General features: G+C 72.4%; 52 protein-coding genes (1 of these 52 running past the window's edge). 32 read left to right on the top strand and 20 right to left on the bottom strand.

Translation table 11 applies throughout. The features are described from left to right. From AB0M79_RS00260 to AB0M79_RS00230, 7 genes are all read right to left on the bottom strand, one after another. On the bottom strand, positions 1-42 hold the beginning of the coding sequence (locus AB0M79_RS00260) for an ABC transporter permease (RefSeq protein WP_364206202.1). The gene continues 864 nt to the left of window position 1, outside the view; only the first 42 of its 906 coding nucleotides appear in the window; the start codon lies at positions 40-42; its stop codon lies beyond the left edge, outside the window. After that, a complete protein-coding gene (locus AB0M79_RS00255; protein WP_364207580.1) occupies positions 32-817 on the bottom strand; it encodes an ABC transporter ATP-binding protein in 786 nt (261 codons plus the stop codon). Before AB0M79_RS00255 ends, AB0M79_RS00260 begins: the two co-directional genes overlap by 11 nt. A 2-nt stretch (positions 818-819) precedes the next feature. Continuing rightward, entirely contained in the window at positions 820-1,878 is a 1,059-nt protein-coding gene (locus AB0M79_RS00250) for an ABC transporter substrate-binding protein (RefSeq protein ID WP_364206199.1), read from the bottom strand. Next, positions 1,875-2,339: an Rrf2 family transcriptional regulator gene (locus AB0M79_RS00245; protein WP_364206196.1), complete on the bottom strand. Its 465-nt coding sequence runs from the start codon at positions 2,337-2,339 to the stop codon at positions 1,875-1,877. Before AB0M79_RS00245 ends, AB0M79_RS00250 begins: the two co-directional genes overlap by 4 nt. Positions 2,340-2,513: 174 nt before the next feature. Next, on the bottom strand, positions 2,514-3,482 hold the full coding sequence (locus tag AB0M79_RS00240; RefSeq protein WP_364206194.1) for a nitroreductase family protein: 969 nt from the start codon (positions 3,480-3,482) through the stop codon (positions 2,514-2,516). Between the two features lie 6 nt (positions 3,483-3,488). After that, positions 3,489-4,490: a nitroreductase gene (locus AB0M79_RS00235; RefSeq protein ID WP_364206191.1), complete on the bottom strand. Its 1,002-nt coding sequence runs from the start codon at positions 4,488-4,490 to the stop codon at positions 3,489-3,491. 100 nt (positions 4,491-4,590) lie between these two features. After that, the gene (locus AB0M79_RS00230; RefSeq protein WP_364206188.1) at positions 4,591-5,721 is read right to left on the bottom strand and encodes a cation diffusion facilitator family transporter; all 1,131 of its coding nucleotides are present in this window, start codon (positions 5,719-5,721) and stop codon (positions 4,591-4,593) included. 53 nt (positions 5,722-5,774) lie between these two features. On the opposite strand from AB0M79_RS00230, the gene AB0M79_RS00225 reads away from it, so the two are divergent. Then, entirely contained in the window at positions 5,775-6,131 is a 357-nt protein-coding gene (locus AB0M79_RS00225) for a metalloregulator ArsR/SmtB family transcription factor (RefSeq protein WP_364206185.1), read from the top strand. Positions 6,132-6,225: 94 nt separating this feature from the next. Here the strand turns inward: AB0M79_RS00225 and AB0M79_RS00220 are convergent, their stop codons facing one another. From AB0M79_RS00220 to AB0M79_RS00210, 3 genes are all read right to left on the bottom strand, one after another. Further along, positions 6,226-6,831 (bottom strand): DUF4328 domain-containing protein, encoded by a 606-nt coding sequence (locus tag AB0M79_RS00220; protein WP_364206182.1) that lies wholly within the window; start codon positions 6,829-6,831, stop codon positions 6,226-6,228. A gap of 178 nt (positions 6,832-7,009) precedes the next feature. Further along, positions 7,010-8,092 carry an N-acetylmuramoyl-L-alanine amidase gene (locus AB0M79_RS00215; RefSeq protein WP_364206179.1) on the bottom strand — a complete coding sequence of 361 codons (1,083 nt, stop codon included), beginning with the start codon at positions 8,090-8,092 and terminating at the stop codon, positions 7,010-7,012. A gap of 34 nt (positions 8,093-8,126) precedes the next feature. Next, the gene (locus AB0M79_RS00210) at positions 8,127-10,160 is read right to left on the bottom strand and encodes a family 10 glycosylhydrolase (RefSeq protein WP_364206176.1); all 2,034 of its coding nucleotides are present in this window, start codon (positions 10,158-10,160) and stop codon (positions 8,127-8,129) included. 263 nt (positions 10,161-10,423) lie between these two features. Here AB0M79_RS00210 and AB0M79_RS00205 point away from each other — a divergent pair, with 263 nt between their 5' ends. Next, positions 10,424-10,960: a hypothetical protein gene (locus AB0M79_RS00205; RefSeq protein WP_364206173.1), complete on the top strand. Its 537-nt coding sequence runs from the start codon at positions 10,424-10,426 to the stop codon at positions 10,958-10,960. Between the two features lie 56 nt (positions 10,961-11,016). Here AB0M79_RS00205 and AB0M79_RS00200 read toward each other — a convergent pair whose 3' ends face one another. After that, positions 11,017-11,631, bottom strand: a complete 615-nt coding sequence (locus AB0M79_RS00200; RefSeq protein WP_364206171.1) for a DUF305 domain-containing protein — start codon at positions 11,629-11,631, stop codon at positions 11,017-11,019. Positions 11,632-11,693: 62 nt separating this feature from the next. Then, positions 11,694-12,431 carry a lytic polysaccharide monooxygenase gene (locus AB0M79_RS00195; protein ID WP_357537229.1) on the bottom strand — a complete coding sequence of 246 codons (738 nt, stop codon included), beginning with the start codon at positions 12,429-12,431 and terminating at the stop codon, positions 11,694-11,696. A gap of 421 nt (positions 12,432-12,852) precedes the next feature. Between AB0M79_RS00195 and AB0M79_RS00190 the strand changes: the two genes are divergently transcribed. Both AB0M79_RS00190 and AB0M79_RS00185 read left to right on the top strand, forming a co-directional pair. After that, positions 12,853-14,277 (top strand): PQQ-binding-like beta-propeller repeat protein, encoded by a 1,425-nt coding sequence (locus AB0M79_RS00190; RefSeq protein WP_364206167.1) that lies wholly within the window; start codon positions 12,853-12,855, stop codon positions 14,275-14,277. Between the two features lie 67 nt (positions 14,278-14,344). Further along, positions 14,345-15,718 (top strand): PQQ-binding-like beta-propeller repeat protein, encoded by a 1,374-nt coding sequence (locus tag AB0M79_RS00185; protein ID WP_364206164.1) that lies wholly within the window; start codon positions 14,345-14,347, stop codon positions 15,716-15,718. A gap of 141 nt (positions 15,719-15,859) precedes the next feature. On the opposite strand, the gene cydB is transcribed toward AB0M79_RS00185, so the two are convergent. The 4 genes from cydB to AB0M79_RS00165 all read right to left on the bottom strand — a co-directional run bounded on the left by cydB (position 15,860) and on the right by AB0M79_RS00165 (position 20,367). Next, complete coding sequence (gene cydB / locus AB0M79_RS00180; protein ID WP_364206162.1) at positions 15,860-16,861, bottom strand: cytochrome d ubiquinol oxidase subunit II; 1,002 nt, start codon at positions 16,859-16,861, stop codon at positions 15,860-15,862. Between the two features lie 14 nt (positions 16,862-16,875). Next, positions 16,876-18,300, bottom strand: a complete 1,425-nt coding sequence (locus AB0M79_RS00175; RefSeq protein ID WP_364206159.1) for a cytochrome ubiquinol oxidase subunit I — start codon at positions 18,298-18,300, stop codon at positions 16,876-16,878. A 109-nt stretch (positions 18,301-18,409) separates the two neighbouring features. Further along, the gene (locus AB0M79_RS00170; protein ID WP_364207579.1) at positions 18,410-19,384 is read right to left on the bottom strand and encodes a pirin family protein; all 975 of its coding nucleotides are present in this window, start codon (positions 19,382-19,384) and stop codon (positions 18,410-18,412) included. 353 nt (positions 19,385-19,737) lie between these two features. Continuing rightward, positions 19,738-20,367 carry an NADPH-dependent F420 reductase gene (locus tag AB0M79_RS00165; protein ID WP_364206156.1) on the bottom strand — a complete coding sequence of 210 codons (630 nt, stop codon included), beginning with the start codon at positions 20,365-20,367 and terminating at the stop codon, positions 19,738-19,740. A 133-nt stretch (positions 20,368-20,500) separates the two neighbouring features. On the opposite strand from AB0M79_RS00165, the gene AB0M79_RS00160 reads away from it, so the two are divergent. Next, on the top strand, positions 20,501-21,625 hold the full coding sequence (locus AB0M79_RS00160; protein ID WP_364206153.1) for an acetate kinase: 1,125 nt from the start codon (positions 20,501-20,503) through the stop codon (positions 21,623-21,625). On the opposite strand, the gene AB0M79_RS00155 is transcribed toward AB0M79_RS00160, so the two are convergent. Continuing rightward, positions 21,611-22,465 carry an amidohydrolase family protein gene (locus AB0M79_RS00155; protein WP_364206150.1) on the bottom strand — a complete coding sequence of 285 codons (855 nt, stop codon included), beginning with the start codon at positions 22,463-22,465 and terminating at the stop codon, positions 21,611-21,613. The two genes, AB0M79_RS00160 and AB0M79_RS00155, sit on opposite strands and share 15 nt — an antisense overlap. A gap of 111 nt (positions 22,466-22,576) precedes the next feature. Here AB0M79_RS00155 and AB0M79_RS00150 point away from each other — a divergent pair, with 111 nt between their 5' ends. The 19 genes from AB0M79_RS00150 to AB0M79_RS00060 all read left to right on the top strand — a co-directional run bounded on the left by AB0M79_RS00150 (position 22,577) and on the right by AB0M79_RS00060 (position 45,305). Beyond that, positions 22,577-23,839 (top strand): M20 family metallopeptidase, encoded by a 1,263-nt coding sequence (locus tag AB0M79_RS00150; RefSeq protein ID WP_364206147.1) that lies wholly within the window; start codon positions 22,577-22,579, stop codon positions 23,837-23,839. After that, entirely contained in the window at positions 23,836-24,819 is a 984-nt protein-coding gene (locus AB0M79_RS00145) for a Gfo/Idh/MocA family oxidoreductase (protein WP_364206144.1), read from the top strand. The genes AB0M79_RS00150 and AB0M79_RS00145 overlap by 4 nt, the downstream gene beginning before the upstream one ends. Before the next feature lie 26 nt (positions 24,820-24,845). After that, on the top strand, positions 24,846-26,141 hold the full coding sequence (locus AB0M79_RS00140; RefSeq protein WP_364206141.1) for an extracellular solute-binding protein: 1,296 nt from the start codon (positions 24,846-24,848) through the stop codon (positions 26,139-26,141). 56 nt (positions 26,142-26,197) lie between these two features. Then, entirely contained in the window at positions 26,198-27,157 is a 960-nt protein-coding gene (locus AB0M79_RS00135) for a sugar ABC transporter permease (protein WP_364206138.1), read from the top strand. Then, a complete protein-coding gene (locus AB0M79_RS00130) occupies positions 27,154-27,987 on the top strand; it encodes a carbohydrate ABC transporter permease (RefSeq protein WP_364206135.1) in 834 nt (277 codons plus the stop codon). The genes AB0M79_RS00135 and AB0M79_RS00130 overlap by 4 nt, the downstream gene beginning before the upstream one ends. A gap of 4 nt (positions 27,988-27,991) precedes the next feature. Then, positions 27,992-28,402, top strand: a complete 411-nt coding sequence (locus AB0M79_RS00125) for an L-rhamnose mutarotase (protein ID WP_364206132.1) — start codon at positions 27,992-27,994, stop codon at positions 28,400-28,402. Between the two features lie 325 nt (positions 28,403-28,727). Then, on the top strand, positions 28,728-30,326 hold the full coding sequence (locus AB0M79_RS00120; protein WP_364206129.1) for an ABC transporter substrate-binding protein: 1,599 nt from the start codon (positions 28,728-28,730) through the stop codon (positions 30,324-30,326). Positions 30,327-30,337: 11 nt separating this feature from the next. Next, positions 30,338-31,348 carry an ABC transporter permease gene (locus tag AB0M79_RS00115; RefSeq protein WP_357537200.1) on the top strand — a complete coding sequence of 337 codons (1,011 nt, stop codon included), beginning with the start codon at positions 30,338-30,340 and terminating at the stop codon, positions 31,346-31,348. Continuing rightward, positions 31,348-32,241 carry an ABC transporter permease gene (locus AB0M79_RS00110; RefSeq protein ID WP_357537199.1) on the top strand — a complete coding sequence of 298 codons (894 nt, stop codon included), beginning with the start codon at positions 31,348-31,350 and terminating at the stop codon, positions 32,239-32,241. Before AB0M79_RS00115 ends, AB0M79_RS00110 begins: the two co-directional genes overlap by 1 nt. A 2-nt stretch (positions 32,242-32,243) precedes the next feature. Further along, the gene (locus tag AB0M79_RS00105) at positions 32,244-34,436 is read left to right on the top strand and encodes a dipeptide ABC transporter ATP-binding protein (protein ID WP_364206125.1); all 2,193 of its coding nucleotides are present in this window, start codon (positions 32,244-32,246) and stop codon (positions 34,434-34,436) included. Then, the gene (locus tag AB0M79_RS00100) at positions 34,429-36,483 is read left to right on the top strand and encodes a hydantoinase/oxoprolinase family protein (protein ID WP_364206122.1); all 2,055 of its coding nucleotides are present in this window, start codon (positions 34,429-34,431) and stop codon (positions 36,481-36,483) included. Before AB0M79_RS00105 ends, AB0M79_RS00100 begins: the two co-directional genes overlap by 8 nt. Further along, entirely contained in the window at positions 36,480-38,165 is a 1,686-nt protein-coding gene (locus AB0M79_RS00095; RefSeq protein ID WP_364206119.1) for a hydantoinase B/oxoprolinase family protein, read from the top strand. Before AB0M79_RS00100 ends, AB0M79_RS00095 begins: the two co-directional genes overlap by 4 nt. Next, positions 38,158-39,876: a hydantoinase B/oxoprolinase family protein gene (locus AB0M79_RS00090; protein ID WP_364206116.1), complete on the top strand. Its 1,719-nt coding sequence runs from the start codon at positions 38,158-38,160 to the stop codon at positions 39,874-39,876. The genes AB0M79_RS00095 and AB0M79_RS00090 overlap by 8 nt, the downstream gene beginning before the upstream one ends. Then, positions 39,873-41,135, top strand: coding sequence for an amidohydrolase family protein (locus AB0M79_RS00085; protein WP_364206113.1), 1,263 nt, complete (start codon positions 39,873-39,875; stop codon positions 41,133-41,135). The genes AB0M79_RS00090 and AB0M79_RS00085 overlap by 4 nt, the downstream gene beginning before the upstream one ends. Continuing rightward, positions 41,132-41,551, top strand: a complete 420-nt coding sequence (locus tag AB0M79_RS00080; RefSeq protein ID WP_357537188.1) for a nuclear transport factor 2 family protein — start codon at positions 41,132-41,134, stop codon at positions 41,549-41,551. Before AB0M79_RS00085 ends, AB0M79_RS00080 begins: the two co-directional genes overlap by 4 nt. Next, positions 41,548-42,543 carry an NADPH:quinone oxidoreductase family protein gene (locus AB0M79_RS00075; protein WP_364206109.1) on the top strand — a complete coding sequence of 332 codons (996 nt, stop codon included), beginning with the start codon at positions 41,548-41,550 and terminating at the stop codon, positions 42,541-42,543. Before AB0M79_RS00080 ends, AB0M79_RS00075 begins: the two co-directional genes overlap by 4 nt. A 2-nt stretch (positions 42,544-42,545) precedes the next feature. Further along, positions 42,546-42,884 (top strand): TIGR04076 family protein, encoded by a 339-nt coding sequence (locus tag AB0M79_RS00070; RefSeq protein ID WP_357537184.1) that lies wholly within the window; start codon positions 42,546-42,548, stop codon positions 42,882-42,884. Positions 42,885-43,020: 136 nt separating this feature from the next. Then, positions 43,021-44,070, top strand: coding sequence for an LLM class flavin-dependent oxidoreductase (locus tag AB0M79_RS00065; protein WP_364206105.1), 1,050 nt, complete (start codon positions 43,021-43,023; stop codon positions 44,068-44,070). After that, entirely contained in the window at positions 44,067-45,305 is a 1,239-nt protein-coding gene (locus AB0M79_RS00060) for an alpha/beta hydrolase (protein ID WP_364206102.1), read from the top strand. Before AB0M79_RS00065 ends, AB0M79_RS00060 begins: the two co-directional genes overlap by 4 nt. A gap of 39 nt (positions 45,306-45,344) precedes the next feature. Here AB0M79_RS00060 and AB0M79_RS00055 read toward each other — a convergent pair whose 3' ends face one another. From AB0M79_RS00055 to AB0M79_RS00045, 3 genes are all read right to left on the bottom strand, one after another. After that, complete coding sequence (locus tag AB0M79_RS00055) at positions 45,345-45,962, bottom strand: cupin domain-containing protein (protein ID WP_357537179.1); 618 nt, start codon at positions 45,960-45,962, stop codon at positions 45,345-45,347. Between the two features lie 239 nt (positions 45,963-46,201). Further along, positions 46,202-47,521, bottom strand: coding sequence for a condensation domain-containing protein (locus AB0M79_RS00050; RefSeq protein WP_364206099.1), 1,320 nt, complete (start codon positions 47,519-47,521; stop codon positions 46,202-46,204). A gap of 271 nt (positions 47,522-47,792) precedes the next feature. Further along, positions 47,793-48,242: an Lrp/AsnC family transcriptional regulator gene (locus tag AB0M79_RS00045; RefSeq protein ID WP_364206096.1), complete on the bottom strand. Its 450-nt coding sequence runs from the start codon at positions 48,240-48,242 to the stop codon at positions 47,793-47,795. Between the two features lie 146 nt (positions 48,243-48,388). Between AB0M79_RS00045 and AB0M79_RS00040 the strand changes: the two genes are divergently transcribed. From AB0M79_RS00040 to AB0M79_RS00005, 8 genes are all read left to right on the top strand, one after another. Further along, positions 48,389-49,309, top strand: coding sequence for a tryptophan 2,3-dioxygenase family protein (locus AB0M79_RS00040; RefSeq protein ID WP_357537172.1), 921 nt, complete (start codon positions 48,389-48,391; stop codon positions 49,307-49,309). Positions 49,310-49,397: 88 nt separating this feature from the next. Further along, positions 49,398-50,681 carry a kynureninase gene (gene kynU / locus AB0M79_RS00035; protein ID WP_364206093.1) on the top strand — a complete coding sequence of 428 codons (1,284 nt, stop codon included), beginning with the start codon at positions 49,398-49,400 and terminating at the stop codon, positions 50,679-50,681. Next, positions 50,674-52,050: an NAD(P)/FAD-dependent oxidoreductase gene (locus AB0M79_RS00030; protein ID WP_364206090.1), complete on the top strand. Its 1,377-nt coding sequence runs from the start codon at positions 50,674-50,676 to the stop codon at positions 52,048-52,050. The genes kynU and AB0M79_RS00030 overlap by 8 nt, the downstream gene beginning before the upstream one ends. Before the next feature lie 20 nt (positions 52,051-52,070). Beyond that, a complete protein-coding gene (locus tag AB0M79_RS00025; RefSeq protein ID WP_364207577.1) occupies positions 52,071-53,552 on the top strand; it encodes a 2-hydroxymuconic semialdehyde dehydrogenase in 1,482 nt (493 codons plus the stop codon). Then, entirely contained in the window at positions 53,549-54,337 is a 789-nt protein-coding gene (locus tag AB0M79_RS00020; RefSeq protein WP_364206088.1) for a fumarylacetoacetate hydrolase family protein, read from the top strand. The genes AB0M79_RS00025 and AB0M79_RS00020 overlap by 4 nt, the downstream gene beginning before the upstream one ends. Before the next feature lie 73 nt (positions 54,338-54,410). After that, complete coding sequence (locus AB0M79_RS00015; protein ID WP_364206085.1) at positions 54,411-55,346, top strand: acetaldehyde dehydrogenase (acetylating); 936 nt, start codon at positions 54,411-54,413, stop codon at positions 55,344-55,346. Further along, positions 55,343-56,359: a 4-hydroxy-2-oxovalerate aldolase gene (dmpG, locus tag AB0M79_RS00010; protein WP_364206082.1), complete on the top strand. Its 1,017-nt coding sequence runs from the start codon at positions 55,343-55,345 to the stop codon at positions 56,357-56,359. Before AB0M79_RS00015 ends, dmpG begins: the two co-directional genes overlap by 4 nt. Continuing rightward, the coding region (locus tag AB0M79_RS00005) for a fumarylacetoacetate hydrolase family protein (protein ID WP_364206079.1) at positions 56,356-57,119 on the top strand (764 nt) is incomplete at its 3' end. The genes dmpG and AB0M79_RS00005, both read left to right, overlap by 4 nt.

Below are 57,119 nucleotides of genomic sequence, written 5' to 3'. Positions count from 1 at the left end.
GGCCGGCGGCTTCGCCAGTTCCGTACGGGACTCAGTGGGCATGGCGGGACACCTCCGTACGCAGCCGGTCGGTGATCGTCGCCGCGAGTTCGGCCACCTCGGCGGAGTCGATGCGGCGCGGTCGGGGCTGGTCGACCGGGAAGTCCTCGATGATCCGGCCGGGCCGGCTGCTGAGCAGGATGACCCGGTCGCCGAGCCGTACGGCCTCGCGGACGTTGTGGGTGACGAACAGGACGGTCAGCGACCGTTCCCGCCAGATCCGTTCCAGTTCGTCGTGCAGGATGTCGCGGGTCATCGCGTCCAGCGCGCCGAACGGCTCGTCCATCAGCAGGACGTCGGCGTCCTGGGCCAGGGCCCGGGCGAGCGCGACCCGCTGCCGCATGCCGCCGGACAGTTCGTGCGGCCGCTTGCGGGCGAAGCCGGACAGCCGCACCGTCTCCAGCAGTTCCTCGGCCCGGCGGCGGCGCTCGTCGCGGCCGACGCCGCGCAGCCGCATGGCGATCTCGACGTTCTTCGCCACGGTCAGCCAGGGGAACAGGGCCGGTTCCTGGAACATCAGCGACACCCGGTGGCCGCCGGTGTCGATGCTTCCGCCGGAGGCCGCGTCGAGCCCGGCGACCAGTGACAGCAGCGTGCTCTTGCCACATCCGGAGGCGCCGAGCAGGCAGACGAACTCGCCACGCCGTACGTCGAGGGAGACCCGGTCCAGCGCGAGCAGCGCGGAGCGGCCCCGACCGTATGCCTTGGACACACCGTCGAGACGGACGGCCACGTCGGTGTGGCGGCCGTCCGTCCCCACGGCGGTCTGGTCGACCAGACTCACGAAGCTGTTCCCTCTCCGCTGACCTCGGGCTTGCCGCCCGCCTTGAGCAGTTCGTTGAGCGGGCCGAGGTGGTAGATCCCGGCCAGGTCGACCGGGTCGAGCAGCCCGACCTCCTCGGCGTGCTTGGCGCTGCCGTACAGCGAGGGGGCGATCGGGTCGACGGTGAACGTCAGGTTGGCGAACGACGCGGCCAGGATGTCGTCCTTGAGCGCGCTGCCGGACAGGGCCTTGAGGTGCTCGTTGGCGGCGGTCGCGGCGGCGTCGCGGTTGGTGTTGACGTAGTCGACCGCGGCGATGTGGCCCTCGAGGAGCTTCTTGACCGTCTCGGGGTTGGCGTCGAGGAACTTCTTGCTGACGATCAGGTGGGTGGTGACGAACTCGCCGCCGGGCCACTCCTCCTTCTCGTCCTTGAGCACCTTCGCCCCGTGTTCGATGATCAGCCGGCTCAGGTGCGGTTCGGGCACCCAGGCGCCGTCGAGCGCGCCGCTGCCGTACCCGGTGATGATCTCCGAGTTGGGGGTCGGCAGGATCGAGACGTCGCCGCCGCCCTGGGTGTCGGCGTTGAGCCCCTGCTGCTTGAGCCAGTAGCGCAGCGCCACGTCCTGGGTGTTGCCGAGCTGCGGCGTGGCGATCTTCTTGCCGCGCAGGTCCTGCACGCTGGTGATCTCGGGCTTGACGACCAGGGCCGCGCCGCCGGAGGTGGTGCCGGCGATGACGTGCAGCGCGCTGCCCTTGGACTGGGCCCAGCCGTTGATGGCCGGGTTCGGGCCGATGTAGGTGGCGTCGATGGCGCCGGAGAAGAGCGCCTCGATCGCCGACGGGCCGGCGTTGAAGGTGGTCGTCTCCAATGTGGTGTCGCCGAGCTTCTCGGCGAAGATCCCGTTCTGCACCCCCACCAGCGCCGGCGCGTGGGTGATGTTGGGGAAGTAGCCCAGCCGCAGCTTGGTGGCGGCGGCACCGGACCCCTCCGAGTCGCCGCCGCAGGCCGCGAGGGCGGTGGTCGCCAGTATCGCGGCCGCGGTCGCGGCGAGCAGGCGAATGCTGCGCGGAGTCATTCCATCTCCTGTTTCGTCATTGGTACGGGGGGTGTCGTGCCCGCCGGGGGAGCGGGTACGGAACGTCCGGTGAGCAGGTCGGCGAGGCTGGTGCGGTCGACGATCGCCTCGATCGCGCCGTTGACCGCGAGCCAGACACCGCCGAGGCGGGCCGCGACCCCGTGGTACGTGGCGCTCTCGGCCGGCAGACCGCGCACGGTGGTGAGCGTGCCGCCGACGGCGCGCAGCACGTCGCCGACCGAGATCGCCGTGGACGGCCGGGCCAGTGTGTAGCCGCCGTCGACCCCGCGCTGGCTGTGCAGGAGTCCGGCCCGACGCAGGTCGAGCAGGATGCCCTGGAGGAAGCTCAGCGGGATGGCCTGGTCGGCCGCGAGGTCCGCCGCCTTGGCCAGGTGTTCCGGGGCGGCGGCCACGGAGAGCATCGCCCGTAGGGCGTAGTCGCTGCGGGCCGAGACATGCACGGCGCTGGGCTCCTTCTCGCGCGATGCCCGCACCGCCATGGCTAGCGCTGACATCGCATCGCCGGTCCAATCCCTGTTTTCCCTACTTGATTGATAGGAACAGTGGACTGGGTGGGTGATCGGGTCAAGAAGGCGTTCAAATGGTGGGACGGCCGGCCCGGCCGAGGGTGCCCGCTACCGCTCGTCGACGACCTCGTCGACGCCGCGCCGCGGGGTCGGCCAGCCCGGCTGGCCGTACCCGACCCGCAGCACCATCTGCGGTACGCCGACCCGCCCGCCGAGCGCCAGCCGTAGCTGCTCGCGGGCACCGGGCACCTCGATCGGCTGGGACAGCATCGACACGGCCAGCCCGGCGTCGGTGGCGGTCAGCAGCACCCGTTGCAGCGCCGCGCCGGCGGCGATCTGGTCGGTCGCGGTGTCCCGGGGCGAGCCGAGCACCGCCACCACCGGCTCGGGCTCGAAGTCGCGGCCCGGCGCGCGGGTCCGCACCCCGAACGGGCGGCCGGGCAGCAGGTCCTGCGGCTCGGTGGCCGGCCCGCCGGAACCGACCGGAACCCCGTCGTCGGCGTCGGCGTACCGGGTCCAGTTCCGCACCTCGGCCGTGTAGCCGGGCGCGGCCGTGAGCACCCGGTTGGCGGTGTGCGCGATCTCGGCCAGCGCGCCGACCGGCGCGGCCCCGACGAGCAGTTCCAGCTGGGCGTTCTCGGCCCGGGCCGCCTCGACCAGCTTCCAGCGCTGCCGGGGCGAGACCGGCACCGGCCAGAACGGGGCCCGGTTGCTGTGCCGGCGCGGGACAGCGGCGAACAGCGCCTGTTCGGCGACGGTCGGCGGGCGTGGCGGGCCGGCCACCACCCGGGCCACGACCAGTGGCTGCGCCGGGTACGGCCGCAGCCGCACCGTGCCGGGACGACCCGCCACCGCCAGCGCGAGCCGCAGGTTGAACAGCGCGGCCCCGCACCCGATCCGGGCCGCCCAACCGGTCGGGTCACCGACCGGCAGCCGCCGCGCCGGATCGAGGAGCAGTTCGATCGCCCCGTCGCACAGCCGGAACCGCCACGGCTGGGTGTTGTGCATCGACGGCGCCCGGATCGCGGCGGCCGCCGCCGCCCGCAGGTCCGCACCGGTGTAGGTCGTATCCGGCACGGCCGCCTACCCGCTGATCTCGATGACGTCGGCCGGATCGCGGCGCGGCGTGGCCGGCAGCGGTGCCGCCTCGACCGGCAGCCCGATCCGGACCGCCAGGTACGGCGTACCGACCGCGGAAAGCAGTTCGCCCAGCAGGTGCCGGGGCCACTCCCGCTCGACCGGGTCGCTGAGGACCGCCGCGGCCAGACCCGCGTCGGTGGCGGTCAGCAGCAGCGCCGACAGCGCCTCGCCGGCCCGCAGCCACGCCTCCGGCTCGTCGGTGCTGCCGAAGAGGATCCCGTACGACGCGCCCCGGTCGGTGCCCGCGCCGACGTCGAGCCCGGCCGGGTGATGGCCGATCGTGTGGTCGCGTACCGGGACCCGGCGCGGCGCCTGCCGGACCGCCGACGCCGCCGGCACACCGTCGCCGCTGCCCGCCGGCCGGGTGGTCCACCGGATCAGCTCGGCGCGGTAGTCCGGGTCGGCCAGCTCGTCGGCGGCCGCGCTGGCGGTCGCGATGGCCAGCATCGGCAACTGGTCGGGCCGGACCAGGTGCAGGTAGGTCCCGTGCAGTTCGACCGTCCGGCGCAGCCGGTCGAGCAGGACGGCCGGGACCGGGGTGTCGGCGAACGCCCGGCGGTCGGTGCGCCGGCGGCCGATCGCGTCCCGCAGCGCGGTCGCGGTCGCGCCCGGCATACCCCGGCCGATCAGGGTGATCCGGGCCAGCAGCTCGGGGTCGCCGGCCGGGTCCGGCCGCAGCGCGATCCGCACCTGCCAGCCGTCGGCGAGCAGCGCGACGTACGCGTGGTGCAGGGCGGCACCGCACGCCAGGTGCAGCAGCCGGCCGTCCCGGTCGGTCGTGCCGAGCCGCCGGCCGGGGTCGGCGCGCAGTTCCAGCGTCCGGGCCGCCGCCCGCCACCGCCAGGGCTGGGTGTTCAGCGCCGACGGGGCGCGCAGGGCGTGCCACGCCGCGGTGGCGAGCACCTGTGCGGTGGCACTGTCGGGAAGGTCGACAGGCTCGAACATCGTGGCCTCCTGCGGGTGGACGTGCCTCCACCATCGCGCCGGCGGCCGGTTCCCGGCAGGGCCGGAAGACCTTTCCTCGTCGTACCCCCCGGCCCCCCGTTCAGTTACTCCCGGTGAGCGCGAGCCGGTCCGGGTGATCGGCGCCGGCCGGGTGCGGGTGCACGGTCGCGGCCGTCAACCGCGGTACGGCGTGCGTCAGCGCGTGCTCGACGTCGTGCGCGATCCGGTGCGCCGCCGCGACCCGCAGCCCGCCGTCGACGGCGACCTCCACCTCGGCCCGCAACGTGTGGCCGACCCAGCGCAGCCGCAGCCCGTCGAGGCGTACCACGCCGGGGGTGGCGGTGACGGCCCGCTCCGCGGCCGCCGTCACCGCCGGGTCGACGCCGTCGAGCAGCCGGCCGGCGACCTCGCGGACCGCGGACCAGAGCACCGCCACGATCGCCGCGGTGATCCCCAGCCCGACGACCGGGTCCGCCCACCACCAGCCGACCGCGACGCCGCCGGCCCCGAGGAGTACGGCCAGCGACGTGAACCCGTCGGTACGCGCGTGCAACCCGTCCGCGACCAGCGCCGCCGACCCGATCTCCCGGCCGACCCGGATCCGCCACCGGGCCACCAGCTCGTTGCCGACGAAGCCGACGAGGCCGGCGAGGGCCACCCAGCCGGGATAGCGCACCGGCCGCGGGTCGAGCAGGCGGTCGACCGCCTCCCAGCCGGCGTAGACCGCCGACCCGGCGATGACCAGCACCACGAACAGGCCGGCCAGGTCCTCGGCCCGGCCCAGCCCGTACGTGAACCGCCGGGTCGCCACCCGGCGGCCGAGCAGGAACGCGATCGCCAGCGGTACGGCGGTCAGCGCGTCGGCGAAGTTGTGCACGGTGTCGCCGAGCAGGGCCACCGAGGCGGTCGGGATCACGACGGCGACCTGGGCCAGCGCGGTCACCATCAGGGCCGCGAACGACCACCAGAGCACCCGCATCCCGCGCCGGCTGGCGGCGAGCGCCGGGTCGACGACGTCGCCGGAGTCGTGGCTGTGCGGGGTCGCGGCGTGCCGGACCCGCGCCCACCACCCGCCGTGCTCGTGGCCGTGGTTGCCGTGCCGGTGGTGCTCGCCGTGCCGGTCGTGGTCGTGCTTGTGGTCGCCGTGCTTGTGGTCGCCGTGTGGGGCGGGGTCGCCGTGGTGGTCCGGGCCGGTCCGGTGGTCCGGTGCGTGGGTGTGGTCGTGGTGCATCGGGTGCCTCCCGGCGTCGTACCCGTCTGGCGACCGTGACACCATATGTGCTCATGTACGCACGCGACAACGCGGCAACTGCCAACGATGGGCATCAGGACCCCACGGATGCCCAGTTCGAGGCGGCGGCCACCGCCTTCCGGATGCTCGCCGACCCGACCCGGCTGCGCCTGATGTGGCGGCTACGCCAGGGCGAACACGACGTCGCCACGCTCACCGCGGCGCTGGGGGTTGCCCGGCCGGCGGTTTCGCAGCATCTGGCGAAACTGCGCCTGGCCGGCCTGGTGGCGTCCCGCCGTGACGGCCGCCGGGTGCTCTACCGGACCCGGGGCGGCCACGTACGGGCGGTGATCGCCGAAGCCCTCTTCCAGGCCGACCACCAGCTGGCCAACCACCCCGAACACGACTGACCACCAAGATCCCCGTGATCAGGGACCTGTTCCGGTGTGTCGCCGGTGTGTCGAGGTACGCCGTCCCTGATCACGAGGATGGTGAAGCCTGACGTCACCGGCCGGCGGTGTGCCGGGACAGGGCGAGGTGCATGGCGACGAAAAGGCCGCCGGCGACGAGGTGGAGCAGGATCAGCGGGCCGGCGGCGGCGCCCCGGCCGAAGGCGAACAACAGTGCCGCGGCCCCGAAACCGGCCCACCAGGCCCAGACCAGCACCGCCGGAAGACGGGTTCCCGACGCCCGCGCGGCGACCCGGGCCAGGGCCGACGGACCCAGCACCAGGTTCGCCACCGGGACGAGCCAGCCGAGCGGTGTGGTCCAGGCCGGCAGGCGGGGGTCCGCGCCGCACACCGCGTCGACGTACCGGTGCAGCCGGTACGCCCAGACCAGGTGCAGCACGACCGCGGCGGGCCCAGCGGACACGACACCGACCGTCGCCACGGCCAGGAGCGCCATCGCGAGCCGCCGCGGGGGCGGGCTGTCGAGGAAGTCGTTTACGAGATTCCCGTGCAGGTGCGGCTCGGGCAACAGCGTGAACGCGGCTCCCGCGACCATCGACACCGTGAACGCCACCCCGGACGCCAGGGCGAACCGGCCGAGGATCCGCGGCGGGCGGGCGCGCGGGGCGGCGGGTCCGACGTTCGGGACGGCGGCGGTCATCGGGTGCTCCACTTCGGACGGCGTGGTCGTGCGTACCGCACGCTAGGCACGCCCACCCGCCGTCGCCCGGGTGGATCGGATACCGGACACCCCGCCGACCCTCCCGCGACCTTGCACTTGTCGCCGGGCAAAACCGGCGAATGGAGGAGACAAGTGCAAGATCGCGGAGGAGGGTGGGTCAGTTGCGGATGCGGACGGCGTCGGCGATGACGTAGCCGGCGGCCGACGTCCAGCGGCTGACCCCGACCACGTTGTAGTCGCCGGCGTTCAGGTGGAAGCTGCCCAGGTTGCGCCACTGGCCGCCGTTGATCTGCTGGTTCATCCGGATCGTCTGGTTGCCGCCGCTGGTGGCCACGATGTATGGCGTGGAGCTGTTGTAGCCGGCGTTCGCCGCCCACCAGGCGTCGACCTGGTACGTCCCGGCGCTGGGGATGTTCACCTTGAACCAGGCGGTGTCGCTGGCCAGCACCGGGTCGGCGAAGCGGTAGTCGGTGCCGTGCCGCTGGGTGGAGAAGCTCGACGTGCCCCAGTTGCCGCTGGCGGTGAACCGGCCGGCGGTGGTGTTGTCGACGATCGCCGTGAACCCGCCGCTCCCACCGGACAGCCGCGCCGCCACGTCGGCGCGCAGCTGCGGCAGCCGGGCGTAGAGCACGTCGCCGGGGCAGGCGGTCGCCATGAAGTCGCGGTGGCCGTAGATCTGGCTGGCCGGGATCGAGTACTGCTGGCAGGTGTAGGCGACCAGGTTGACCAGCGAGTTGTACAGGGCGGTCGTCGGGCCGACCGTCATGTAGGTCCCCTCGTTCTCGATGCCGATCGACTGGTTGTTCTGCGCCCCGGCGTGGGTGCCGAAGACGAAGCTGCTACCACCGTTGAGTGTCTCGATGCTGCGGTGCCGGCCCTCCATGATGTGCCCGCCCCGGCTGACGGTGAACTGCTGCCCGCTGTCGATCCAGCCGTTGCTGTCCATGTGGAAGTTCTGCACCGCGCGGGCCAGCGACTGGGCGCGGGCCAGCGAGTAGTCGGTCTGGTTGGCGGTCGCGGTGTGGTGGATGATCACCTTGTTCGGCCGGCCGCTGATGAGACTGACCGGCGTACGCGGCGCCCGGGCGCCCCAGGAGGCGGTGCCGTGCATCGTCGGGCGGGCGACGGCGGCGTGGGCCGGGCTCGAGGTCAGGGTGTGCAGGCCACCGGTGGCGGCACCGACACCGACCAGCACCGCACCGCGCATCATGGCACGCCGGGACAGCGGGGGAAGGGACATCGATTCTCCTTGCCGTGGGGGTGGGGGTGGGGGATCAGACCTTGGTGATGCGTACGGCGTCGGCGACGACGTAGCCGGTGCCGGTGGTCCAGCGGCTGACCCCGACGACGTTGCGGTCACCGGCGGCGAGGCTGAACGTGCCGAGGCTGCGCCACTGGCCGCCGCCGGTGCGCTGGTCGACCGTCACCGTCTGGTTGCCGGTCGTGGTGGCGACCAGGTACGGGGTGGCGCTGTTGTAGCCGGGGTCGGCCGGATACCAGACCTCGACCCGGTAGCTGCCGGCGCTGGGCAGGTTGGCCGAGAACCAGGCCGGGTCGCTGGCCGCGACCGGGTTGGCGAACCGGTAGTTGGCGCCGTGCCGCTGGGCCGAGAAGCTCGACGTGCCCCAGTTGCCGCTGGCGGTGAACCGGCCGGTGGTGGCGTTGTCGACGGTGACGGTGAACGTGCCGCCGCTGCCCGGGTTCACCACCCGGCCGGCGCTGGCCGCGCTCTCGTGGTGGCGCCGGTCGAGCGCGGTCACGACGTACGTGTACGTGCCGCCGGCCGCCGCGGTGGTGTCGGTGTACGTACCGGTGGTGCCGCCGGCGCGTACGGTGGCCAGCAGGTTGCCGCCGTCGGCCAGGTCGCACGGGTCGGTCGTGCTGCCGTCGACCCGGTAGACCGCGTACGCGGCCGGGGTGGTGGTGCCGCCGCGCTGGAAGGTCAGCGAGACACCGTTGCTCACCCGGGTGGCGGCGGTGATGGTCGGCGCGGGCGGGGCGGCGCCGCCGCGACCGGCGGCGACCGGCACCAGCGCGGGCCGCCGGTAGTGGTCGTTCGCGACCCGGTCCATGCCGCCGAGCCGGTTGGCGCGGACGTCCTTGGCGCTGAAGTGGATGTCGCCGACGACCTGCGGGTGGGCGCGGTTGAGGGTGAGGTGGTTGGTGAGTTCGGCGGCGTTCTGCCAGGCCGCGTCCTGCCCGGACGCGCCGACCCGGTAGGTGGCCTGCCCGATGACGAGTTGCACGTTGGTGCCGGCGACGACGTTCGACCACCAGGGCACGAGTCTGGCGTAGTCGGCGGTGGCGAACCCGATGTGCCAGTAGACCTGCGGCGCGACGTAGTCGATCCAGTTCTGCTTCACCCAGCGCCGGGTGTCGGCGTAGATGGCGTCGTACGACTGGAGGCCGGAGGTGGGTGAGCCGAGCGGGTCGGTCGAGGCGTTGCGCCAGATGCCGAACGGGCTGATGCCGAACTTGACCCACGGCTTGGCAGCCCGGATCTTCTGGCTCATCTCCTGCACCAGCCGGTCGACGTTGTTGCGCCGCCAGTCGCCGATGTTGGCGAAGCCGGACCCGTGCTGGGCGTAGGTGGCCTGGTCGGGGATCTGGGTGCTGCCCGACGGGTACGGGTAGAAGTAGTCGTCCCAGTGCACCGCGTCGATGTCGTACCGGTTGACGGCGTCCATCATGGCGTCCTGGACGAACGCGCGGACGGCGGGGATGCCGGGGTTGTAGTAGAGCTGGCCGTTGTAGGCGAAGACCCAGCTCGGGTTGCGGCGGGCCGGGTGGCTGGCGACCAGCCGGGACGGGTCGGCGTGGGTGGCGACCCGGTACGGGTTGAACCAGGCGTGGAACTCGATGTTGCGGGCGTGTGCCTCGGCGACCATGAAGGCCAGCGGGTCGTAGCCGGGGTTGCCGCCCTGGGTGCCGGTCAGGTACTGCGACCAGGGTTCGAGGGTCGACGGCCAGAAGGCGTCGGCGGTGGGTCGGACCTGCACGACGACGGCGTTCATCTTCCGCTGCTGGGCCAGGTCGAGCCAGGACCGGAACTCGGCCTGCTGGGCGGCGACCGACAGCCCGGTGCGGCTGGGCCAGTCGATGTTGGCGACGCTGGAGATCCACATCGCGCGGAACTGCCGCTTGGGGGTGGCGGGGTCGGTGGCGCAGGCGGCCGCGACGACGGTCCCCGCGGTGGTGGCACCCTGGCCCGCGCCGGCCGGTGCCGCCGGGCCGAGCACGGTCGGGAGCATGACGGCGGCCAGTACGGCGGCCGCGAGTCGGAACGATGATTCTCGATTCGTCCGCATGGGAGGAAATCTTCATCATCGCCCCTGTTGTTGGCAAGACTTTTCCATGACAAAGTTTCGGCGCCTGCCCGCCGCTGCACCACCGCCCCGTGATCTTGCAGATATCTCCTCCCTTCGTCGGATTTGTCGGGCGACAAGTGCAAGATCGCGGGATGCCGGTGCGACACACCGGTCCGGCCGGACCTGCCGACGCGTTCGCACACCTGTCGGGTAGCTTCGTGTCCGGTCCTGACCGCAGCGTTCGACAGGAGAAGTTCTTTCGCATGGGTAAGAAGACGGTTCATGTCTCCGACTTCAGTGGCGAGGTCATCCAGCCCGGCGACCGGGTGGTGTCACTCGTCGTCCTGGAGCATCCCGACCTGGTCGCCGGACCCGTGCGGTTGGACGCCCGACCGGTCGAGATCGAGAGCATCGACGACGCGGCCCTCGACGTCGCCGTCGTCGAGATCCACGACGGTCCCGAGGGCAGCGAGCCGCGCCGGGTCGTACTGACCGCGAGCGAGTTCGACGAGCTGGCGACCGACACCCAGATGGCGCAACTGCTGCGGACCGCCGAGCGGGTCCGGCCGGCGAAGACGACCCGCCGGACCGAGCGGATCGACTACGGCACCCTCGAACACGCCGGCAAGCCGCATCGGGGCAAGGTCACCGACGAGGAGGCCCGGCTGGTCCGCGAGCACCTGGACGAGGTCAACAAGCGGCTCGCCGACGAGGGCGTACGGCAGATCGACCCGGACGACCCGGACCTCGCCGCCCGCTACGGCTTCCCGGCCCCGCCGCCGGCCGCCGTCGTTGCCTGACCCGGTTCACGATCGCCCGCGGGTGCCTCCCCGGCCGGGGAGGCACCCGCGACGGTTCAGTCCAGGTACGCCAGCATCTGCTGGATCTGTGCCGTACGCGACAGGTCGACCCGCTCGGCCAACTGGCGGGCCTCCGGGTTGGTCCCGTACTTGGTCTGGTTGCGGGCCATCTCGACCGCGTTGTGCTGGTGACCGATCAGCAGGTTGAGGAACCGCTTCTCGAACTCCGCGCCGGAGACGGTGTCCAGCGCCCCGATCAGGTCCTCGCTGGTCAGCGGCAGGCCGCCGTGGTCGGCGTGCAGATGCTCGGCCGGATCCGCCTCCGTCGCCTCGCCCCAGCCGCGCAGCCACGACCGCATCGTCTCCACCTCGGCGGCCTGGGTCACCTCGATGGCCGCGGCGAGGGTGCGTACCTCGTCCCGGGTCGCCCGTTCGGCGGCGAGCCGTACCATCGTCAGGCCCTGCTCGTGGTGGGTTACCAGCATCTGCAGGAACATGACGTCGGCCGCGTTGTGCGGCCCGGTGTTCGGCGCGTGCGTGGCCGCCGCCGGTGCCGACGCGGCCGGCGGTGGCGCGGCGGCGGGCCGGCTGGCCGGGGCCGCGGTGCCCATGCAGCCGGCGAGCAGCAGCAGCGCCGCGACGGCGGCGGTTCCTCGCGCGAGCGCGTACATCGGTGTCTCCTTCCGGACCGGCGAACCGGGTGGGTCCACAGTGCACCCACCCGGTCCCGGGGTCAGACCTGCTGCCAGAGGGCGGCCACGTGCGGCGGCTCCCAGCCGGCGATGGCGGTGTGCGCCTGCCGGCAGCGGTAGGTGACGCCGTTGTAGGTCACCTGGTCGCCGACGCTGTAGGCGGTGCCGGCCCGCCAGGTGCCGCCGGTCTGCGGCGGGTTGGTCGGGGTCGGGCCCGTCGTGGGCGGCGGGTTGGTCGGCGGCGGCGTGGTGGGCGGCGGGTTGCCGCCACCACCGATCTGGAGGTCGACGCAGACGTAGAACGCCATCGGGGTGTCGGCGACGTTCCAGACGGCGAGCAGCTTCTGCCGGCCGGAGAAGCCGCTCAGGTTGACCTGGTGCGTCACGGTCGGACCGGGCTGCCGGCCGCCGTCGTTGAACTGGGCCACCCGGGTGTTGCCGATGTAGTACTCCCAGGTGCTGGTGGCGTGCCGGGCGGTGATGACCCAGTTGAACGTGGTCGTGCCACTGACGTTGGTGACCCGCCAGCCCTTGCTGTCGTTGTCGAGTACGGAGAAGCGGGCGTTGCCGCCGCTGCAACTCCGCAGGCCCTTCGGGCCCTCGACGCTCTGCGGCTCCCACTGGATGTCGCCGCAGTTCGTGACGATCCCCTGCGCGCACTGGGCCTGACGGCTCGGTGGCGAGGAGATGTAGCCGTGCGCCTGGGCCGGCGCGGCGATCGCCAGTGAGGTGAGCACGGTGCCCACCACCAGGATCGGTAGTGCGATCAGTCTTCGCATGGACGAACTCCTTCTCCGCGGGGGTACGGACCCTCCTTCGCGCGGTGGCCGACGCGCCGGGAGGGCTTCCAAGGGGTGTCGAGAGCCGTTCGGCCGGAATGCGTCACCCAACCGGCTATCGATCGCCATGCATCACAACATAAAGTAAACAATCTTAACAGTAAATACCCATTTCTGTTTGCCGCCGCTGCGCTGCTCCGTGGGTCGCGGGGCTCTTCGCGTTGATCAAGGAGTTGTTGTGCGGCAAAGCGGTCAGAACGGGCACGGTTTCTCCTAGATCGACGCCCGCGCCGGGGCGGCCGTGGACGACCCGCCCGCCCCGCCCGGGCGGGCGGGCGGGGGAGGGCGGGACGGGCGGACGGAAGGGCGGCGCGGGTGGGTACGGCGCGGCTAGGCTGCGGATCGGAAGGCGGAGGGCGGGATGAGCAGCGGAACTGTGATCGACCTCGGGACGCGTGACCACGAACTCCCGGCCGAGCCCGAGCCGCCCCGCCCGGTGCTGCTCCGACATCTACGTACGGTCGTGACGGCGCTCGCCGTCGCGCTCGTGCTCGCCACCGGTGGATCGGGCCCACCGCCCGCCCCCGTCCTCGCGGAGGTGGCCGTGCTGCCGACCGCGGGCGCGCACCAGCACTTCCTGTTCGGCGACCGGCTCTACACCCTCGCCCCCGAGCCCGGCGGGGCGCGGCTGGTCCTGAGTGCGCACGACCTCGACCGCGACACGCCACTGTGGAGCGCCCCGGTCGGGCCGGAGGTCCGCGTCACCGACTATCCGCGGCCGGCGGCACAGCTCCAGCCGGTCGGCGATCAACTGCTCGTCCACATCAACGACGGCACGTCCGCGGTCGACGCCGCCAATGGCCGTACCCGGTGGTCGGTGCCGCACCAGATCACCGACGTCAGGGGCGGCGGGGTGGGGCTGAGCAGCCAGCCGGTCTGGTCGTCCACCCGGGCTCCCGCCGACCGGCCGGCCGTCGTCGCCCGGGTCGACCCGGCGACCGACCCGGTGACCGGTTCGGTGCCATCGCCCGACGAACCCCGACGGTTCCAGCTCGACCCGGCCACCGGCATGGTGATCGCGGTGCCGCCGGCCGGCATGTCCGTGCGCGCCTTCGACCTCGCCGACGGCGCCGAGCTGTGGACCGCCGACCTCGTACGGTCCGGGGTGCTCCTGGCCGGGGCGGCCACGCCGACCGTCGCCGTGGTGACGATGGACGGCGGGATCGAGCTGCGCGACGCGCGTACCGGGGCGACCCGGCACCGGCGACCCGCCGAGCCCGACCGCCCGGCGACCAGCGCCGTCGGCGCCGGCGACCTGGTCCTGGTCCGCGACACCTCGCCGGCCGTCAACGCGTACGCCGCCGACACCCTGGAACCCGTCTGGCGTACGCCGGTGCGCCCGGACGAGGAATGGGCCCTGGTCTGCGGCACCCGGATCTGCGTTCGCAGCGAGGTCCAGACATCGCTGCTCGACCCGATGACCGGGGTGCTGCTCGGCCGGGTGGCGCTCGACGGGCACCTGACCAGCCGGGGCGGGCACCTGATCGCGCTCGCCTCGCTCGGCGAGGGCTTCGTGGACCACACCGTCGACCCGGCCACCGGAGAGCGCCTGGTCAGCCTGTCGGCGTGGCCGAAGCTGGCCGTGGCCCTCGACGACTCGCCGGCCGTGCTGACCAGGTTCGCCGGCGGGCCGCGGCGGCTGTGGTTCGCCGTACTCGATCCCGGCGCGACCGCCGTCCGCCCGCTCGGGGTGGTCGCGCACCGGTCGTACGGCTGCCAGTCGTCGCGTACCCACATCGTCTGCCGGACCCGCACCGACGAACTACGCGCCTGGCGCTACCGCTGACCCGCCGGGGCACCGCGCGCCCGGCCCGCGTTCTAGGCTGCCCACGTCGTCGGCGGAGGGGGAGCGGATGAGCGCCGGACCGGTAGTGATCGACCTCGGGGTACGCACCCACGAACCGCCGGCCGAGCCCGCACCGTCCCGCCCGGCGCTGGCCAGACACCTGCGTACGGCGGTCACCGCGCTCGTCGTCGCGCTCGTGCTCGCGGTCGGTGGGTCGGCACCACCGCCCGGGCCGGCCCTGGTCGAGGTCGCGGCACCACCGACCTCGATCTGGCAACAGGAACTGCTCGTCGGTGACCGGCTCTACGTCGTCCACCCGCCGACGGAGCGGTCGTCGCGGCGCACCGTCACCGCGTACGACCTGACCCGTGGCGCCGATCTCTGGACCAGCCCGATCGGCGTCGAGAACCGGGCCGTCGGCCCCGAGGGGGCGGCGTCACTGTCGGTCGTCGGTGACCGTGTGCTGGTCTACACCGAGGACCGGACGTTCGTACTCGACGCCGTAAGCGGCCGCGTCAGGGCCTCGGTGCCGCACGAGGTCGAGGGCGGCGCCGCTGGCGTCGGGTTGAGCCGGGACGGGGCGTGGGTGCTCGGCGCCGGCGAGTCCGCCGAGGTCGTCGCGGTCGATCCGGCCACCGGCGAGATCGTGCAGTCGTTCGTCGTACCGCCGGGCGTCAGCACCTGGGTGACCGTGACGGGCGGAGCGGTGACGGGGTCGATCTCCGACCTGGACACCGGTGGCGTGCTGTGGAGCACCGGGCCGGTGGCGGCCGCCGAGTTGCTGCCGGGGGAGTCGCCGTCGGTGGCGGTGCTGACCGCCGACGGCGCCCTCGAGGTACGCGACGCGCGGACCGGCGCGGTACGGCGCTCCCGCGCCGGTGTCGTGGACGGGGCGGCTGGCCGGCTGCGTCCCGCCGGCGACCTGGTGCTGGTGCAGGACGACTGGGCGACCGTGACGGCGTACGCCGCCGGGACGCTGGAGCCCGTCTGGGACGCGGTGCTGCCCGGTCGTGGGGCGGTCTACGGCTGCGGAGCCGTGGTCTGCGCCGCCGTCGACGGCCGGACGCTGCTGTACGACACCGGCAGCGGCCGCCCGCTCGGCGAGGTCGTCGCCAACCACCTCGACAGCCGGGGCGGGCACCTGCTCCGGCTCGGACCACGCGAGGGGGAACTCGAGCACACGGTCGATCCGTACTCCGGTCGGCCGCTGGTCGACCTGTCGGACTGGCCGGAGCCGGTCATTCCCGCCGACGGGTCGCCGCTCGTCCTGACCCGGCCCGACCGTCTGCCGGACCGGGCCTGGTTCGCTGTCCTCGAACCGGGGGCGACGCGGATCCGGATGCTGGGGACGGTGCCGCATCCGGTGACCGGCTGCCAGTCGTCGGCCACCCACGTCATCTGCCGCACCGAAGGCGGGGTCCGCGCCTGGCAGTACCGCTGACGCGGTCCCGTTCCTTGATCGACGGGCGGCTCGGCCTCGCCAAGATCCGCGTGATCAGGGGGTTTCGCGGGCGACTCGCCGACGCCACGCCCGACGTACTCCCTGATCACGCGGATCTTGAGGGACACGCAGAGGTTGGGATCAGTGGGTGGTGGGGATGTGGGTGGTGTCCAGACGCTTGCGGAAGACCCAGTAGGTCCAGCCCTGGTAGAGGAGCACGATCGGGGTGAAGACCGCCGCCACCCAGGTCATGATGGTCAGGGTGTACGGCGTCGACGACGCGTTCGCCGTGGTCAGCGTCCCGGCCGGGTCCAGTGCGGACGGCATCACCTCCGGGAACAGGGCGGTGAACAGGGTCGCCACGGTCAGCGCGATCGCGGTCGCCGTACCGGCGAAGGCCCAGCCCTCCCGGCGTACCCGGTTGGCGGCCAGGCCGGCGACCAGGGCGACGGCGGCGAGCACCGCGAGCACGACGGCGGCCGGGTTGGCCCGCAGCACCAGCGACCAGACCAGGAACGTGCCGGCGAGCAGCACCGCCACCAGGCCGGCCCGGCCGGCCAGCCGGTTCGCCCGCTCGCGGATGTCGCCGGCGGTCTTCAGCGCCAGGAACAGCGCACCGTGCGTGACGAAGACCGCGAGGAACGTCGCCCCGCCGAGCAGCCCGTACGGGTTGAGCAGGGTGAGCAGCCCGCCGGCGTACTCGTGGTCGGCGGTCAGCGGCACGCCCCGGAAGATGTTCGCGAACGCGACGCCCCACAGCACCGCCGGCACGACCGAGCCGATCGTGATCGCCCAGTCCCAGCGGTCCTTCCAGCCGGCGTGGTCGCGACCGTGCCGGTATTCGAACGCGACCCCGCGCACGATCAGCGCGAGCAGGATCAGCAGCAGCGGCAGGTAGAAGCCGGAGAACAGGGTCGCGTACCACTCCGGGAACGCGGCGAACATGGCGCCGCCGGCGGTGATCAGCCACACCTCGTTGCCGTCCCAGACCGGGCCGATCGTGTTGATCAGGACGCGGCGCTCCCGGTCGTCGCGGCCGAGCACGCGCAGCAGCACGCCGACCCCGAAGTCGAAGCCCTCCAGGACGAAGTAGCCGGTGAACAGGACGGCGATCAGCAGGAACCAGAAGGTGGACAGTTCCACGGGATGCTCCGGGGTCAGTAGGCGAAGGCGAGCGGGCGGTCCTCGTCGGCGTCACGGTCGCCGTCGCGGTCGTCGTCGGGCGGCGGCGCGACCGCCGGCAGCCCGCGCCTGGCGTACGTCAGCAGCAGCCGGACCTCGACGACGGCGAGGATCGCGTAGATCAGGGTGAACGCGGTGAACGAGGTCAGCACCTCGGTCAGCGACACGCTGCGGGACACCCCGTCCCGGGTCAGCATCTCGCCGAACACGATCCACGGCTGGCGGCCCATCTCGGTGAAGATCCAGCCGAAGGCGTTGGCGGCCAGCGGCAGCAGCGGCAGGACCAGGCCGGCCCGCAGCAGCCACTTCGACGACGGGGTACGCCCGCGCCGCTGCGCCCAGAGCACCAGCAGCGCGACCAGTGCCGCCGCGAGCCCGAAGCCGATCATGAGGCGGAAGCTCCAGTACGCGACCGGGATCATCGGCGCGTAGTCGCCGGGCCCGTACTGCGCGGCGTACTGCGCCTGGAGGTCGTTGATGCCGTGGACCTCGCCGTCGACGTCGCCGGTGGACAGCCAGGAGAGCAGGTACGGGATCTTCAGCGCGAACACCTCGCGCCCGCCGTCCAGGCTGCCGACGGTGAGCACCGAGAAGGCGGCCGGCGACTCGGTGTCGTAGAGACCTTCGGCGGCGGCCATCTTCATCGGCTGCACCTGCGTCATGATCTTGCTCTGGATGTCGCCGGTGACCAGTACGGCCGCGGTGGCGACCAGCGTGACGACCGCGCCGAACCTCGTCGCGAACCGGTGCGCCGGCGTCTCGTCGGTCACCCCCCGGCGCATCACGTGCCACAGCGACACGCTGACGATCAGCGACCCGGCGACCAGGAACGCCCCGGCGATCGTGTGCGGGAAGGTGATCAGCGCGACCTTGTTGGTCAGCACCGCCACGAAGTCGGTGAGTTCGGCCCGCCCGCTCTCCGGGTCGATCCGGTAGCCGACCGGGTTCTGCATGAACGAGTTCGCGGCCAGGATGAAGTACGCGCTCAGCACACTCCCGATCGCCGCCGCCCAGATCGTGGCCAGGTGTACGCGTTTCGGCAGCCGGTCCCAGCCGAAGATCCACAGGCCGAGGAAGGTGGATTCGAGGAAGAACGCGAGTAGTGCCTCGATCGCGAGGGGGGCGCCGAAGATGTCGCCGACGAAGCGGGAGTAGTCGCTCCAGTTCATCCCGAACTGGAACTCCTGCACGATGCCGGTGACGATCCCCATCGCGAAGTTGATCAGGAAGAGCTTGCCGTAGAACTTGGTGAGCTTGAGGTAGCGCTCGTTGCCGGTGCGCAGCCACATCGTCTGGAGCACCGCGACCAGCGGACCGAGTCCGATGGTCAGCGGCACGAACAGGAAGTGGTAGACCGTGGTGACCCCGAACTGCCAGCGGGCCACGTCCAACGCGTCCATGCCTTCGAAACCCCTCGTCGCGCGACCGGCCACCTGCCGGCGATCCTCAGCGATCGTCCGCGCGGCGGGCGGTCACCCGGCAGGGCCGAAGGTCACCCACCCAGGGGACTCAGGCCCCCGGTGTGCGCCCGTGCCGGTCACGGGCCTTGAGCCGGGTGGTCGGCATCTCCGGCGCGGGCAGCGGGTCGCCGGCGTATCCGTGGACGGTGCCGAAGCGCCGCCCGGCGGCCCAGTCGTCGCGGGCCGCCACGATCTCCTCGTGCGAGCGGCCGACGAAGTTCCACCACATGACCAGCGGCTCGTCGAACGGCTCGCCGCCGAGCAGGAACAACCGCGTCGGGCCGTCGGCGCCCGGCGCGTCGGCGGTCACGGTCAGGTCGCGGCGACCCCGGCCCAGGTGAAGCAGGTCACCGGGCGTCAACTCGGCGCCGGCGACGCGCGCGGTGCCGGACATCACCACGGCCGCGTACTCGAAATCCGGCTCCAACGGCAGGCCGACCCGGCCGCCTGACCCGGCGTCGAAGGTGATCTGCGCGCCGACCAGCGGCGTGTATGTCACCGCGGGCGACGACACCCCGGCCAGCGTCCCCACCACCACCGACATCTCCACGCCGTCCTCCCGCCACCCCGGTACCGACGGGTGGTGGGCGAAGTCGGCCGCGCCGTGCCGGGCGCTGTCCGGCAGCGCCACCCACAGTTGCAGGCCGTGCATCGACGGCGGATGGGCGGCCGGCGACTCCTCGGAGTGCGCGATGCCGTGACCGGCCGTCATCAGGTTCAGTTGCCCCGGCAGGATCGTCTGGAGGCTGCCGAGGCTGTCCCGGTGCAGGATCTCGCCCTCGACGAGCCAGCTCACCGTCTGTAGCCCGGTGTGCGGATGCGGTGGCACCTGCATCCCCGGCCGGCCGGCGACGTCGTCCGGCCCGAAGTGGTCGACGAAGCACCAGGCGCCGATCATCCTCCGCTGCCGCTGCGGGAGCAGCCGGCGCACCGTCGTGTAGCGGCCCAGCGGCACGTCGTGCCCGGGCAGCAGCACGCTGGTCGGCTCGGCGGTGTCCGCCGGGCCGGTGGGTTGTGCGGCCACCGTCGTGGCCCCGGTGAGGACGGTGCGTTCCGGCTCGCGTGGTTCGGTCACGACCCCGACTGTACGACCGCACCCCGCCCGTCCGTGTCGCTGGCCCGCCCGTCCGTGTCGCACCACCGCGACCGTCACCCGTCGCGCCGGCAGCCCGCCGGCGGGCCAGTAACTGTTCGGCCCCACGGCGAATTCACTGTTCTTACGCCGAATTCGCGGTATCCCTCGACAGCGGTACCCGCCCGGAGGGGAGCGCCGGCGTCGTCCTAGATCGCCGTGATCAGGGAGTTCGCACCTCGCCACGCCGGCGACACGCCCGTCGAGATCCCTGATCACGCGGATCTTGGGGCGGGGCGGGCGGGTCAGAGGGCGGAGAGGGTGGCCTGGAGTTGGTCCGTCGTCTGGTCGGCGAGGAAGGCCGGGGAGCCGGGTTGCTGCTTGCGGCCACCGGTGGCCAGGTCGCCGGAGTCGACCGGCGCGAAGCCGATCTCCTCGATCAGCTGCTGTACGCAGCGTTTGGCCTGGACGTCGTCGCCGGCCAACGGGATCCCGTAGCGCATCTGCGCCCCGGCCTCGTGGTGGTAGTCGCGCAGGTGGTCCCAGCGCATCGTGTTGAACGCCTTGACCACGTGCGCGTCCCGTAGGTGTGCCTGCACCATCTCGCTGGAGGTGATGCGGTCCTCGTCCAGTTCCGCGATGTGGCCGTCGCGGTCCGGCATGTAGTTCGTGGTGTCGATGACCGTCTTGCCGGCCAGTCCGCCGGTCGGCAGGTCGGCGTACGCGCGGAACGGCACCGAGACGACGACGACCTCGCCGATCCGGGCCGCCTCGGCCGGGCTGACCGCCTCGCCGCACCCCCGCAGGTCGGCGAGGAGCGGGTCGAGTTCGGCCGGGTCGCCGGAGTGGGCGACCGCGACGTGGTGTTCGGCCGACGCGAAATGCCGGGCCAGGGTGCCGCCGATGTGGCCGGTGCCGATGACGCTGATCTGCACGATCCGCTCCCTCCGTCCGCGGAACGGTCGACTTCCCGTGCCACCCCGCACCAAACCCGGCCGCTCGCCGGCCGTCCGCCCCGGGCAGCGGACGGCCGGGCATGGGCCGGGGCCGACCGGGTACGCGCGGTCAATGACCGTCGTGCTCACCGTGAACGCCGGATCGTCCAGCCTGCACCTGGCATACGTCGACGTCACCGCTGGCGACGGCGGAACAGGCGGCCCCGGCGGCGACGGTGTCGGCGCCCGGCTGGACCGGTCCACCCCGCCGGCCGACGCCGAGGCGGCGGTGCGGGACTTCGTCGCCGGCCGGCCCGCCCCGGACATGGTCGCGCACCGGCTCGTGCACGGCGGGGAACTCGTCTTCCGGCCCACCGTCGTCGACGACGGGCTGCGCCGTGCACTGGACGACGTGGCCGCGCTCGCGCCGCTGCACCTGCCGCCGGCGCTGGCCCTGCTCGACCAGTTGCGGCGGCTACTGCCGGACGTGCCGCACCTGGTCTGCCCGGACTCGGCGTTCCACGCCGGGCTGCCGGAGCCGGCGCGGACGTACCCGGTGCCGGCCCGCTGGCGGGAGCGGTTCGGGTTGCGCCGGTACGGCTTCCACGGCCTGTCGTACGCGTACGCGACCCGGCGGGCCGGCGAACTGCTCGGCCGGCCGGTCGCCGACCTGCACCTGCTCCTGGCGCACCTGGGCGGCGGGGCGTCGGTGTGCGCCGTACGCGGCGGGCGCAGCGTCGACACGTCGATGGGCTTCACCCCGCTCGACGGGGTGCCGATGAGCAAGCGCAGCGGCGCCGTCGACCCCGGCATGCTGTTGTGGCTGCTCGACGGGCGGCTGACGTACGACGAGGTGTTCGACGGCCTTTACCACCGGTCCGGGCTGCTCGGCCTGTCCGGCGGCCGGTCCGGCGACACCCGCGACCTGGTCGCGGCGGCGCCCGGCGACCCGTCCGCCGCGCTGGCGATGGACACCTTCGACCATCGGGTACGCCGCGAGATGGCGGCCGCCGCGACCAGCCTGGACCGGCTGGACGCGGTGGTCTTCACCGGCGAGATCGGCTGGGACCAGCCGGAGGTGCGCCACGACGTCTGTGCCGGCCTGCGCCTGCTCGGCGTGGTGCCGCCGACCGGCGGGAACCGTGACGACGACGGGCCGGTCAGCGTGCCCGGGGCGGCGGTGCCGGTGCTGGTGGTGCGGCCGCGTGAGGAGTTCGAGCTGGCCCGCGAGGCCGCCGGCACGCTAGCGCGGGTGTGAGTCCGGGAGAATCACCCGGTCCAGGGCGCGGACCAGGTTGCCGCCGTACACGGCGTCGCGCTCGGCGGGGGAGAGGCCGGCCAGGGCGGGCAGGTCGAGGGTCTGCGGGAACGACACCGCGTCGAGGCTGGGCGCGAAGTCGGACCCCCAGTAGAGCCGCCCGGGGCCGAACGTGTCGAGCAGTACCCGGACGAACGGTGCCGCCGCGGCGTGTGGCCAGGAGTGCGACGGGTCGCTGACCGCGTACAGGCCGGAGATCTTGACCCCGACGTGCGGGAGGCCGGCCAGCGCGCGCAGCGGGGCGAGGATTTCGGCGGCCCGGTCGACGGACGGCGGTTCGGGATGCGGGCCGGGCAGGCCGAGGTGGCTGAACAGCACGGTGCAGCCGTCGAGCCGGGCCACGGCGTCGGCTAGGCCGGCGGCCGCGGCGGGGGTGGCGTTGAGGCTGACCACCGCCGCGGCGGCGTTGAGCGTGGCGGCGGTCCCGGCGGGCCAGCCGGCGAGGGCGGCCGCCTCGGCGGGGCCTGGCAGGTAGGCCGACAGCCCCACGAAGCCCTGCCCGAGCCGGGCCCGTAGCTCGTCGACAGTGGACGGTCCGGCGGGTGGTACGTAGGCGACCGGCGCGATCCACGGCTGCCGGGCGGCCAGCGCGGCGAGGTGGGCGTTGTTGCCGACGAACCGTGGCCCACCCTCGTAGCCGACCACGAGCGCCCGGTCGATGTCGTGGGCCTCCCGCAGCCGCAGGTACGCGGCGAGTTCGTCGCCCCCGGCGGGGGAGTGTCCGTAACGGCCGGGATAGCCCCCGGCGAAGAGATGGATGTGCGCGTCGCTGGCGGTCATGGCCGGCAACCCTAGCCGAATCCTGAACTGGTTATTGACGCCACACACCCACTCACCTAAGTTCTGTCTTAATTAGGGCCGGATTACCGGCGAGAGCGAGGGGCGCGACACGTGGAGTTGGTTGGCGACGGGATTGACCGGCTTGTCGAGCTGCGCCGGCATCTGCACCAGTACCCCGAGCTGCGGTTTACCGAGCACGGGACGGCCAAGGTGCTGGCCGACCGGATGGCCGGTCTGGGCGAGATCCGGACCGAGGTGGCGCGTACGGGTCTCGTCGTGCACCTTCCGGGCATCGCTCCGGGGCCGGCAGTCTTGCTTCGGGCCGATATGGATGCCTATCCCGTCCAGGACGCCAAGGACGTCCCGTACGCCTCGGTCCACCCCGGCGTCTGCCACGCCTGCGGACACGACGTGCACATGACCGTGGCGGTCGGCGTCGCCCGCCGCTTCGCCGCCGACCCGCCGCCGCGCGGCTCGCTGACCGTGCTGTTCCAGCCGGCCGAGGAGATCCCGTTCGGCGAGGAGTCCGGCGCCGCCCTGGTGCTGGCGGAGGAGCCGTTCGGCCGCCCCCGGTTCGACGCCGTACTCGGACTGCACTGCTGGCCGGAGCTGCCGGCCGGCACGGTCGGCGTCGACCGCGAGACGGCGATGGCCGCCAAGGACGCCTTCCGGGTGCTGCTGCGCGGCCGGCCGGCGCACGCCGCCACCCCGGCCCGCGGACGCGACGCCATCCTCGGCCTGACCACCCTGGTCAGCAGCCTGCACGCCGCCGTCGCCCGGTCCCGCGACCCGCACGACCTGGTCGCCTTCAACGTCGGCACGATCGCCGGCGGCCGGACCCAGAGCCTGGTCGCCGACCGGGCCGAGGCGACCGGGACGCTGCGCACCCACGACCCGGCCGTCCGGGCCCGCCTCAAGGAGGTCGTCGAGCGGGTGGCCCGCCAGCAGGCCGCCGCCTTCGACCTCGGCATCGAGTTCACCTGGGCCAACGAGATGCCGGCGATCCGCAACACCCCCGAACTGGTGGCCCTCGCGCACCGCGAGCTGCCCGGCCACGTCGAGGTCGCCGACCTCGCCGAACCGCCACTGACCACCGACGACTTCGCGCTGCTCGGCGCGCTCGGCCCGAGCCTCTACGTCAAGCTCGGGGTGCGCGGCGCGGCCGGCGGCGCCCCGCTGCACTCCGCCGAGTTCGACGTCGACGAACGGTGCCTCCACACCGGGGTCACCGCCCTGGACCGGCTCACCCGCGCCGTGCTCGCCGGCGCCCTGAGCGCCGCCGACCCGCAGGCCGGCCCGCCGGCAGAGGACGGCCGGGGCGGCGGTGCCGCCGACGCCGGTGCCACCGGCCCGGTCCCGGCGGTGGGCGCGTGAACCCGGTCGCGGTCGTCGGCGCCGGCGCCTTCGGCGCCCGGCACGTGGCGGCGTACCGCTCGCTGGACGTGCCGGTCGCCGCCCTGGTCGATCCGGACCGCGCTGCCCGGGAACGGCTCGCCGCCGAGTACGGCGTACCGCACACCCACGCCACCGTCGACGAGCTGCTCGCCGCCGGTCCGGTCGCCGCCGCCTCGGTCTGCACCCCCGGCCCGACCCACCGGGCCGTGGCGACCGCGCTGCTGACCGCCGGCGTACCGGTGCTGGTCGAGAAGCCGCTGGCCACCACCGTCGCCGACGCCGAGGCGATCGTCGCCGTCGCCGGGTCGACCGGCGTCCTCTGCCAGCCCGGCCACATCCTGCGCTTCAGCGCCCCGCACCGGGCACTGCACGACGCCGTACGCGCCGGGCGGCTCGGCGACGTCCTCGCGGTCTCGTCGCGCCGCGACCGGCCCCGCACCCTGAGCCGGCTCTTCCCGGGCGACCACCCCGCCCTGCTCACCGCCGTCCACGACGTCGACCTCGCGCTCTGGTACGCCGGCGCGCCCGTGGTCGAGGTGCGGGCCACCGCCCGTACCCGTACCGGGGCCGAAGCACCGGTCCTGGTCTTCGCGGAACTGCGGCACGCCAACGGCGTCGTGTCGTCGATCCGCAACAGCTACCTGCTCCCCGAAGACGCTCCCAACCACACCTCGGACCTGGTCGAGGTGTACGGCACCGGCGGGGTCGGTCACGTCGACCTCGCCCAACCCACCCTGCTCGTCCAGGCCGAGCAGGCGCAGGCGCCCGACTGGCTGCTCTCCCCGTCCGGAGGCGGTGGGGCGCTCGCTGCCGAACTGCGGCACTTCCTGGCCCGGGTCACCGGCGCGCACCCGACGGCGGTGGTTCCGCTGGCCGACGGGCTGCACGTGGTGCGGGTGGCCGCCGCCATGGTCGACAGCGCCACCGCCGGCGGCGAGACCCGCCGGATCACTTCCTGAACCACCCTCGACAGGAGCTTCAACCGATGTTGCGACGCAAGATAGCGGGCGCGCTCGCCGCCGGTCTGGCAGCCGCCACGCTGCTGACCGCGTGCGGTGGCGACGACGCCGCCGACGGTCCGGTCACCCTCAAGGTGCTGACCTGGGAGCCGGGCGGCACCGAGTACTGGGCACAGGTCAAGACCGCGTTCGAGGCCGGCCACCCGGACATCAGGCTGGACATGGAGGCGGTGCCGTTCGACCGCTACCCCGAGGTGCAGGGTCCGTACATCACCTCGCAGTCCGGCCCGGACGTGATGGCCAACAACGCCGGCCTCGAACTGTTCGACCGGCGCGGGGCGTACGAGCCGCTCGGCGAGCGGGCCGCCGAGATCAACAAGGACCTCGTCACCTACAGCGGCGCCTGCGAGGGCTTCGACACCAGCAAGCCCTGCTACGGGGTGCCGTTCTCCTACCAGGGCAACGTCCTCTACTACAACAAGTCGGTGCTGACCGCCGCCGGCCTCGACCCGGAGAACCCGCCGGCGACGTGGGCCGACTTCGCCGCCGCCTGCGACGCGGTCAAGAAGTCCGGCAAGACCTGCCTCGCCCTCGGCCTGTCCGGCACGTTCCCGGCGTACTGGGACTTCCCGGAGATCGCCCGCAACTACCTGACCGAGGACGACATCCGCGGCCTGCTCGCCGGCACGCTGTCGTGGACCGACCCGAAGCTGGTCTCCAGCCTGGAGAAGCTCGCCGAGATCACCACCAGCGGCTGGACGAACAGCAACGCCCCGTCGATCACGATGCTGCCCGACGGCGCCGACATCTTCCAGCGCGGCGACGCCGCCTTCGCCGGCACGATCATCTCCGACGCCGTCAACTGGGAGGCGTTCGGCAAGGCCCTCGGCGACGACAATCTCGGCGTCACCCGCTGGCCGGTGATCAACCCCGACGCGCCGCTGGCGCAGAAGTTCTCCGGCATCGAGGGCGCCGTCTACGGCGTCACCAAGTGGAGCGAGAAGAAGCAGGCCGGCCTGGAGTTCATCAGCTGGCTCGCCGGCAAGGAGAACGGCGAGTTGTGGGTCCGCTACGGCAAGGGCCAGCCGCTGAACAGCACCGTCGACAAGGCACTGCTGCCGACCTCCCCTTCCTTCCTGAAGATCCAGGAGTTCGTCGCCCAGCCCACGCTGCACGCCGGCGTGATGCTCTCCGGCCCGGAGACCGACGCGCTGGCCCGCGGCTGGCAGCAGGTCACGCTCGGCCAGTTGACCGTCGACAAGTGGGCCGAGCAGATGCAGCAGGCCCTCGAACGCAGCCCGACCAAGCGGCAGGGCAGGTGATCCCGCCGGGCGGGGCGGTCCCGCCGCCCCGCCCGGCGCCGATCGGAGGGAAGAAGATGTCGATCTCCACCGCACCGGTGGCGAAGACCGACCCGACCACCGCGACGCCCGGCCCGTCCGCCCGGGCCGCGATCCGGACCGCCCGGGTACGCCAGTGGTGGCTCGCCGCCGCCCTGGTCTTCCCGGCGGTGGCGCTCGCCGTCACGTTCAAGTTCGTGCCGCTCGGCCGGGGCGTGGCGACCAGCCTGGAGTCGTCCAGCGGATTCGACGGCACCTCGTTCGCCGGTGCCGACAACTACACCCGGATGCTCGACGATCCGATGGTCCTCACCAGCTTCCGCAACGCGCTGATGGTGGTGGCGACCCTGCCGGTGTGGGTGGTGCTGCCGCTGGTGCTGGCCCTGCTGATCCACCAGCGCACCCCGGGCTGGAAGCTGTTCCGGGCGGTCTACTTCATCCCGTACACGATCGCGCCGATCGTCGTCGGCATCATGTTCCGGCAGATCCTGGCCCCGGACGGCCCGCTCAACGCCGGGCTGCGCGCGGTCGGGCTCGACCCGCTGGCGACCGAGTGGCTCAACGGCCGCTACAGCGCGCTGTTCTCGCTGGTGGCGGTCGCCCTGTGGAGCTTCTTCGGGCTCGGCGTGATGACGTACCTGGCCGGGCTGGCCACCATCCCCGGCGAGGTGCTGGAGGCCGCGTACCTCGACGGGGCCGGCTTCTGGCGGCGGCTGGTCTCGGTGGTCGTGCCGATGCTGCGCCCGACCGTGGCGTACTGGACCGTGCTGTGCGCGTCCGGCGTGCTGATCTGGCTGTTCCCGCTGATCTACGCGCTGACCCAGGGCGGGCCCGGCGACGCCACCATGCTGCCGGAGTACCTGGTCTTCCTGACCACGTTCCAGTTCCTCGACCGTGGCTACGGCTCGGCGATCGGCGTGGCGCTGTTCGTCTTCGTCGCCCTGATCTCGGTGTTCAGCGTGCGGCACATGTTCAAGGAAGGGACGCGCAAAGCATGACCAGGCGTTCGGCCGTACGGGCGGGGCGCTACCTGCTCACCTTCGTGCTCGTCGTGGTGGCGGTGGCGGCGATCTATCCGCTGCTGTTCACCATCGTCAGCTCGCTGAAGACCCAGGGCGGGTTCGCGCAGGACCCGCTCGGCCTGCCGACGTCGGTCACGTTCGGCAACTACGTCGAGGCGTTCAACCGGATGAACATGCCCCGGCTGCTGCTCAACTCGCTGATCGCGACGCTGGGCGGGCTGGTGCTGTCGGTGCTCGCCGCCCTGCTGGCCGCGTACGCGGTCACCAAGCTGCGGTTCCGGGGCGGCAAGCTGGTCTTCCTGCTGATCATCGTCACGCTGACCATCCCGAGCCAGGCGATCATCTACCCGCTCTACCAGACCGTGCTCGACCTCGGGATGTCCGGCCAGTACCAGGGGCTGATCCTGGCGTTCGCCGCGTTCGGCCTGCCGCTGGGGACGTATCAACTCGCCGGCTACTTCCAGCAGGTGCCCGACGAGCTGATCGAGGCGGCCCGGGTCGACGGGGCCGGCCACTTCACGATCCTGTTCCGGCTGCTGACGCCGATCGCGGCACCGGCCCTGTCGGCGCTCGGCATCTTCAACTTCGTCTGGATGTGGAACGACCTGCTGCTGCCCCTGGTGATCATGGGCGGGTCGGACCGGAAGACCCTGATGGTCGGGGTCTCGCTGCTCACCGGCCAGTACGACGTGTCGGTGCCGCTGGTCAGCGCCGGCCTCATCGTCGCGCTGCTGCCGGTGCTGATCATCTACCTGGTGTTCCAGCGGCAGCTCGTCTCCGGGGCGCTCGCCGGCTCCGGCAAGTGAACCCGTGACCAGCGAGCCTACGCGGCCGGCCCCGGAGTCCGGGGCCGGCCGGGCGCGTCCCGGCGTCGGACGATCGGACCCGGCCCCGGGCGCGCAGTTCTGCTACCTCTACCGGCTGCGCGACGGCGCCGGCCCCGAGTACGACCGCCGGCACGCCGAAGTCTGGCCGGAGCTGTCCCGGCTGCTCGACGAGGCCGGCATGTACGACTACTCCATCTTCCGCCGCGACACCCTGGTGATCTGCGTGCTGCGTACCCGGGACGGGTTCGACCGGGCGCGTACCCTCACCGCAGGCTCCGCCGTGCAGGCGCGCTGGACCGCGTCGCTGGCCGGCCTGTTCGCCGAGATCGCCGACGCCGAGGGGGAGCCGCTGTGGGCGCCCCGGGTGTTCCGGCACGCCGGCCACCCGGCCTGACCGGCCGCCCGCCCGTCGGCCCGACCGCGACCCGCCGCCCGGGCGTGGTCGCCTCGCTGTGAACAGCCTCTTGTATCTCGCGTGTGAAATCTGGTGAACAACCTGCGCATCTGACCATCCCCTGTTTAGCTCTGTTCCTGGCCAGGGGGACGATTCTCGGGGTGAACAGTGGTTTCACCCTTGTTCACATTCTTGCAGCCTGATAGAACACCAGCAGGTGGGCGCGTCGTCCGCGGTCCGCCTCGTCGTGGTTCTTGGAGGACTTCCCATGGCCGGATCAGCGCGTCCGTTCGGACCCGGATCGCCCGCACTCTCCCGTCGGTCGGTGCTGCAGCTCGGGGGTAGCGTCGCCCTCCTGCTGACCACCGGCGCCTGCGCCGCAGGCTCCCAGTCCGGCTCGTCCGGCCGGTCCGCCGACCCGGCCGCGTCCACCCTGCGGATCGCGGTCTCCAGCTACCTCAGCAGCTGGGACCAGGACTTCGTCGGGTTCGACCCGACCGCGCTCATGCTCTACAAGAACGTCTACCCCTACCTGGTCGACTACGGCGTGACCGAGGTCAGCGGCTCGAAGATCCTCGACACCACCAACGTGATGCCGACCTTCGCCGAGTCGTTCGAGCCCAGCGCCGACCAGAAGACCTGGACCCTGAAGCTGCGCAAGGGCGTCAAGTTCGCCAGCGGCAACGAGATGACCGCCGCCGACGTCAAGTGGTCCAAGGACCGGGCGTTCGCCGCCAAGGCCAACGTCGCCGGCGTCTACCGGACCATCGGTCTCACCGAGCCCGACCAGGTCCGGGTCGTCGACGACCACACCGTCGAGTTCGCCCAGGCGTTCCCGAGCGCGCTCACCCCGCAGATCCAGGCGATCTCGCTGTACGTCTTCGACTCGGTCGAGGCCAAGAAGCACGCCACCGACGCCGACCCGTGGGCCCAGGAGTGGTTCGCCAAGAACGCCCCGACCGGCGGCTACTTCAACGTCACCAAGGCCACCCAGGGCCAGGAGATCGTGCTGGAGGCCAACAAGGGCTACCCGGGCCCGGACCCGGCGCAGACCGGCACCATCCGGATCTCGGTCGTCCCGGCCGCCGCCAACCAGCGGCTGCAGCTCCAGAACGGTGACATCGACATCGCGCTCGGCATCAGCCGCCGCGACATCGCCGACCTGAAGAACGCCGACGGCATCAAGGTCCTCTCCGCGCCCAGCAACGAGCAGGTCGCGATCCAGATGTCGGTCACCACCGCGCCGTTCAACGACGTCAACGTCCGCAAGGCGCTGGCCCAGGCGGTGCCGTACGAGCAGATCATCGCCAACGTCTACGGCGGCGACGCCCGGCCGACCAGCAGCCTGGTGCCGCTGGACATGCCCGGCTACGACCCGAGCGGCTACCCCTACAAGTACGACATCGAGGCGGCCAAGGCCGCGCTGGCCGCCGCCGGCCAGACCTCGATCAGCTCGGAGCTGGTCTTCCAGACCGACAACGACACCCAGCAGCAGCTCGCCGTACTGGTGCAGTCCGAGGCACGCAAGGCCGGCATCGAACTGAAGCTCACCCCGCTCGACCCGGCCACGCTCGCCGAGCGGCGGCAGCAGAAGAACATCCCGCTGCAGATCACCTCGGGCCAGCTCTGGGTCAACGACGTCGAGTACATGCTGGCCACCAGCTTCGTCTCCGGCGCCAACCTCAACTACTCCAACTACACCAACCCGGAGATCGAGCAGATCTACGAGCAGTCGCACACCACCGTCGACGAGAACGGCCGCCGGGCGCTGTGGACCCGGGTCCAGCAGATCCTCGCCGCCGACGTGCCGTGGGTGATCGTCTGCCAGCCCAACTTCAACCTGCCGGTACGCGAGGAGGTGGCCGGCTGGGTCCAGCCGATGGACGGCCTCGCCCGCCTGCGCTACCTCAGCACCTCGGCCTGATCCCGGTACCCATGCGGATCCTTCGTTTCGTCGGCAGGCGGCTGCTCCAGCTCATCCCGGTGCTGCTCGGGGTGGTCGTCCTGACCTTCCTCCTGGTGCGGGTGCTGCCCGGCGACCCGATCCGGACCATCCTCGGCCCGAACGCCACCGAGGAGGACGCCGCGGCGGCCCGGGAACGGTTCGGGCTCGACCAGCCGATGTGGAAGCAGTTCCTGGACTACCTCGGCGGGCTGGTGACCGGTGACTTCGGCACCTCGATCCAGAGCGGCGGGTCGGTCACCGCCGAGGTCGCGGTGCGGATCGGGCCGACGCTCGAACTCGTCGTCTTCTCGGTGTCGCTGGCGCTGGTCGTCGCCGTCGTACTCGGGATCTGGTCGGCCCGCCGCGCCGACCGGGTCGGCGACCACAGCATCCGGATCTTCGCCCTGATCGGCAACTCGATGCCGGAGTTCTGGCTCGGCCTGGTGCTGATCCTGGTCGGCTACAGCGTGCTCGGCTGGTTCCCGGCCCCCAGCGGCCGGGTCGACCCGGACACCAACCTGACCCCGATCACCGGAGCCGACCTGGTCGACGCGGTGCTGACGGCGAACTGGCCGGCGTTCGGCTCGGCCGCGGCGCACCTGGCCCTGCCGGTCGCCACGCTGGCCATCGTCATCGTCGCGCCGCTGCTGCGCAGCGTACGGGCGTCGGCGCTGGAGGTGCTGCACTCCGAGGCGTACGTCGCCGCCGGCGCCCACGGGCTGCGTCCCCGAACGCTGCTGCGCGGCTACCTGACCCGGGCGACGATGGTCCGGGTGCCGTCGCTGGCCGCCCTGGTCTTCGGCACCGCGATCGGCTCGACCGTGCTCGTCGAATACGTCTACTCCTGGCAGGGCTTCGGCCAGTGGGCGCTGCGCGGCCTGCTCTACCGCGACTACCCGGTCGTCCAGGCGTCCGTGGTGATCATCGCCCTGGCCTACGTGCTGGTGTTCCTCATCGCCGACGTGGTGCACGCGATCCTCGACCCGAGAGTGAAGATCTGATGGTTGATCTGCGCGCCGCCGGCGGTCCCGGCGAATCCGCGGACACCGCGGCCCCGGTCAAGGGCCGCGGGGTCCGGGGCGGCCGGTTCGCCAACGTGCTGATCGTGGTCGGCGCGACCATCCTGACCGTGGTCACGCTCGCCGCGATCTTCGCCCCGCTGCTCGCCAACTGGGGCCCGGAGGAGATCGATCCGGCCGCCAACCTCGCCGCGCCGGGCGGCAGCCACCTGCTCGGCACCGACAGCAACGGCATGGACATCTGGAGCCGGCTGCTCTACGCCGGCCGCCTCGACCTCGGCATCGCGGTGGCGGCCGTCGCCCTCGCGGTCGTGGTCGGCACGATCGTCGGCCTGGTCGCCGGCTATCTCGGCGGCTGGGTCGACGACGTGCTGATGCGGCTGGTCGACATCTTCCAGGCGTTCCCGACCTTCATCCTGGCCCTGGCCGTGGCCGCCCTGCTCGGCAACGGCACGGTCAACCTGATCATCACCATCGCCCTGGTGAACGCGCCCGCGTACGCCCGCCTGGTCCGCGCCGAGGCCCGCTCCGTACGCGAGCTGCCGTTCATCGACGCCTCGGTGACCTCCGGCTCGTCGACGTTCGGCGTGCTGTGGCGGCACGTCCTGCCCAACAGCCTCACCCCGGTACGCGTCATCGCACCGTTGAACTGCGGCTGGGCCATGCTGACCCTGGCCGGCCTGTCCTTCCTCGGCCTCGGCGTCAGCATCCCCACCGCCGAGTGGGGCGCCATGATCAGCCTCGGCAACCCCGACGTCGTCGCCGGACGCTGGTGGACCTCGGTGCCGCCCGGACTCTTCCTGCTCATCTGCGTGCTCGGCTTCAGCCTCCTCGGCGAGGGGCTGCAGGAACGCGCCGACGCGAAGCGGAGATAGCCATGCTCTCGATCGAGAACCTGTCGGTGGTGATCCGCCGGCGCGGCCGCGAGGTCGCCGCCCTGAGCAACGTCAACCTGCGCGTCGACGCCGGCGAGGTGGTCGGCCTGGTCGGCGAGAGCGGCGGTGGCAAGAGCATGGTCGCCCGCTCCGTCGTCGGCCTGCTGCCCGGCGGCGCGGACGCCACCGGCGCGGTCCACTTCGACGGCGCCGACGTGCTGCGGATGGACGACGAGGCACTGCGCACCCACCGCGGCCACGGCGCGGCGCTGTGCTTCCAGAACCCGCGCGGGGCGCTCATCGCCACCCGCACCGTCGGCCGGCAGCTCACCGACCGGCTCACCACCCACCAGGCGATGGACCCGAAACGGGCCCGGGAGGCCGCCCGCGAACTCTTCGAACAGGTCGGGATCCGCAACCCGGCCCGGCGGCTCGACGCGTACCCGCACGAACTGTCCGGCGGCATGGCCCAGCGGGTGATGATCAGCCTGGCCACCGGCTGCGCGCCCGGCCTGCTGATCGCCGACGAGCCGACCACCGGCCTTGACGTCACCCTGACCCGGGAGATCCTGCGCCAGTTCCGGCTGGCCGCCGACGCCGACCGGCGCGGCGTACTGCTCATCTCGCACGACCTGGCCTCCATCGCCGCGGTCTGCGACCGGGTGGTGGTGCTCTACGCCGGCACCGTCGTCGAGAGCGGCCCCGCCGACCAGGTGCTGCGCGAACCGTCCCACCCCTACACCCGCGCCCTGCTCGCCTCGGTCCCCGACATCGACGGCCGGCCGGTCGTCGCGACCGCCGGGGCGATGCCGCTGATGCGGGCCGCGCCGGACGACTGCCCGTTCGCGCCCCGCTGCGCGCACGCCACCGACACCTGCGGGCAGCGCCGCCCGCCGACCATGCCGGTCCCGCACGGCTCGGGCGACTGGACGCTGGCCTGCTTCCACCCGCAGAGCGGCCCGATGACCGCTGCCGCTTCGACCCTGCGGGCCACCGCCAAGACCGCGGCGGCCGACCCGACCCTGCAGGCCACCGCCAAGACCGCGGCGGCCGACCCGACCCTGCACGCCACCGCCAAGACCGCGGCGGCCGACCCGACCAGCACCACCGCCGAAGCCGCGCCGGCCGGCCCGACCGTGCCAGGCACCGGCCCGGTCGGGCCGGCGGGCGCTCTCACCAAGGACCGGGCCGCCGGTGCCGCGACGCCGGCGGCCGGCACGCCCGTCCTGGCGATCGACGACGCGCACGTGGTCTACCGCAGCCGCTTCGGCCGCGGCGGCCACCACGCGCTGCGCGGCGTCAGCCTGACCGTCGCCGCCGGCGAGACCCTCGGCGTCGTCGGCGAGAGCGGCTGCGGCAAGAGCACCCTGGCCAAGCTCATGCTCGGCCTGGTCGACCCGGCCAGCGGCAGCGTCGAGGTCGCCGGCCAGCGCTACGCCGGCCTGCGCGGCCGTAAGCTGCGGCAGCTGCGGACCCGGGCCCAGATGGTGTTCCAGGACCCGATCGGTTCGCTCAGCCCGCGCCGCACCGTCGGCGACTCGATCGCCGAACCGCTGCGGGCCCTCGGCGTACCGGCGGCCGAACGCGCGCAGCGGGTCGGGGCCGTGCTCGACCGGATGGAACTCGACCGGTCCATCCTCCAGCGGCAGCCGCACGAACTCTCCGGCGGGCAGGCCCAGCGGATCGGCATCGCCCGGGCGCTGGTCGGCCGCCCCGAACTGATCGTCTTCGACGAGCCCACCTCGGCGCTCGACGTGACCGTGCAGGCCCAGATCCTCAAGGTGATCGCCGACGTCGCCGCCGACTCGTCGCGCGGCTCGGTCTTCATCTCGCACGACCTGGCCACCGTACGCGGCTTCTCCGACCGCGTCGTCGTGCTCTACCTCGGCCGGGTGGTCGAGGAGGGGCCGGTCGACGAGGTCTTCGACAACCCGAAACACCCGTACACCCGGGCGCTGCTGGCAAGTGCCCCCAGCCTGGGCACCGGCTTCGGCGGGCCGCGGGTCGAGCTGACCCGCGACCTGGAGGAGGCCGACGCCGCCACCGGGTGCCCGCTGGCCGCCCGCTGCCCGTTCGTCACCGACCGGTGCCGCTCCGACGACCAGGAACTCCAGCCGTACGGCGCGAGCCGGGCCGCCTGCTGGCGGGTACCGGAGATCCCCGCCCTGCTGAAAGGTAGTGACATCCGTGTCTGAACCGCACATCCGGCTCGCCGTCGACATCGGCGGCACCTTCGTCGACGCGATGGAGTTGGACACCCGCACCAACCGGGTGCGCTTCCGCAAGGCGTCGACCACGCCCGCGCGGCCGTGGGAGGGTGTGCTCGACGCGGTCACCGCGCTGGGCACCGACCTGTCCCAGGTGGAGCTGTTCATCCACGGCACCACGCTCGGCCTCAACGCCGTCCTCGAACGCCGCGGCGGCGCCACCGGCATCATCACCAACGACGGCTTCCGCGACATCTTTCTCATCGGCCGCGGCAACGTGCCGTCGGACCACATGTACGACTTCAAGTACCAGCGCCCGGAGAGCCTGGTCCAGCGCCGCTACACCGCCGGGGTCACCGGCCGGCTGGACCACAAGGGCCGGGTCGTCACCGAACTCGACCCGGACAGCGTGCGCGCCGCCGCCCGCGAGCTGGTCGAGGCGCAGGGCGTGAAGTCGATCGCGATCTGCTTCCTGCACTCGTTCCTCGACCCGACCCACGAGCGCGCCGCCGCCGAGATCATCCGGCGCGAGTACCCGGACGTCAGCCTGTCGCTGTCGACCGACATCGTCCGCGAGTACCGCGAGTACGAGCGGACCAGCACCACCGTGCTCGAGGCGTACATCCGGCCGATCTTCGAGCGGTACGTCGACGAGCTGGAGAGCGGCCTGGCCGCCCGTGGCTTCGCCGGCCGGTTCCTCATCATGCGCTCCGGCGGCGGCTCGATGACGTCGACCGTCGCCAAGACCTCGCCGACGCACACCGTGCTGTCCGGCCCGGCCGGCGGCATCGTCGGCGCCGCCTACCTGGCGAACGAACTCGGCCGCGACAACCTGCTCACCTTCGACATCGGCGGCACGTCGCTGGACGCCTGCGTCATCGAGCGCGGCTCGGCCGTCGCCGCGTACGAGGCGCAGCTCGAACACTTCCCGCTGCTGATCCCGACGTACGACATCCGGACCATCGGCGCCGGCGGCGGCTCCATCGCCTGGCTCGACCGTGGCCTGCTCAAGGTCGGCCCGCACAGCGCCGGCGCCGACCCCGGCCCGGTCTGCTACGGCCGCGGCGGCACGAAGCCGACCGTCACCGACGCCTCGGTCGTCCTCGGCTTCGTCGACCCGGCGCGCTTCCTCGCCGGCACCATGGGCCTGGCCGACGACGCCGCCCGCGACGCGGTCCGCGAGCAGGTCGCCGAACCGCTCGGCCTGTCCGTCGAGGCGGCCGCCGCCGGCATCTACGACGTGCTGCTGGCCAAGACCGTCGGCGCGGTCCGGCAGATCACCGTCGAGCGCGGCCACGACCCGAGGGTCTTCTCACTGCTCGCCTTCGGCGGCGCCGGCCCGCTGCTCGCCCCGCTGCTGGCCCGCGAGATGGGCATCCGCGAGGTGGTCGTGCCGTTCGCCCCGTCCGGCTTCTCCGCCTGGGGCATGCTGTCCGCCGACATCGTCGACGACTTCGCCCGTACGGTCATGGCCACCCTCGACGACGCCGACCTGGACCAGATCGAGGCGCTGTTCAAGAGCGTGGAGGCCGAGGCCCTCGCCTCGCTGCGCACCCAGGGGGTGGGCGAGAACGACGCGCTCCTGGAGCGGCAGTTCGAGCTGCGCTACCTCGGCCAGGAGCACAGCCTGATGGTGACCGTCGGCCACGACCTCGACCCCGACGCGGTCCGCGCCTCGTTCGAGGAACTGCACCGGGCCCGGTACGGCCACGCGATGGACAACCGGCTGCAGATCCTCAACCTGCGGGTACGCGGCATCGGCCGGACCCGTCGCCCGGAGCTGGCGACCGCGCCGGCCGGCGACGGCGACCCGACCCGGGCGCTGCTCGCCCCGCGCGACGCGTACGACTTCGGCACCCGCGAGGTCGTTCCGTTCGCCGTCTACGACCGCTCGCTGCTCCAGCCCGGCGACGTCTTCTCCGGGCCGGCGCTGGTCGACGAGGGCACCTCGACCACCGTCGTCCCCAGTGGACAGCGCGTCGAGGTCGACCCGCACGGCTACCTGCTGGTGACCCTCGAGGAGGCTGGCGCATGACCACCCTGGACGGAGCCACGGTCGAGGTCGTCCGCAGTTACCTGCTGTCGGCGGCCGAGGAGATGCGGGCCACCCTGATCCGCACCTCGTTCAACCCGGTCATCTACGAGGTCCACGACTTCGGCATGTCGATGTACGACGCCGGCCTGCGGCTGGTCGCCGAGGCGACCGGGCTCACCTTCTTCCTCGGCGCCAACGACTTCTCGCTGCGCAAGGGCGTCGAGTACGTCGGCCTCGACAACCTGCACCGCGGCGACGTGGTGCTGCTCAACTTCCCGTACTGGAACGCGGCGCACGCCTCCGACGCGACCCTGTTCGCCCCGGTCTTCCAGCCCGACCCGGCCGCCCCGGACGCCGACGGCACCCTCGTCGGCTTCCTCTGCGTCCGCGCGCACTGGATGGACCTCGGCGCCAAGGACCCCGGCTACGTCCTGGACTCCACCGACATGCACCAGGAGGGGCTGATCTTCCCGGGCACCAAGGTGGTGTCGAAGGGCGTCCCGGTCCACGAGATCCACGAGCTGATCCGGTTCAACTCCCGGATGCCGGCCGAGGTGCTCGGCGACCTGCACGCCCAGATCGCCGCGCTGCGTACCGGCGAACGCCGCTACCTGGAGATCCTGGCCAAGTTCGGCCGGCCCACCGTCGACGCCGCCATCGACGCGATGATCGCCGACGGCGAGGCCCGCAGCCGGGCCGCCCTGGCCGCGCTGCCGCAGGGCACCTGGACCGCCGAGGACTGGGTCGACGACGACGGCATCACCGAGGACCCGGTGAAGATGCGGGTCACCGTCACCATCGCCGACGGCGAGTTCACCGTCGACTTCGCCGGCTCGGCGCCGGCGACCGCCGGCCCGATCAACATGCCGTACGGCGCCACCGAGGCGATCTGCAAGGTGATCCTGAAGTCGCTGACCTCGCCCGACCAGCCGTCGAACGCCGGCACGGTCGCCCCGCTGAAGGTGCTCGCCGAGCCCGGCACGCTCTTCCACGCCGTCTACCCGCAGCCGACGTTCACCCTGTGGACCGGCATCGTCGCGGTCGAGCTGATCCTCAAGGCGCTTGCCCAGGGCATGCCGGAACTGCTGCCGGCGTCGTCCGGCGGTGACGTGCCCGGGTTCATGATGGTCGGCATCCACCCCGACACCGGGGCGATGTTCGCGGTCAGCAACAACGACCCGGTCGGCTGGGGCGCCACCACCGACCACGACGGCATGAACGCCGCCACCCACGTCTCCGGCAGCACCGGCCGGATCACCCCGGTCGAGGTGCTGGAGGCCCGTACCGGGATGTTCTTCGAACGGATGGAGTTCCGCGCCGACTCCGGCGGCGCGGGCCGGTTCCGCGGTGGCGCGGGGCTGCGGCGTGACATCCGGTTCGTGACGCCGGGCGAGTTCCTGTCGGTGATCAAGAAGACCCGCAGCCGGCCGTGGGCGCTTGCCGGCGGCCTGGAGCCGGACCCGAACCAGGTGGTCGTCTTCCCGGGTACGGACCGGGAGGCGCGGGTGTCGACGAAGCGGACCCGGGTCGAGGTGGGGGACCGGATCACGCTGCTGACCGCCGGTGGGGGCGGGCACGGCGACCCCCGCGACCGCGACCCCGACGCCGTACGCCTCGACGTCGCCGAGGGCTACGTCAGCCCGGCCGCCGCCCGTGACGTCTACGGGGTGACCGATGGGTGAACCCGGGGCCGGTCGGGCCGCGACGACACCGCCGGACGGCGCCACCGTCGAGGTGGTCCGCAGCTATCTCGTGTCGGCCGCCGAGGAGATGCGGGCCGCCCTGGTCCGCACCGCCTTCAACCCGGTCATCTACGAGGTCTACGACTTCGGCATCTCCATCTACGACGCCGACCTGCGCCTGGTCGCCGAGTCGACCGGCCTGAGCCGGTTCCTCGGCGCCAACGACTACTCGATCGGCAAGGGCGTCGAGTACGTCGGGGTCGACAACCTCGAACCCGGCGACGTGGTGCTGCTCAACTACCCGTACTGGAACGCGGCGCACTCGTACGACGCGACCCTGTTCTCGCCGGTGTTCCTGCCCGACCCGGCCGACCCGGACGGCGACGGCACGCTGATCGGCTTCCTCTGCGTCCGCGCGCACTGGATGGACCTCGGCGCCAAGGACCCCGGCTACGTGCTGGACTCCACCGACATGCACCAGGAAGGCATCATCTTCCCGGGCACCAAGGTCTTCCGCCGCGGCGAACCGGCCCACGAGATCGTGGAACTGATCCGGTTCAACTCCCGGATGCCGGACCTGGTCATCGGCGACCTGCACGCCCAGGTCGCGGCGCTGCGCACCGGCGAGCGCCGGCTGATCGACGTCTACACCCGCTACGGGCGCGAGACCGTCGACGCGGTCGTCGACACCGTCGTCGCGGCCGCCGAGGCGTCCACCGCCGAGGCGGTCGCCGCCCTGCCGCAGGGCTCGTGGACCGCCGTCGACTGGCTCGACGACGACGGCATCAGCGACGAGCCGATCCGGATGCAGGTCACCGTGACCGTCGCCGACGGCCGGTTCACCGTCGACTTCGCCGGCTCGTCGCCGGCCGTACCCGGCCCGGTGAACCTGCCGCTCGGCGCGACGATCGCGACCGCCCGGGTCGCGTTCAAGGCGGTGACCACCCCGACCGAGCAGACCAACGCCGGCCACTTCGCCGCCCTGTCGGTACGCGCCGAGCCCGGCACCCTGTTCCACGCCGTCTACCCGGCGGCGACGTTCACCCAGTGGACCGGCACCGTCGCCCTCGAACTCATCTACAAGGCCCTCGCCCAGGGCATGCCGGACCGGCTGCCGGCGTCGTCCGGCGGTGACGTGCCCGGGTTCATGATGGTCGGTATCCATCCCGACACCGGGCAGATGTTCGCGGTCAGCAACAACGACGCGGTCGGCTGGGGCGCCAGCCCCGACCATGACGGCATCGGCCCGGTCAACCACCTGTGCCAGACCCAGGCCCGCAACACCCCGGTCGAGGTCCTCGAAGCCAAGACCGGGATGTTCTTCGAACGGGTCGAGATCCGCGCCGACTCCGGCGGGGCGGGCCGGTTCCGGGGTGGATCGGGGCTGCGGCGTGACATCCGGTTCGTGACGCCGGGCGAGTTCCTGTCGGTGATCAAGAAGACCCGCAGCCGGCCGTGGGCGCTTGCCGGCGGCCTGGAGCCGGACCCGAACCAGGTGGTCGTCTTTCCCGGTACGGACCGGGAGGCGCGGGTGTCGACGAAGCGGACCCGGGTCGAGGTGGGGGACCGGATCACGCTGCTGACCGCCGGTGGGGGCGGCCACGGCGACCCCCGCGACCGCGACCCGGCCGCCATCCGCGCCGACATCGCCGAGGGCTACGTCACCCCCGCCGCCGCCCGCCAGATCTACGGATTCGAGGACTACCCATGAGCGAAAGTAGTGGTGCGGCGTCGACCGTACTGGTCAACTGCACCGTCGTCGACGGCCGGATCGTCGACGGCGTCGGCCCGCTGCCCGACGCGGCCGTCTGGGTACGCGACGACCGGATCGCCGCCGTCGGCCCGCGCGACGAGGTGCTCGCCCAGGCCGGCGAGCAGGGCGGGTTCGCGCGCGTCGACCTCGACGGCGCGTACGTCACGCCGGGCCTGACCAACATGCACACCCACCTGTCGCTGTCGCTGCCCGGCAGCGGCGGCGACGGCGTCAAGGGGATGAGCCCCCACGAACTGGCGTTCTACATGGCCGACGGCGCCCGCCGCACCCTCCTGTGCGGAGTGACGACGGTTCGCTGCGTGGCCGAGAAGGACCACGCCGACTTCGCCCTGCGCCGCGCGATCGCCGCCGGCCGGGTCGTCGGCCCCCGGATCTTCACCGCCGGCCGGGCCCTGGTCTGCACCGGCGGCCACGGCCACGAGAGCGGCGACACCATGGAGTGCGACGGCGCGGACGGCTTCCGGCGTGGCGTACGCAGCCAGGTCAAGGCCGGCGCCGACCTGATCAAGGTGATGATCTCCGGCGGCATCGCCGGCGAGCACGAGTCGATCCACACCCGGCAGCTGTTCACCGACGAGCTGCGCGCCGTCATCGACACCGCGCACGCCTGGGGCCGGCGGGTCACCGCCCACGCCGGGCCGGCGCCGGTCATCGCCGAGGCCGTCGAACTGGGCCTCGACTGCGTCGAGCACGGCTACCAGCTCACCCCCGGGGTCGTCGCCCGGATGGCCGAGCGCGGCACCGCCCTGGTGCCGACCCTGCTGGTCACCCGCTGCAAGGAGTTCTTCGACGAACTCGGCGTACCGGAGTGGATGCAGTGCCGGTCGCTCGGCGCCGGACCACGACACCTGGAGAGCTACGCGATGGCGCTGGAAGCCGGCGTCGAGGTGCTGCTCGGCAGCGACATGCCGCCGTTCTGGCACTTCGAGGGAACCAACGCCTCGGTACGCGAACTCGAATACATGTCCGAGGGCGGCATCGGCCCGGCCCGCGCGCTGTACGCCGGCACCCTCGGCCCGATCCGCTGGCTCGGCGCCGAGGCCGACCTCGGCACGGTGGAGACCGGCAAGTACGCCGACCTGGTCGCGATGGACGCCGACCCGACCGCCGAGACGTCGGCGTTCCGCGGCATCCGCTGGGTCATGAAGGGTGGCCGCGTCGTCCGCGACGACCGGTCGGGATGGAGCGCACAGTGAGCACCGAAACCGAAGACCGCGGCGGGGCCGACGCCGACCTGATCCGGGCCGGCATCGACGACCTGTACGACGCGTTCCTCGCCGGCGACCGGCGGCGCTTCGACAGCCACCTGCACGCCGACGTGACCACCTGGGAGACCCACCTGCCCGGGCCGCTGCGGACCCGCGCCGAACTCGACTCGTACCGCGACCGGCGCGACGCCGCCGGCGCCCGCCCGAACCTCGCCGTCCTGGCCGCCACCGACCTGCGTGTCGACGTCTGGGACGACACCGCCGTCGCCCGCTACGTGCTGGTCGCCGAACCGAAGGACGGCTCCGCCCAGCACAGCCGGGTCACCGACGTGCTGCGGCGCACCGACGACGGCTGGCGCATCGTGCACCACCACTCCGAACTGCTCGTGCCGGCCACGGCATGATCCGTCGACTGGTCGCCCTCCGCGACGGTGAGCCCGCCGACGTGCTCACCGTCGCGGAGGTGCCCGACGACCCGCCGCCCGGCCCCGGCGAGGTGACCCTGGCCGTGGACACCGTCGGCCTCAACTTCCTCGACGTGATGCTGTGCCGGGGCACCTATCCGGTCCGCCCCGACCCGCCCGTCACCCCGGGCGTGGAGGTCGCCGGCCGGGTCGTCGCCGCCGGCCCCGGCGCCGAGCACCTGCTCGGCCAGGACGTGCTCGCCTGCCCGGCGCTGCCGCACGGCGCGCTCGGCGACCGGGTCACCGTCGAGGCCGGCCTGACCGTGCCCCGGCCGGCCGGGATCGGCCCGGTCGAGGCCGCCGCCCTGCCGGTGACGTACCAGACGGCGTGGTTCGCCCTCGAACGCGCCGGGGTACGCGCCGGCGACCTGGTGCTGGTGCACGCCGGTGCCGGCGGGGTCGGCATCGCCGCCACCCAGCTCGCCGTCGCCCGGCGGGCCCGGGTGATCTGCACCGCCGGCGGCCCGGAGAAGGTCGCCCGCTGCCGGGAGAACGGCGCCAGCCTCGCCATCGACTACCACGCCACCGACTTCGTCGAACAGGTCCGGGAGGCGACCCGGGGGACCGGGGTCGACGTCGTACTCGACCCGGTCGGCGGCGACGTCTTCACCCGGTCGCTCGACTGCCTGGCGTTCGAGGGGCGGATCGTGGTGATCGGCGCCGCCGGCGGGCCACCGCCGCCGGTCGACCCGATGCGGCTGACCGCCGCGAACACCACCGTCATCGGCCTGTCGTGGGGGTCGACGTACCCGTGGCGGCGCCCCGACGCGGTCCGCGACGCGTACGCCCAGCTCTTCGACCTGCACGCGGCCGGCGCGGTCCGGCCACCGGTGACCCGGGTCGTGCCACTGCACGAGGCGCCGCGGGCGCTGTCCGACCTTGCCGCCGGGCGTACCGTCGGCAAAATCATTGTCCAGGTAGGAGGGAGCTGACCATGACCGAGGACGGGACGCCCACCGAGGGCGACATGGACATCTACGACCTGCGGGTCACCGTCGACCGGATCGAGGGCCGCTCGGTGTGCGGCATGGACGTCGGCGACCACTTCGACCTGACCGACAGCGCACACCTCAAGCTGCCCGAGGGCAAGCACTTCTGCGTGTACGCCCTCGCGTCGGTGCTGCCGTTCCTGGCCGCCAAGCAGCGCGACGTGCCGCCCGGCGACTGGCTCGCCCAGGACTCGCTCTTCGCCTGCCCCGACCCGGAAGAGCGGCTGATCATGCGGGTCGAGCGGACCTGCCGGCGCCGGATGAACTCCGCCGACCTGACCTGAGCCCCGCCGGCCGGACCCCCACCGGCCTGAGCCCCGCCGGCCGTCCGGCCACGCCGCAACGTCCCGCCGGCCGTCCGGCCACCCGCAGCGTCCCGGCGGACCGCCGTCCGGCCGCCGTCCACCAAGGAGGAACCCCGTGGCACCCGTCGAGATCGGGCTCGGCCTGCAGAGCGACAAGCGGGCCGGCGACTACGCCCGGCTGGCCCGCCGCGCCGAGGAGGACGGCTTCGACGTACTCACCGTCTTCGGTGACCTGATGTACCAGCCACCGATCTTCCCGCTGCTGGAGATGGCGGCGGCCACCACCCGGGTCCGGCTCGGCACCGCCTGCCTCAACCCGTACTCGATGGCGCCGTACGAGATCGCCGGCCAGGTGGCCGCGCTCGACCTGGCCTCGCACGGGCGGGCCTACCTGGGCCTGGCCCGCGGCACCTGGCTCGGCGCCGTCGGCATCGACCAGCCCCGCCCGCTGGCCGCCCTGGAGGAGGCCGCGCAGGTCGTCTACCGGCTGCTCGGCGGCGACACCACCGGCTTCGAGGGCCGGGTCTTCCGGCTCGCCCCCGGCACCGCCCTGCGGTACGCGGTGCACCGCCCCGACCCGCCGCTGCTGCTCGGCGCCTGGGGCCCGCGCGGCGCCGCCCTCGCCGGCCGGATCGCCGTCGAGATCAAGGTCGGCGGCAGCGCCAACCCGGCGATGGTGTCGGTCATCCGCGACCGGGTACGCACCGGCGCCGAGGCGGCCGGCCGCTCCGTCGACGACGTCGGCATCGTGCTCGGCGCGGTCACCGTCGTCGACACCGACGGCGCCGCCGCCCGGGCGAAGGCGCGCACCGAGGTCGCGATGTACCTGGCCGTCGTCGCCGACCTCGACCCGACCGTGGAGATCCCCGCCGACCTGCTGGCCCGGGTCAAGGAGCTGGTCGACGCCGGCGCCGACACCGAGGCCGGCCGGCTGATCCCCGACGACCTGCTCGACCTCTTCGCCTTCTCCGGCACCCCGGAGCAGGTCGCCGCGCAGGCGCAGACCCTGATCGACGCCGGGGTGCGGCGGGTCGAGTTCGGCACCCCGCACGGTCTGACCGACGACCGGGGCGTGGCCCTGCTCGGCTCGGCCGTGCTGCCGCTGCTGCGCCGCGAACCGGCGCCGGTCCGCCCGGCCGCGACCGGGCCGGGGAGCGGGTCGTGACCGGGCCGTCGGCCAACCAGCCGGCCCCGCCGTACGTGCTGGTCGTCGCGGTGGCCGGCCTGGTCGCCGACCGGGACCTGCTCACCGAGGTCGCCGAGGGCGAGTTCACCACGCTGGGCGTCGCCGGCCGCTTCCTGACCGTCCCGGACGCCGCCGGGCTGCGCCGCGCGCTCGGCAGCGTCGGCCGCGACCCGTCGACCGTCCTCGTCGTACTGCCCGGCCCCGATCCCGCCGTACGGGCGCTCATGGCCGTCGAGGGACGGCACGCGGCCCGTACGGTCTGGTTCGACCTGGCCGTGACCGGGCCGGCACCGGTCGCCGCCGGCTCGGCGCACCTGTGGGGCCGGGGCGTCTGGGGCCTGGGCTGGGCGGTCCGGCACGCGGTGTACCGGCGGCGCGACCCGGCGATCCGGATCGCGTACGGTCCGCACCCCGAGCAGTGGGGCGACCTGCGACTGCCGGCGGGCGCCGGGCCGGCCTCCGGTTCGGATGACCCGTCGGCGACGGGTGTCGGGCCGGCACCGGTCGCGGTGCTGCTGCACGGCGGCTTCTGGCGGTCCGTCTGGGGCGCCGACCTGATGGACGCGCTCGCCATCGACCTCGCCGGTCGTGGCTACGCGGTGTGGAACCTGGAGTACCGCCGCCCGGACCGGCACGGCTGGGACACCACCACCGCCGACGTCGCCGCCGGCCTCGACGCGCTGGCCGACCTCGACCGGCTGGCCGCGACCGGCCACGCCGGGGAGCCAACCCTCAACCTCGACCTCAACCTAAACCTCGACTTGAACTTTAGGGTCGACCTCGACCGGATCGCGGTCATCGGACACTCGGCCGGCGCCCAACTCGCGCTGCGGGTCGCCGCCGACACCCGGCGTCCCGCGCTGGTCGTCTCGCTGGCCGGGGTGCTCGACCTCGCCGAGGGCGACCGCCGCGACATCGGCTCGGGCGCCGTCGCCGGCGCGCTCGGCGGCCGGCACGACGACCTGCCGGCGGTCTACGCCGCCGCCGACCCGATGGCCCGGCTGCCGATCGGCGTGCCGCAACTCGTCGTCCAGGGCCACGCCGACGACCTCGACCTGCGCGACTTCAACCGCCGGTACGTCGCCTCCGCACGGGCCGCCGGCGACGAGGTGGTCCACCTCGAACACCCCGGCGACCACTTCTCGGTCATCGACCCAGGGGCGTACGTGTGGCGGGCCGCGGCGGCCGAACTCGACCGCCGCCTGAACCCGTAGGAGCGCTCCCGCCCTGTTACGTGTGAGTGAACACGGCGATCAGAACAGCCGCGGCGTGACCACCGAGACGACCGTCGTCACCTTGTCGGTGTCGTTGTAGAGCCGGTGCGGCGCGTTCGACCGCAGATGCAGGCTGTCCCCCGGGTGCAGCCGGTGCTCCACCCCGTCGACCTCGTAAAGCAGCTCGCCGCTGACCACGTAGGCGAACTCCTCACCACCGTGCCCGTACGCCTCGTCCCGCCGGCCACCGGGCGCGATGTGCACCAGCATCGGCTCCAGCACCAGGTTGGGGCCCCGGTCCGACAGCATCCGGTAGGTCTGCTGGCCGGAGACGTATTCAGTGGCGCCGCTCGCCGCCCGGGTCAGCGTGAAATGGGTGGGCAGCCGGGCCGACGGCACCTCCTCGGCGGGGGCCGGACCGTCGTCGAAGAACTCCGCGACCGGCCGGTCGAGGGCGGCCGCCACACTGTTCAGCGCGGTCAGCCCGATCGATGAGACACCCCGCTCGACCTGCGACAGGAAGCCGATCGACAGGCCGGACCGGGCGGCCAGGCCGCGCAGGGTCAGGCCCCGTTCGGTGCGGAACCGCCGCATCCGTGCGCCGACCAGATCCGGTCGGGCGTCGTCCTGCCGGGTGTGGCGTTCCGATGTGTGCACGGGTCCTCCTGGAAAGGCCGGCGCGGGCGGGGGCGGCCCGGGCTAGTCTTGTTCGATCCTATCGAACTTGACCTGCGTGAGGGTATGGCCGAGTCGGTCACAACCGACCCTCCGGTCATCCGGATCCGGCCGGCGGCCGGCACGGGACACCCCTGCCGGCCGGGTCGCGGCGACACCCGGCGCCACCGGCCCGCCGGTCGGCGGTGGAGCGTCCCCGGTGGCCGACCACCCCCGTGGCGTCAGCCCGCCTCGACGGCCTCGCCGCGCAGCCGTGCCCCGATCTCGTCGAGCAGCCGCCCGACCGTCGACGCGTCGTGGACGGCCGGGTCGTGGTGGATCGCGAACCGGACGGCGCCGTCGGCGAATCCCGCCGTGACATCCAGCAGGTACGGCCGACCACCGGCCGGCGCGGGCTCCGGTCCGGCCGACCCGGCGACCGGCACCAGCAGGCCCGCCGGGCGGGTCGCGTCGGATCCCGCCAGATAGCTGAAGCTGACCTGCGGCGCGGCGACGTCGGCCAGCCGTTCGTCGCCCCGGGTACGCAGCAGCAGGCCGTGCCCGAGACCGTCGAGCGGTACGGCCGCCACCTGGCGGCGCACCTCGACCGCCGCCGACAGGCCGGTCAGGCCCGGGTCGACGTGCAGGCGCAGCGGGTAGCGGAACTCGAACCGGCCGATCGTCCGGCTGACGTCGATCCCCGGTACCGGAGACCGCCGGCCCGGCGACGCCACCGCGAGCGTGCAGTGTGCGCCGCCCTGCCAGCGAGTTACCGTCGCGGCCACGGCGGCCAGCAGCAGATCGGCGAGATCGAGCCCGGCCGAGCCGGCGGCCCGTGCCGCGGCGCCGGTCGCCGCCCCGGACAGTGTCGTGGTGAGCACCGCCCGTGGTCCGGTCGAGCCGGCCCCCTCCGACCGGTCGACCGGTACCGACTCGCGCCGCCGCTGGGCCAGCCAGAACGGGACCTGCTCGGCCAGTGCCGCCTCCGACGCGTACCGGTCCAGGGCCGCCGCCCAGATCTGGTACGGCGTGGTGGGTGCCGCCGGCCCGTTGCCGTCCAGCCACCCCTGGAGGTCGTCCAACACCAGCGCCAGGGACAGTTCGTCGACGACCAGCGGATTGCAGATGACGAGCATCCGGTCCCGGCGACCGCCGCCCAGCCGCAGGTGCTCGACGCGTACCGGGGCGGTGTGGGAGGTCCGGGCGCCGGCCGCGACCGCCGCCACGGCCGACTCCACCTCGTCGTCGCCGACACCGGACAGGTCGTGGCTCTCGAACGGGGGGTCGCCCGGATCGGCGCAGGTCTGCCACCACCGCGAGCCGTCGTGGGCCAGGCGCAGCCGGAGACCGTCGTGCCGCAGCATCGTCCGCCGGACCGCCGTGGCCACCCGCGCCGGCGCGATCCGCCGGGTCAGCTCCACGTGGAGGACGTGGTCGGCGTGGTCGGGACCGGACGGCGGCGTGATCTCGTCGAGGAAGACGGCCTGGGCGGGGGTGACCGGGAACGCGGCGTCGCCGAACGGGTTCGCGTCGACGTACCGGTCGACGTCGGTAACGGACATGTGCACTCACCTCGCCGGTCTCGGGAAAGGCTGGTCAGCGGATGCCGGTCCGGTTCGCTGCGCAAGGGACCACCGGGTGGCTGCCCGGCTGCCGAACAATGTAGACAACAGGGCCGGCCTCCTCGCGGAACTGTGGCAACGCTCCGAAAGGTGCTCGACGCGGCGGGCGGCGTCGTCGCCGTCGAGGTGACCGTCAGCGGCGAGCCACAGCCGTAGCGGGCGCCCCGGAAAGGGGCACCGGGCGCGACGTGGGCCGCCGTCGTCGTACGTCTCAGGACTCCGGCCGGTCGGCCCGGGTCACCGGGCGCCAGCCGAGCGGCGTCGACAGCACCATCGTGCTCGACGGCTGGCCGTACGGGGCCAACCGGTCGATCACCCGCTCGAAGTGCTCCATCGAACCGGCCGCCACCTTCAACAGGCTGCACGCGTCGCCGGTGATCCGGTGGATCTCCAGGATCTCCGGCCACGTCGCCACCTCCGGGTCGCGCAGGATGCAGTGCGCCCCGTAGCAGGACATCCGGATCATGGCCACCACCGACCAGCCGGCCCGGGGCAGGTCGACGTGCGCGTGGTAGCCGCCGATCACCCCGGACTCCTCCAGCCGGCGGATCCGCTCGGCCACCGCCGGCGGCGACAGGTGCACCCTGCGTGACAGCTCGCTGAAGGAGAGCCGGGCATCGCGCTGCAGCTCCCCGAGGAGCGCCCAATCCATCTCGTCCACGTTCACTTTTCCTTCGTTAAGTCAGCACCTCAATCTAGCTCCTGATCCAGAGGTCTAGCAGCGTGAACACCGTTCATCCGGTCTTCAAGATTCACCCCGATCAAGGAGATCATGGGGTAACTCAGCGCGAGGGAGGGACGCAGCGCATGAAGAGCACCGAACTGGCCGAGCCGGACGTACGCCCGGCCGACCCGTCCGCCCCGGCCGTACGGCCGGCGACTGCCGACGAACGCGAGCGGCGCGCCGCGGCCAACGCCGGCGAGCCGACGGTCGAGTTCACCGACCGCGTGCCGTACGACGCGTACGTGCATGCCAGCACCCTGCACAGCCTCCAGCAGACGTTGAGCAAGGACCCGGGCGAGATGTCCTTCCTCATGGTCAGCCAGATCATGGAGCTCTACTTCGGCCTCACCCGGTTCGAGCTGCTCGAGACCCAGCGGCTGCTGCGCGCCGACGACGTCTGGGGCGCGCTCGCCCCGCTGCGCCGCGCCGCCCTGCACCTCGAGGGACTCAACGCCTCCTGGCAGACGCTGCGCTGGATGACGCCCGCCGACTTCAACCGCTTCCGCGACCTGCTCGGCGAGGGCTCCGGCTTCCAGTCGGCGATGTACCGGCACCTGGAGTTCCTGCTCGGCCTGAAGACCCCGTCACTGGTCCGCCCGTTCCGCCGGCAGGCCGAGGTGTACGCCGAACTCGTCGAGACCCTCGAGGCCCCGAGCCTCTGGGACGACGTCATCGCCGTACTCGCCCGCCGCGGGCACGCGATCCCGCAGGCACTCCTTGACCGGGACACCGCGCAGGAGCACGAGGCGCACCCGGCCGTCGAACAGGCCTGGGTACGCGTCTACGAGCAGAACACCCCCGACAACCACCTGCGGATGCTCGGCGAAGCGCTGACCGAGGTCGCCGAACAGTTCGGTGACTGGCGCTACCGGCACCTCAAGGCCGTCCAGCGCACCATGGGCGCCAAGGTCGGCAGCGGCGGCTCGGCCGGCGTGACATGGTTGCAGCGCAGCATGGCCCGCGTGGTCTTCCCCGAGATCTGGTCCGCCCGGACCTCCATGTGACCGGAGACAGAAACATGAGCGAGCGCAGTGAGCGAATCAGTCGGCTCAGGCTGTCTCATGGCGGCCGCGAGCGTAGCGAGTAGACGTCATGAGCGAGCGTAGTGAGGAAGACGCCTACCGGCGTGACGCCGCCGACCCCGGCCACCGCGAACTGTTCCACGTCCCACCCGCCGACGGCGGCCGCTACGCCGAGGTCGCCTACTTCGCCGGCAACTCGCTCGGCCTGCAACCGCGCGCGACCGTCCCCGATCTGCTCGACGATCTCGGCGACTGGGCCCGGCTCGGCGTGGAGGGGCACCTCGAGGCCGGCCGGCCGTGGCTGCCGTACCACGAGTTCCTGACCGGGACCGCGGCCCGGCTGGTCGGCGCCCTGCCGTCCGAGGCGGTCGTGATGAACTCGCTGACCGTCAACCTGCACCTGCTGATGGTCTCGTTCTACCGCCCCTCGGGCATCCGCACCCGGATCGTCATCGAGGACACCGCCTTCCCGTCCGACAGCTACGCCGTGCGCAGCCAGGCCGTGTTCCACGGCCTGGACCCCGACAAGACCGTCGTACGGCTGCGTCCGCGCCCCGGCGAGGAGAACCTGCGCACCGAGGACGTGCTGGCCTACCTGCGCGACGAGGGCGACCGGGTGGCACTGGTGCTGCTCGGCGGCGTCAACTACCTCACCGGCGAACTGATGGACATCGAGACGATCACGGCCGCCGGCCGGGCCGCCGGTGCCGTCGTCGGCTGGGACCTCGCGCACGCCGCCGGCAACGTGCCGCTGAAGCTGCACGACTGGGGCGTCGACTTCGCCGCCTGGTGCTCCTACAAATACCTGAACTCCGGCCCGGGCGCGCTCGCCGGCGCGTTCGTCCACGAACGCCACCACGGCGCCGACCTGCCCCGGTTCGAGGGCTGGTGGAGCACCGAGCCGGCGACCCGGTTCGAGATGACCCCGGTGTCCCGCCCGCCGGCGACCGCCGACGCCTGGCAGATCTCCAACCCGCCGATCTACGCGATGGGTCCGGTACGCACCTCGCTGGAGATCTTCGACCGGGTCGGCATGCCCGCCCTGCGCGAACGCAGCCTGCGCCTCACCGGCTACCTCGAGGAACTGCTCGACGAGGTCACCGCGAACCGGCCGCTCACCGTGATCACCCCGCGCGACCCGGCCCGGCGCGGCTGCCAACTGTCGGTACGCATCGGCGACGGCAGCGCCTCCGACCTGACCCGGCGGCTCCGGCACGAACACGGCGTGATCGCCGACGCCCGCGAACCCGACGTCGTACGGTTCGCGCCGGTGCCGCTCTACTCGACGTACCACGACTGTTGGCGGGCCGCGCAAGCTCTCGCCGCGACGGTGAAGGAGTTGGGACGTGACTAGTCGATCGCGGGTCGCGGTCGTCGGCGCGGGACTGGCCGGCTGCCTGCTCGCCTGCTACCTGGCCCGGCGCGGCCACCGGGTCACCGTCTACGAGCGGCGCCCCGACCCGCGCAGCGGCACCGCCGAACGCGGGCGCTCGATCAACCTGGCGCTCTCCGAGCGCGGACTCGACGCGCTGCGCCGCATCGACCTCGACAAGCAGGTGATGGCCGACGCGCTCCCGATGCGCGGCCGCATGATCCACCCGATCGCCGGGCCGCTCGACCTCCAGCTCTACAGCGCCGGCGGCGACCGCGCCATCAACTCGATCAGCCGTGGCGCGCTCAACAACGCCCTCCTCGACGCCGCGCAGGCCGCCGACGGCGTCGAGATCGTCTTCTCGCACCGGCTCGTCGGCCTCGACCCGGCGACCGGCGCGATGACCTACCAGACCCCGGACGGCGAAGCCCACGCCGACGCCGACGTCGTGATCGGCACCGACGGCGCCGGTTCCGCCGTACGTGGCCAACTGCTCGCCCACGACCTGCTCACCGAGAGCCTCGACTTCCTCGACTACGGCTACAAGGAACTCACCATTCCCCCGGTCGACGGCGACTTCGCCCTCGACCCCGGCGCGCTGCACATCTGGCCGCGCGGCACCTCGATGATGATCGCCCTGCCCAACCCGGACCGGTCGTTCACCTGCACCCTGTTCTGGCCCACCGGCGGCACCGGCAGCTTCGCGTCGCTGTCCAGCCCGGCAGCCATCGAACGGAACTTCGCCACCCACTACCCGGACCTGCCGCCGATCGCCCCGAACCTGGTCGACGACTACCAGCACAACCCGGTCGGCCTGCTCGGCACCGTACGGTGCGGCCCCTGGCACGCCAACGGCCGGGTCGCACTGCTCGGCGACGCGGCGCACGCCATCGTCCCGTTCTACGGCCAAGGCGCCAACTGCGCCTTCGAGGACGTCGTCGTGCTCGACCGCTGCCTCGACGACACCGGCGACGACTGGGCCCGCGCCCTGCCGCTGTTCGACGAGCGCCGGCGCGACGACACCGAGGCGATCGCCCAGATGGCCCTCGCCAACTTCGTCGAGATGCGCGACAAGGTCGCCTCACCGGTCTTCCAGTACGGGCGCAAGATCGAGCACGCCCTCGAAAAGGCGCTGCCCGGCCGCTACGTCTCCCGCTACGAGATGGTCTCGTTCTCCACCACGCCGTACGCCCAGGTGCAGCGACGGGTCCGCACCCAGCACCGGGTGCTCGGCGCGGCGGTGGCCGGGGCGGCGGCGCTCCTGATCGGGGCGCTGGGTGCCGCCGTCACGAAGCGGGCCATCGGCACCAGCCGGCGCCGGCTGTCTGGCACCGGAGAGGGGGAGGCGTGAACCTCTGGCATCCCGAACTGATGTCGGGGCGGCCGTCCGGCCAGCCCGGCCTGCTACGCAACTACGTCGGCGGCGAGTTCGTCGACACCGGCAACCGGTTCCCGAAGGTCTCCCCGGTCACCGGCCAGACCATCTTCGAGGTCGCCGAGGCAGATCAGTCCACGGTGGATGCTGCGGTGGGTGCGGCGCGGTCGGCGTTGGCTGGTCCGTGGGGTCGGATGGGTGAGCGGGAGCGGGCGGCGGTGTTGTACCGGGTCGCCGACGAGTTGGAGCGTCGGTTCGATGATCTGGTGGCGGCGGAGGTCGGGGACACCGGTAAGTCGATTTCGCAGGCGCGGAGTCTCGACATTCCGCGTGGTGCGGCGAACTTCCGCGCGTTCGCGGAGATCGTGTCCACCACGCCGACGGAGTCGTTTACGACCGTGACCCCGTCCGGTGGTCGGGCCCTGAACTATGCGGTGCGTAAGCCGGTCGGGGTTGTGGCGGTGATCGTGCCGTGGAATCTGCCGTTGCTGTTGTTGACGTGGAAGGTGGCGCCGGCCCTTGCCTGCGGGAATGCGGTGATTGTGAAGCCGTCGGAGGAGACGCCGTCGTCGGCGACGTTGTTGGCCGAGGTGATGGCCGCCGCCGGGGTTCCTGACGGTGTGTTCAATGTGGTGCATGGGTTCGGGCCGGGGTCGGCGGGGGAGTTTTTGACCCGGCATCCGGGTGTCGATGCGATCACGTTCACCGGGGAGTCGGCTACTGGTGGGGCGATCATGCGGGCGGCTGCTGATGGGGTGAAGGCGGTGTCGTTCGAGTTGGGTGGCAAGAACGCCGGCCTGGTCTTCGCCGACGCCGATCTGGATGCCGCTGTCGAGGGCTCGGTGCGGTCGTCGTTCACCAACGGTGGTCAGGTGTGTCTGTGCACCGAACGGCTCTATGTTGAGCGACCGGTGTTTGACGAGTTCGTGTCGCGGTTGGCGAAGCGGGCGGATGAGTTGACGTTCGGCTGGCCGGCTGACGAGGCGACGGTGAACATGCCGTTGATTTCGCACAAGCATCGGGAGAAGGTCCTCGGCTATTACGACCTGGCCCGTGCCGAGGGCGCGACGGTCCTGGCTGGTGGTGGGGTTCCCCAGTTCGGGGATGGCCGTGATGGTGGCGCGTATGTGCGGCCGACGGTGTTGACCGGTCTCGGCCCGGATGCGCGGGTGAACCGTGAGGAGGTGTTCGGGCCGGTGTGTCATGTGGCGCCGTTCGATGACGAGGACGAGGCGTTCGCTCTGGCCAATGACAGTGAGTACGGGCTTGCGGGGACGGTGTGGACGCGGGATGTGGGTCGGGCGCATCGGGCGGGGGCGCGTTTGGAGGCGGGGATCGTGTGGGTGAATACGTGGTTCCTGCGGGATCTGCGGACGCCGTTCGGTGGGGTGAAGGCGTCTGGTGTGGGTCGTGAGGGTGGCACCCATTCCCTGGACTTCTATTCGGAGCTGACGAACGTGTGTGTGGATCTGTCATGACCTTTGTGGATGATGCTGCGGCGTTGCTTCGGGGCGCCTACGAGACCGGGACTCCCGTGCCTCCGTTGCGGGAGGCGGTTCTGCCGCTCGGTGATGTCGATGCCGCGTATGCCGTTCAGCAGGCGCAGGTCGGCGAGTGGGTGGCGGCTGGCCGGCGTCGGGTCGGGGCGAAGATCGGTTTGACGTCGCCGGCGGTGCAGCAGGCGTTCGGGGTGTTCCAGCCGGATTTCGGGGTGTTGTTCGCTGACATGGCGGTCCCGGACGGCGCCGAGGTCGATCTGGGTGGGTTGATCCAACCGAGGGTGGAGGCGGAGGTCGCGTTCGTCCTCGATGCCGGTCTGCCGTTCGAGCGGGTGACGGTCGCCGACGTGATCCGGGCGACCGACCACATTCTTCCGGCGGTGGAGATCGTGGATTCGCGGATCGCGGGCTGGGACATCTCGATCGTGGACACGGTCGCGGACAACGCCTCCTCGGGTCTGTTCGTGCTCGGCAACCAGCCCTGCCGTCTGTCGGACGTCGACCTTCGGGTGGCGGGCATGGTTCTCGAACACGCTGGCGAGCCGGTCTCGGTCGGCGCTGGCGCCGCCTGCCTCGGTAACCCCGTGCACGCGGTCGCCTGGTTGGCGCAGACGCTCGCCGTCGCGGGTAGCCCGCTGAGTGCTGGCGATGTGGTGTTGTCCGGGGCGCTCGGCCCGATGGTGTCGGTCACCGCAGGCGCCGCGTACGAGGCGCGGATATCCGGCGTGGGTTCGGTGCGGGTCTGCTTCTCGGGAGGGTCGTGATGGGCGGACGGGGTGACCAGATCGGCTGGCCCGGTGTGGACTGTGCCGGCCGTGGACTAAGCGAGGAGACGTCATGACCACGGGTGTGGCGGTGATCGGGTCGGGGAACATCGGTACCGATCTGATGATCAAGGTGTTGCGGTTGTCGGAGTCGTTGCGGATGGTGGCGATGGTCGGTATCGACCCGGACTCCGACGGTCTGGCGCGGGCTCGCCGGCTTGGTGTGGCGACCACGGCCGAGGGTATCGACGGGCTGCTCGGGATGCCGGAGTTCGCGGATGTGGAGGTGGTGTTTGACGCGACGTCGGCGGGTGCGCACAAGCGGCACGCGGAGTTGTTGCGGGAGCGCGGTCGTCTGGTGGTGGATCTGACGCCGGCGGCGGTCGGGCCGTATGTGGTGCCGCCGGTGAATTTGGATGAGCATCTGGGCGAGCCGAACGTGAACATGGTGACGTGTGGTGGTCAGGCGACCGTTCCGATCGTCGCCGCGGTTGGCCGGGTGACGCCGGTGGCGTATGCGGAGATCGTGGCGTCGATCGCGTCGAGGTCGGCGGGTCCGGGGACGCGGGCGAATATCGACGAGTTCACCGAGACGACGGCGCGGGCGATCGAGGTCGTCGGTGGTGCCCGGGCGGGTAAGGCGATCATCGTGCTGAATCCGGCTGATCCGCCGTTGTTGATGCGTGACACCGTCTACTGCCTGTGCCCGGACCGGGACGTGGACCGGGCTGCGATCGCCGCGTCGGTGGAGGCGATGGTCGCCGCGGTCGCGGAGTATGTGCCGGGTTACCGGTTGAAGCAGACGGTGCAGTTCGACGACGTGTCCGCTCACGTTCCGGCGTTGGGCGGGCATTTCGAGGGGGTGCAGGTGTCGGTGTTCCTGGAGGTGTCCGGGGCGGGGCACTATCTGCCGGCGTATGCCGGGAATCTGGACATCATGACGTCGGCGGCGTTGCGGACGGCGGAGCGGATGGTGGCGTTGCGGGCCGAGCGGGGAGTGGCGGCGTGAACCTGTATATCCAGGATGTGACGTTGCGGGACGGGATGCACGCGGTGCGGCATCAGTTCACCGTGGACCAGGTCCGGTCGATCGCGGCCGCCCTCGACAGTGCTGGTGTGGCGGCGATCGAGGTCGCGCACGGTGACGGTCTGGCCGGCTCCAGCGTCAATTACGGGCATGGTGCGGCGTCGGACGCGGACTGGATCGCCGCTGCCGCGGAGGCGGTGACGAACGCGAAGCTGACGACGTTGCTGCTGCCCGGGATCGGCACGATCGCCGATTTGAAGGCCGCCCGGGACCTCGGGGTGACCAGTGTGCGGATCGCGACGCACTGTACGGAGGCGGACATCTCCGCGCAGCACATCGGGTGGGCGCGGGAGAACGGTATGGACGTGTCCGGGTTCCTGATGATGTCGCACATGAACGACCCGAAGGGTCTCGCGCAGCAGGCGAAGCTGATGGAGTCGTACGGGGCGCACTGTGTGTATGTCACGGATTCGGGTGGTCGGCTGCTGATGCGTGATGTCGCGGAGCGGGTGGACGCGTACCGGCAGGTTCTCGACCCGGGTACGCAGGTCGGGATCCACGCTCACCACAATCTGTCGTTGGGGGTGGCGAACAGTGTCGTCGCGGTCGAGCACGGCACCACCCGCGTCGACGCGTCCCTGGCCGGGCACGGTGCCGGGGCTGGGAACGCGCCGCTGGAGGTGTTCGTCGCGGTCGCGGAGTTGCACGGTTGGGAGCATGGTTGTGACGTGTTCGCGTTGATGGATGCCGCCGAGGACCTGGTCCGGCCGTTGCAGGACCGGCCGGTGCGCGTGGACCGGGAAACCCTGACGCTGGGCTATGCCGGGGTGTATTCGAGTTTCCTGCGGCATGCGGAGCGGGCGTCGGACCGGTACGGGGTCGACGTGCGCTCGATCCTGGTCGAGTTGGGCCGCCGCCGGATGGTCGGCGGGCAGGAGGACATGATCGTCGACGTCGCCCTCGACCTGGTCGGTGGCGGGGAGGGCAAGCCGTGACCGACCTCGCCACCATCGCCGAACGACTCGACAACGCCGCGCGGACCGCGACCGCGATCCCGCAGCTCGCCGCCGACGCCGGCATCGACGTCGACACCGCGTACGCCGTCCAGGAAGCCCTGGTCGGCCACCGCCTCGCCCGGGGCGAGACCCTGGTCGGGCTGAAGATGGGCCTGACCAGCCGGGCCAAGATGGCGCAGGTCGGTGTCGACGAGGTCATCTGGGGCCGGCTCACCGACGCCATGCGCGTCGACGACGGCGGCACCGTAACCGTGGGTGGCCTCATCCACCCGCGGGTCGAACCCGAGGTCGCGTTCCTGCTCGACCGCCTCCCCGAACCCGGCGAACCCCTCGCCGACTTCGCCTCGGCGGTCCGCGCGGTCGCGCCCGCGCTGGAGGTCATCGACTCCCGCTACCGCGACTTCACGTTCTCCCTGCCCGACGTCATCGCCGACAACACCTCCGCCGCCGCGTACGCCATCGGCCCGTGGCAGCCGGTCCCGGCCGGCATCGACAACCTCGGCGTACTCCTCGAGGTCGACGGCCGGGTGGTCCAGACCGGCTCCACCGCCGCCATCCTCGGCGACCCGCGCCGCGCCCTGACCGAGGGCGTCCGGCTCGCCGGCCGGTACGGCGTGCAGCTGCGTACCGGATGGGTGTTCCTGGCCGGCGCGGCGACGGCCGCCGTGCCGCTCAAGCCCGGTGCCCACGTCCGCGCCGTTGTGGAATCGCTCGGCACCGCGTCGCTGAAGGTGACGCC

Origin of the sequence: Polymorphospora sp. NPDC051019, from assembly GCF_040683055.1 — a bacterium.
GTDB lineage: Bacteria > Actinomycetota > Actinomycetes > Mycobacteriales > Micromonosporaceae > Polymorphospora > Polymorphospora lycopeni.
This window is presented reverse-complemented; position numbering and strand designations above follow the sequence as displayed.

Bases quoted from the DNA above. Each gene is read 5' to 3' on its own strand.
- AB0M79_RS00250 (WP_364206199.1), bottom strand. From the start codon at position 1,878: ATGACTCCGCGCAGCATTCGCCTGCTCGCCGCGACCGCGGCCGCGATA.
- AB0M79_RS00235 (WP_364206191.1), bottom strand. From the start codon at position 4,490: ATGTTCGAGCCTGTCGACCTTCCCGACAGTGCCACCGCACAGGTGCTC.
- AB0M79_RS00230 (WP_364206188.1), bottom strand. From the start codon at position 5,721: ATGCACCACGACCACACCCACGCACCGGACCACCGGACCGGCCCGGAC.
- AB0M79_RS00225 (WP_364206185.1), top strand. From the start codon at position 5,775: ATGTACGCACGCGACAACGCGGCAACTGCCAACGATGGGCATCAGGAC.
- AB0M79_RS00220 (WP_364206182.1), bottom strand. From the start codon at position 6,831: ATGACCGCCGCCGTCCCGAACGTCGGACCCGCCGCCCCGCGCGCCCGC.
- AB0M79_RS00215 (WP_364206179.1), bottom strand. From the start codon at position 8,092: ATGTCCCTTCCCCCGCTGTCCCGGCGTGCCATGATGCGCGGTGCGGTG.
- AB0M79_RS00210 (WP_364206176.1), bottom strand. From the start codon at position 10,160: ATGCGGACGAATCGAGAATCATCGTTCCGACTCGCGGCCGCCGTACTG.
- AB0M79_RS00205 (WP_364206173.1), top strand. From the start codon at position 10,424: ATGGGTAAGAAGACGGTTCATGTCTCCGACTTCAGTGGCGAGGTCATC.
- AB0M79_RS00200 (WP_364206171.1), bottom strand. From the start codon at position 11,631: ATGTACGCGCTCGCGCGAGGAACCGCCGCCGTCGCGGCGCTGCTGCTG.
- AB0M79_RS00195 (WP_357537229.1), bottom strand. From the start codon at position 12,431: ATGCGAAGACTGATCGCACTACCGATCCTGGTGGTGGGCACCGTGCTC.
- AB0M79_RS00190 (WP_364206167.1), top strand. From the start codon at position 12,853: ATGAGCAGCGGAACTGTGATCGACCTCGGGACGCGTGACCACGAACTC.
- AB0M79_RS00185 (WP_364206164.1), top strand. From the start codon at position 14,345: ATGAGCGCCGGACCGGTAGTGATCGACCTCGGGGTACGCACCCACGAA.
- AB0M79_RS00175 (WP_364206159.1), bottom strand. From the start codon at position 18,300: ATGGACGCGTTGGACGTGGCCCGCTGGCAGTTCGGGGTCACCACGGTC.
- AB0M79_RS00160 (WP_364206153.1), top strand. From the start codon at position 20,501: ATGACCGTCGTGCTCACCGTGAACGCCGGATCGTCCAGCCTGCACCTG.
- AB0M79_RS00155 (WP_364206150.1), bottom strand. From the start codon at position 22,465: ATGACCGCCAGCGACGCGCACATCCATCTCTTCGCCGGGGGCTATCCC.
- AB0M79_RS00140 (WP_364206141.1), top strand. From the start codon at position 24,846: ATGTTGCGACGCAAGATAGCGGGCGCGCTCGCCGCCGGTCTGGCAGCC.
- AB0M79_RS00135 (WP_364206138.1), top strand. From the start codon at position 26,198: ATGTCGATCTCCACCGCACCGGTGGCGAAGACCGACCCGACCACCGCG.
- AB0M79_RS00130 (WP_364206135.1), top strand. From the start codon at position 27,154: ATGACCAGGCGTTCGGCCGTACGGGCGGGGCGCTACCTGCTCACCTTC.
- AB0M79_RS00115 (WP_357537200.1), top strand. From the start codon at position 30,338: ATGCGGATCCTTCGTTTCGTCGGCAGGCGGCTGCTCCAGCTCATCCCG.
- AB0M79_RS00110 (WP_357537199.1), top strand. From the start codon at position 31,348: ATGGTTGATCTGCGCGCCGCCGGCGGTCCCGGCGAATCCGCGGACACC.
- AB0M79_RS00105 (WP_364206125.1), top strand. From the start codon at position 32,244: ATGCTCTCGATCGAGAACCTGTCGGTGGTGATCCGCCGGCGCGGCCGC.
- AB0M79_RS00095 (WP_364206119.1), top strand. From the start codon at position 36,480: ATGACCACCCTGGACGGAGCCACGGTCGAGGTCGTCCGCAGTTACCTG.
- AB0M79_RS00090 (WP_364206116.1), top strand. From the start codon at position 38,158: ATGGGTGAACCCGGGGCCGGTCGGGCCGCGACGACACCGCCGGACGGC.
- AB0M79_RS00085 (WP_364206113.1), top strand. From the start codon at position 39,873: ATGAGCGAAAGTAGTGGTGCGGCGTCGACCGTACTGGTCAACTGCACC.
- AB0M79_RS00075 (WP_364206109.1), top strand. From the start codon at position 41,548: ATGATCCGTCGACTGGTCGCCCTCCGCGACGGTGAGCCCGCCGACGTG.
- AB0M79_RS00070 (WP_357537184.1), top strand. From the start codon at position 42,546: ATGACCGAGGACGGGACGCCCACCGAGGGCGACATGGACATCTACGAC.
- AB0M79_RS00050 (WP_364206099.1), bottom strand. From the start codon at position 47,521: ATGTCCGTTACCGACGTCGACCGGTACGTCGACGCGAACCCGTTCGGC.
- AB0M79_RS00040 (WP_357537172.1), top strand. From the start codon at position 48,389: ATGAAGAGCACCGAACTGGCCGAGCCGGACGTACGCCCGGCCGACCCG.
- kynU (WP_364206093.1), top strand. From the start codon at position 49,398: ATGAGCGAGCGTAGTGAGGAAGACGCCTACCGGCGTGACGCCGCCGAC.
- AB0M79_RS00025 (WP_364207577.1), top strand. From the start codon at position 52,071: ATGTCGGGGCGGCCGTCCGGCCAGCCCGGCCTGCTACGCAACTACGTC.
- AB0M79_RS00020 (WP_364206088.1), top strand. From the start codon at position 53,549: ATGACCTTTGTGGATGATGCTGCGGCGTTGCTTCGGGGCGCCTACGAG.
- AB0M79_RS00015 (WP_364206085.1), top strand. From the start codon at position 54,411: ATGACCACGGGTGTGGCGGTGATCGGGTCGGGGAACATCGGTACCGAT.